Source organism: Litoreibacter sp. JB4-2 (genome assembly GCF_055693445.1).
This window is the reverse complement of the sequence record NZ_CM146334.1, coordinates 57,672-113,617: the sequence shown is the minus strand read 5'-3', so window position 1 is coordinate 113,617 and position 55,946 is coordinate 57,672. Positions and strand designations below refer to the sequence as shown.

Below are 55,946 nucleotides of genomic sequence, written 5' to 3'. Positions count from 1 at the left end.
GTTGTAGCACAATGCGATCATGACCATCGCCTGTACCGTCATCATCTGCATCGCGGTGATGGATGAAGCCGTGGCGCTGCCAAAAACGAAGCCCGTCTTGGTTTTGCACCAGAACCGCCACCTTCAAAGTCTCCGCACCGGATGTTTTGGCCAAAGCGGCAACGTCGCGCAATACCTCAGTGCCCATCCCCGTGCCACGAAAGGCCGGGTCGAGCAAAAGCAGCCCAATATACCATTCGCTCGCGAGCTCATAGCCCGGCGCAAGCCCGAGTAGCCCACGCAACTTACCATCCGGCTGTTCCAGCCCCATTGTCAAAATGTCATCTTTGCTGCGTCCCGGCGGCGCATCATTGAACAACCCGGTGACCCAAGTTGCGTCCGGTTCGCGCCCCGTTTCCATCAAGATGTAGTCACGACAGCGCTCGGCGCAGTCCAAGACACGTGCGCTGTCCGTTTCGGGTTGCAACAAGGTTAATTGCCACTCATCGGCCATTGCAGCGCTCCGTTTCTAGCTCGGCAAATGCGGCACGGCCGCGATCAGCTTTTGCGTATAGGGATGTTTTGGATCCGTAAACACCTGTTCGGTCGCGCCCTGTTCGACAATGCGCCCAGCTTGCATCACCAACACGCGGTCCGTGATCGAGCGAACGACGGACAGATCGTGGCTGATAAACAAATAGGTCAAGCCAAACTGGTCCGACAGGGCCGCTAGAAGGTCCAAAATTTGCGCGCGGATTGAGACATCCAACGCCGAAACAGCCTCATCCAAAACGATCAGCTTGGGTTTGATCACCAACGCCCGCGCAATCGCAATTCTCTGCCGCTGTCCGCCCGAAAATTCATGGATATACTTGTGCTTATCAGCAGCTGTTAAACCAACCGAGGTAAGCGCTTCGTCGATCTCTTCCTGCGTCCCAGGCCGGTCGAGCAGGAAAAAAGGTTCACTGACAAGCCGGCCAACTTTGTGTCGTGGGTTGAACGAGCCGTAGGGATCCTGAAACACCACCTGCATTTTACGTCGCAACGCCGGGTCGGGCTGTCTGCCCGCATGAACTGGTGCGCCGTCCAAGGCGATGCTGCCCCCTGCAAACAGTCCAAACCCAGTATCGCGCGGGTCAAAGTCGACTTTCCGCAACCGCTTTCGCCGACCAGGCCCAAGCTCTCACCTTCGAAAATCTCGAAACTGACATTGTCGACCGCTACCAACCGTTCTGGTGGCGCAAGTAGCGATTTTCGCGGCAAGACATAGCGGCGCGTGACGGTATCAACTTTTAGTAACGGTTGCGCCTTGGCGGCGGCGTTTCGTGCGGGTTGATGCGTAGAGGCGGCGAACAAAGCTCTGGTGTAGGGATGCATCATCGTACGATGCAAGTCGGGCCCGTTCCCGGTCTCAACGATCTCACCACGACGCATGATCGAAATTTCATCGGCAAGTCCCGTGACCACCGCCAAATCGTGCGTAATCAGCAGAACAGCGATATCGTCTTCATCGGCCAGCCGCTTGATTAGCTCCAGTATTTCAGCCTGCGTGGTCACATCAAGCGCCGTTGTCGGCTCATCGGCAATCAATAGCTTTGGGCGTAAGGCAATCGCCATAGCAATCACAACGCGTTGCCTCTGCCCGCCAGACAGCTCATGCGGGTAACGTGTCAACGGAAATTGGCTTGCGGGTAGCTCACACCGCTCTAACGCGTCTTGAGCGCGCGCACGCGCCTCTGCCCGCGTCACATTTTCATGAATGAGAATAGTCTCAGCGACTTGCGCACCAATCGTCTGCAACGGGTTAAGGGCCGTCATGGGTTCCTGGAACACCATACCCACCACCCTGCCGCGCAGATCGCAAAGCCGCGCCTCAGACGCGCCTAGAACCGGCATGCCGTCCAGAGATATCGCCCCTTCGCAAACCGCCCCGTCGGGCAGCAATTGCGACACCGCAAAGGCCGTCATTGATTTTCCCGAGCCGCTTTCGCCAATCAAGCCATGTATCTGCCCCGGTGCAATTCCCAGCGAAACACCTTGCAAAATTGACGTCTCGTGGATGGTTAACGACAGATTTTCAATCTTTAACATGCTCATCGAACCGACCGTCTGAGCTTAGGATCGAGCAAATCTCGCAACCCATCGCCAGCCAGGTTCAACCCCAACACGGTCAGCAAAATGGCGAAGCCGGGGAACAGCGTAATATGCGGGGCGATCATGAACAGTGTTTGGCTTTCAGCGAGCATCCGCCCCCAACTTGGTGTCGGGGGTTGCGCGCCAAGACCCACATAAGAAAGCGCGGCCTCCGCCAATATCCCCAGAGAAAATTGAATGGTGCCCTGCACAATCAGAAGGTTGGCGATATTGGGCAAGATATGCTCGGCCGAGATACGCATAGCGTTTTTGCCTGCCACCCGCGCAGCCAGAATGTAGTCTTGCTGCCAGATAGACAACGCGGCGCCGCGTGTGACCCGGGCAAAGACCGGGATGTTGAAAATGCCAATCGCAATAATCGCATTCACCGCGGACGGGCCAAATACGGCGGTGATCAGGATCGCAATCAGCAGCGAAGGAAATGCAAAGATCAGGTCATTGCCACGCATCACGACCTCATCAAGCCAACTGCCGCGCCAAGCGGCCGCTGTAAGCCCTAGCGGCACGCCCAACCCCATCCCGATGCCGACGGCCACAATCGCCACGGCGATTGAGGTCCGCGCCCCAACCATGATCATCGACAAGATATCCCGCCCCAGTTGATCGGTCCCAAACGGATGCAAGGCGGAAGGCGGCTTTAACTTATTGCTAATCTCCAACACCGTGTGGTCATACGGCGTCCAAATGAATGACAGCGCGGCCCCGATCATAAAAAGGCACGTTAAACCAACACCTAAGACAAGGTTTCTCATGTCCGCACCCGCAGGCGTGGATCAACCCAGGCATATGCCAAATCGACGAGAAAATTTACCATGATCACCGCAAAGACCAACAGCATCACAACGCTTTCGACAACAATCAGGTCACGCTGCGAAATTGCTTGAAAGATGAGCCGTCCCAAGCCCGGCAGGAAGAAAACATTTTCAATGATAATCGCGCCGGCCAGCAGGAAAGAGAATTGCAAACCAAGGATCGTCAGCACCGGGATCATCGCGTTTCTGAGCGCGTGACGTCGCAACGCCTGCCGCTTTGTCAGCCCTTTTGCGCGTGCCGTGCGAATGTAGTCTGACGACAGCGTATCAAGCAGCGAAGACCGCATCACCCGCGACAAGATCGACGCTTGCGGCAAAGCCAGTGCAATCGCCGGCAAGGTCAGCGCTTTTATCGCTGGTAGCAACCCGGCCTCCCACCCCGGAAAACCGCCTGCCGAAAACCAACGTAAGTTGATAGCAAAGATCACCACCATGATCATCGCAAACCAGAAATTCGGAATCGCTACACCCAGTTGCGTACCGCCCATTACTGCGACGTCTGTTAATGACCCGCGCTTGGACGCCGCCAAAATACCAACCGGGAAAGCCACAAGAATGGTTAGCGCGAGCGCGTAAAGCGCCAGCGGGAGGGAGATCATCAAGCGCTCGGCCACGATGTCAGACACAGGGCTTCGGTAGGTATAGGACGTACCAAGGTCGCCTTGTAACAGGCCAAAAATCCAAGACAAATACCGATCAAAGAGCGCCTTGTCTAACCCAAGCTCATCCCGCAGCGCGGCTATGGTTTCGGGCTGCGCATTCAGCCCCAACATGAATGATGCCGGGTCGCCTGGCACCACTTCTATAGTGGCAAAGATCACAAAGCTCGCCACGATCAAAGAGACCAGAAGCGAGCCTGCGCGGCCTAGCGCATAGCGAAGCACCGGGTGTCCCCGCCGCCGTTAATCTGCCCAGCTTACAGCCGTCAGATCGACTGCCTGCGTCGGCGCATCCGCCCAGATCCCCTGCAGCTTGGCATTGACGACAGACGTCAACGCCAACTGGAACAAATAGGCGTTCACGTAGTCCTCCGAAATGATTGTCTGCGCCTTTTGAAGCATCTCGACCCGCATCTCGGGATCATTCTCAACATCGAAATCCGCCATTAGCTTTTGAAAGTCGATATTGTCGTACTGAAAGTAATATCCCGGGCGGGCGTAGATACCGATATCCATGGGCTCCGTATGGCTGACAATTGTAAGCCCGAAATCATAGCCCTTGAATGCCTGCTCCAGCCATTGCGCCCATTCGAGATTGCTGATTTCGGCTTCAATGCCCACTTGGCGCAGCTGTGCCGCGATAATCTCTCCACCCCGGCGCGCATAGGATGGCGGAGGTAATTTCAACGTGGTGGTGAACCCGTTCGGGAAGCCCGCCTCGGCCAGTAGCGCCTTTGCTTTTTCTGGATCGAATGTCGAATTGCCGGTCAGGTCAATATATGCTGGATTATGCGGCGCAAAATGGGACCCGATGGGCGTGCCGTATCCAAACATGGCGCCGTCAATAATCGCAGATCGGTCAATCGCATGGCTGACGGCCTGCCGCACCAGTTTATTGTCGAACGGCGGCAGCTTGTTGTTCATCGCCATGATCGTCTCGCCCTCCGTATTGCCGGCAAGCACGGTGAAGCGCGGGTCTGCCTCGAACTGAGCAAGGTTTTCAGGGGCGGGGTAGCTGTAAAACGCGTCGATATCCTCAGCCATCATAGCGGCGAATGCAGCCGTTGGGTCAGAGATGAACTTGAAGGTGGCGCCATCAAGTTTGGCGGCCTCGCCCCAATAGTCGTCATTTCGGATCAAGGTAATGCTGTCACCTTGCCTCCAATCCTCAAACTTGAAAGCGCCTGTGCCAACAGGATTAGACTTGATATCCTCGATACTTTCCGGCGCGACAATAACAGCATCACCCCATGCCATGTTGAACAAAAACGCGCCTTGTGGCTCTGATAGTGTGACCACAACCGTGCGAGCGTCGGCGGCCTGTACGCCTGCGATATTGCCGAACAACCCTTTTTGCGCGTTGGTCGAGTCCGTGCCGCGTGCCCGGTCGAGGGTGAAGACGACGTCGCTAGCATCCAACGTGGTGCCATCGTGGAAGGTTACCCCCTCACGCAGGGTAAATGTGTAGATTAAGCCATCTGCCGAGACTTCCCAGCTTTCGGCGAGTCCTGGCACCACGGAGCCGTCTGATGTAAAGCGCGTAAGCCCTTCAAATACGTTGGAATATAAGACCTGATCAATTGCACCTGCAGCAGCCGATGTTGGATCAAGATGCGGCGGTTCGAGCTGCAAGCCTACCGTCACGTCACGCGCCTGCGCTGCACCGCTGGCCAGTATTGCCGCGACAGATACGGCCCCCAAAACCATGTATTTCATCTCATACCCTCCAAAAGTCGATTGCGCTTGGCACCAAGCTTGAAGCGGAAACGCTGCGCAATCAAGCTGGTAAGGGTGGCCTTTAGGGAAGCCACTTGTTAACCGACGCGCAACTTTTGACCGAGAAGGAGCCTCAACATGAGCGCAACCGCCCGCAAATCAGCCCCGATGCCGGAAGATATCCGCGCGCGAAAAGGCGGCGTGCCTTTGGTCAGCCTCACCGCCTACACGACCCCGATGGCGGAGCTGATGGATGGGATTTGCGATTTTGTGCTGGTGGGCGACTCGGTTGGGATGGTGTTGCATGGGCTGACCTCGACGCTCGATGTTACGCTCGACATGATGATCCTGCATGGCCAGGCAGTGCGGCGCGGACTGAAAGCGTCGATGCTGGTCGTTGACATGCCCTTCGGCAGCTATGAGGAGAGCCCAAAGCAAGCCTTCCAGAACGCATCCCGCATCATGCGTGAGACTGGCGCAGGCGCGGTAAAGCTGGAAGGCGGTGTGGTAATGGCCGACACGATTGCGTTTTTGACCAAACGCGGCATCCCCGTGATGGCGCATATCGGGCTAACCCCGCAATCCATCAACACGCTAGGCGGCTACAAGGTGCAAGGGCGCGGGCCACAGGCCAAACAGATGTTGGCGGATGCGCAGTCCGTAACGGACGCAGGCGCCTTTGCCGTCGTGTTGGAGAAAGTGCCTGAGGTCTTGGCAGATGAGATCACGGCCGCGGTGTCCATCCCGACCATCGGTATTGGCGCATCATCCCAATGCGACGGGCAGATTTTGGTGGTGGACGACATGCTTGGGCTATTCACCGCCTTCAAGGCAAAGTTTGTGAAACGATACAGTAATTTAGGCGACGATGCTAAAGCCGCAATCGAAACCTATGCGGGGGAGGTTCAAGCGCGCAGCTTCCCGGGCCCGGAACATGTCTTTGCAAGCGAAGCCCCAGCAAAGAAAGCCGACAAATGAGCGTGCCGATCATTCGTACGCTGGCGGAACTGCGCGAGCGTGTTCATCGTTGGAAGGCCGCTGGCGAAACCGTTGGTGTTGTCCCGACGATGGGCGCGTTGCATCAAGGGCATCTCAGTCTTGTGCGGGCAGCCAAGGAGGGGTGCGACCGGGTGATCGTGACGATCTTCATTAACCCCAAGCAGTTCAACAACCCGGAAGACTACGACAACTACCCGCGTACCGAAGAGGAAGACGCGCGCAAGCTCGCCGCTTTTGAGGTCGACGCGGTTTACGTGCCGGACGGCGCGCAAATGTACCCGGATGGGTTTGCTACGACTGTTTCGGTTGAAGGCATCACCGATGGGCTTTGCGGCGCACATAGGCCCGGACATTTCGATGGGGTCGCCACAATCGTGACCAAGCTCTTCACCCAGACCATGGCCGATCGGGCTTATTTCGGCGAAAAAGACTACCAACAATTGCAAGTCGTCACACGGTTGGCGCGTGATTTAGACTTGGGTGTTGAGGTTGTCGGCTGCCCCACAATTCGTGAAGAAGACGGCCTTGCCATGTCATCGCGAAATCTGCATTTATCCGATAGATCAAGAACTTGGGCACCAGAGCTAAATCGCGCGATGGAAGACTTGGCTGCAGGAATTCTTGCAGGTGGTGACCTGAACACCTTGAAAGCCGACGCAATCGCACGCATTGAACGCGCCGGATTTACACAAGTGGAATACTTGGACCTACGCGCGGCTGACACCTTGGAACTGCTGGACGCCCCAGATCGCCCGGCACGGCTTTTGGCGGCCGCCTGGCTTGCAGGGGTTCGGTTGATTGACAATATCGCTGTCGGCTGAGGCGATTTGCGCCATGGTATTGTCAGTTTCCATGCTTACCTCTGTGGCTGATGATAGCACAACGACCGCCATTTTCGTATCGTCAGGACCCCAACGTCCCCGCGTTTGAGGCTGGCCTTTGCTTTACCGTGATGGACGCGCATTGCGCGCTTTGCGCCAAAGGTGCCGCGTGGATCGCGCATAACGACAAGCGGGCAGAGTTTCGCATCATTCCCCTACAATCTGAACGAGGCGCAGCATTGCTGACGCATTACGGGCTCGATCCAAACGACCCGACCTCTTGGCTGTATATTGAGGATGGGCAGGCTTATTGCTCCCTCGATGCGGTGATCCGCACCGGGGCACGGCTGGGTGGTATTTGGAAAACCCTGCAAGTCCTCCGCCTGTTGCCGCGCGCCGTTCAAGACTGGCTTTACCGCAGCGTGGCGCGCAACAGGTACCGGCTGTTTGGGCGCGCTGACCTGTGCGACCTGCCAGACGCCCAAGTACAGAAACGGTTGATACAATGAAGATTTTGATCCTCGGTGGTTACGGGGTGTTCGGCGGCAGACTTGTGGAACTGCTGAGCGACTGTGCCGCGCTACACATGGTGGTCGCCGGGCGCAGCATTGAAAAGGCGACAGCCTATTGCCGCGCCTACTCTGGGCAAGCACAGGTCACGCCGCTCAAACTGGACCGCATAGACATCGAGAAAGCGCTTACCGAAGAGCAACCCGATTTGGTTGTCGACGCCTCGGGCCCATTTCAGGCCTATGGCCGCGACCCCTATCAGGTGATCAAAGCCTGCATCGCGCAGGGGGTCGACTATCTTGATTTTGCCGACGCCGCCGATTTTGTCTTCGGCGTCTCGCAATTCGACACCGAGGCCACGGAAAAGGGCGTTTTCGTTCTATCAGGGGCAAGCAGCTTCCCGGTTCTGACTGCCGCTGTGTTGCGCGAAATGGCGAAAGAGATGGACATCGAGAAGGTGACCGGCGGTATAGCGCCTTCACCCTATGCCGGGATTGGGCTCAACGTCATGCGCGCTGTGGTGAGCTACGCTGGCGCACCGGTCAAACTGACGCGCGGCGGCAAACAAATCGCAGCCAAGGGTTTGACCGAAAGCCTGCGCTATACAGTCGCAGTTCCCGGGCATGTTCCGCTGCGCAACATTCGCTTTTCGCTCGTCGATGTGCCCGATCTGCAAGTGATCCCACCAGAATTCGACACGCTGACAGATATCTGGATGGGCGCGGGCCCGGTGCCGGAATCGCTGCACCGCATCTTGAACCTGCTTGCAAAGGCGCGGGCGACGTTGCGCCTGCCGTCCCTCGTGCCACTGTCACGGTTGTTCTATTTGGTACTGAACCAAATGAGGTTCGGTGAGCACCGTGGCGGGATGTTTGTTGAAGCCATGGGACGACATGATGGCAAGGCGACAACGCGCAGCTGGCATCTTTTGGCGGAAGGCGATGACGGGCCGTACATTCCATCGATAGCAATTGAGATTCTGGTGCGGAAACTATTGGCAGGTGAACCTCCGGCACCCGGGGCGCGGTCCGCCGCGCAGGCTTTGGACCTTGCAGACTACGATGCGGCCTTTGCCTCCAAGACAATCTACACTGGATTTCGATCCGACACAGAGGGGCTCTACCCAAACGTCCTTGGCTCTGCCTTCAACACGCTGCCTGCCCCGGTTAAAGATTTTCACACGCGCGACACCGTGCACCAATGGCAGGGCACAGCCAAGATCACACGCGGAACCAACCCTATCGCGACTATCGTCAACAGATTGGTCGGGTTTCCCAAACCCGGGGATCAGGTCCCCGTCTCGGTTGAGGTCGCGCCGGGGCCAAAGGGGGAGACATGGACGCGCAATTTCGCGGGCAAAGTTTTCTCCACATTTCAGGAAGAAGGCACAGGGCTAAATGCGCATTTGATCGTTGAGCATTTCGGCCCGCTACGCGTGGCCCTTGCGCTGCGTTCGGAGGGTCAAAACCTGTATCTCGTGCCCCGCCGTTGGAGCTGCTTCGGTGTCCCGCTACCCAAGTTTTTGCTGCCCGGCGGCACGACTTTCGAAACCGAACAAGACGGGAAATTCTGTTTCCATGTTGAGATCAAAGCGCCAATTTTAGGGTTGATTGTGTCCTATCAAGGAACATTGACACCCGTTTAGTCGGGCAGCAGCAAATCCATCAGGCTGTGGCTCATGACCTTGGCGCTATCTAGCATATCATCAACCTCGATATATTCATCGGGCTTATGCGCCAGCTCCAAAAGTCCGGGGCCATAAGCAATGCAATTTTTCAACCGCCCAATCCGGTCGATGTGCTTTTGGTCATAGGTGCCGGGGCTGACAACATATTCGGCATCCTTGCCCAGCACCGATTGTACAGCCCTCTGGACGGAGGTGACCACGGGCGCGTCCTTCTCAGTCATGGTGGGCGCAACGCTCCACATTTCATTGAGATCATAGCTGAAATTCTCGCGCTCAACCTTCAGGCGCTCCAAGATCGCGACCACCTCGCCGCGCACCTCGTCCTCGCTTTCCTCGATCAGGTACCGGCGGTCGATGATCATACGGGCACGGTCTGGCACGCAGGCGGATGGTAGCCCTGTGAAATCGGGTTCTGGCTCCGCCTGTCCGCCGTGGAAGCTATTGATATTCAACGTTGATTGCCGCGCCCCTTCGGGCACCACCGGCATGGCCGTGTGTTTGCGCGCAAGCGCGGGGAACAGTGTTTCTTCCATCTCCGACAGCACGGCGCCCATGTGACGGACCGCACAGTCGCCCAAAAACGGCATGGAGCCATGGGCGATCTCGCCATGTGTCTCAATCTCGGCCCACCAGACGCCGCGATGCCCCAGGCAGATACGATCCTTTTGCAAGGGCTCAGGGATAATCACGTGCTGGACATGCGCGAAATGCCCCTTCTCAGCCAAATAGGCGACGCCGCCATACCCGCCGGTTTCCTCATCCGCCGTGCCTGAAATCTCGATAGCTCCGTGGAAATCAGTGAACTCTTCCAGAAAAGCCTCGGCCGCGACGATCGAAGCGGCCAACCCGCCCTTCATGTCGCAACTACCACGCCCATAGATTTTTCCGTCTACCAGCTCCCCGCCGAACGGGTCGCGTGTCCAGCCTTGGCCAACCTCGACCACGTCGGTGTGGGAATTGAAATGCACGCAATCGCCCTGCCCCGTGCCGTCGCGACGCGCAACAACGTTCCAACGCGGGTATTTCTTCGAATCGCCGGGCGAGCCTTCAGCGCGGATCAGCTGGACTTCGAATCCCGACTTGGCCAGACGCTCGGCCAAGTAGCCGCAAATCTCGCGATAGTTTTCGCCCGGCGGGTTCAGTGTCGGGATCGCTATTAGCTCTTTCGTCAAGGTGATCAAGTCATCTTTTTTGTCGTCAATGCGCGCGGCAAGGCGTTGAAAATGCTCGGGTGAAACTGACATACCGAACGCTAGCCCTGATTTGGGTGTGCAACAATAGGAAGCGGGGATAGAACTCCCCTGAACGGGCCGCTAAGCTGTCTCGATGACCACCCGGCTGCCACCGACCCCACGCGACGATCTGATCGTTTGCCCGCATTGCGACGCGGCCTTCACGTTGGTGCGGCCAGACGCGGGCGAACGCGCGGTTTGCGTACGGTGCCACACGGCACTGATCACTCCACGGGCCAAGGCGGGTTTGCAAATAATTGCTGTGTCACTGGCCGTGGTCGTCTTGGTCATCGCGGCGACCGTCTTCCCGTTCCTCACCATCAAGGCGGCTGGTGTTCAGAACTCCGTCTCAATTCTCGACGCAGCTTTGGCATTTTCTGACGGCCCGCTCATCATCTTGTCCCTGTCGACCGCGGCGCTGATCATTTTTGTCCCGCTCATGCGCGTGCTCTTGGCGCTTTATGTCTTGATCCCAGTGGTGCTGGACCGCATGCCTGCACGCGGATCGCGGCAGGCCTTTCGTCTGGCTGAGGCTTTGCGCCCCTGGTCCATGGCCGAAATCTTCGCAATTGGCTGCGCGGTCGCATTGGTCAAAGTCGCTGACTTGGCGGATGTGACCTTCGGCCCGGCATTCTGGATGTTCTCAGGCCTTGTCGTTCTGGTCGTCGCCCAAGATAGCTTCATGTGCCGCTGGAGCGTATGGAAATCGCTTGAGGGGTTGCGAAAGTGAGCGCCGCCCATATCACCACGGCGCGCGAAATGGGGCTCGTCAGCTGCACCCGCTGCACTAAAGTTTGGCCTGTAGAAACGCCGCGCTGCGGGCGTTGCGGTAAGCGGCTGATCTCCCGCGACCGGCTCAGCCTGCAACGCGTCTGGGCGTGGTGGCTGGTCGGGGTGCTGTGCTACATCCCGGCGAACCTATATCCCATGCTCGTTACCCTCACCCTGTTCACGACAGAGCAAAGCACGATCATCGGTGGCGCGGTTGAGCTGTTGACCCACGGCGCGCCGGTTGTGGCTTTGATTATCCTTTTTGCCAGCGTCGCAATTCCGGTCGGAAAGTTCATAGCGATTGCCTATTTAGCAATCTCCGTGCAGCGCCGCTCAGTCGCATCTTTTGAAGCACGCCAGATCACCTATGAGGTCGTCGAATATATCGGTCGTTGGTCCATGATCGACATTTTCGTGGTCGCGATCCTGTCCTCGCTGGTGCAGTTGAACACACTGGCCGCGATACAGCCGGGCATCGCCAGCCTATTTTTTGCTTTGTCGGTTGTCTTTACCATGTTGTCTGCGCAAAGCTTCGATACCCGCATGATCTGGGACGTCCAGGGTGCGGCCAAGGGGGATAAAGCGCATGGCTGAAGCGCCATCACAGGTAAAGATCGCGCCCGCCCCCGCGGGGTTTGGCGTTTCGATGGTGTGGATCATCCCGTTGATCGCGCTTGCCGTGGCGCTGGGCGTGGCCTGGCAAAGCTATTCCAACCAAGGCCCTGTGATCACAATAGAATTTGAGAACGGCACCGGCATTCAGGCCGATGAGACCGAGTTGAAATACCGCGACATCACCGTCGGGATCGTCGAAGATGTCGGCTTTACCAATGGGCTTGAAAGCGTAGAGGTCACGGTGCGGATCGACAAAGACATCGCGCCTTTTATTGATCAAAGCGCGAATTTTTGGGTTGTTCGGCCGGAGGTGTCGACGCGCGGCATCAGCGGGCTCAGCACTGTGCTGAGCGGCGTGTTCATTGAAGGCGTCTGGGATACCAAGATTGGCAATCCCGCGAGCACATTCAAAGGCCTGGAGGAAGCGCCACTGTTCCGCCCCTCACAGCCCGGCTTGGAGATCGCGTTGCGCGCCACGGCCAACGGGCAATTGACCGAAAATGCGCCGATCTTCTTTCATGGCATTGAGGTTGGGCGGATCGGCAAAGCCCGTATTTCGCCGCGCACCAATTTCGCAATCGCCGAGGCTATCATTTATGAACCACATGATAGGCTGATCACAGATGCGACCCGGTTCTGGGACACGTCAGGGTTCAGTGTCTCTGTCGGCGCATCTGGGGCTGAGATCGACTTCACTTCATTGGCAACCTTGATCTCGGGCGGGCTGTCCTTTGATACGTTCGTATCTGGCGGTGAACGGGTCAGTGATGGGCGAGAATTTCAGATTTACGCGGACGAGGACACAGCACGCAATTCGGTCTTCAACGCCTCCGAAGTGGAAGAACTGCAGGTCGCAGTCGTGTTTGATGACAATATCTCGGGCCTGACGGTCGGAGCCAACGTCGAGCTTAGCGGGCTGACCATCGGCGGCGTGCAAAGCGTCTCAGGAATTATCGACCGTGCGCGCTTTGGTGACAGCCGGGTACGGTTGAATGCGGTATTGGCCATTCAACCGGCACGGCTGGGGCTTGGTGGCACGCCCTCGCCCACGGCAGCGCTGAACTTTCTGGCCGGTCGGGTCCGCGAAGGGATGCGTGCAAGGCTAACCTCGGCAGGGCTTTTGACCGGCGGGTTGAAAATCGAATTGGTCACTGTTGAAGACGCGCCGCCAGCATCGATTGACGATTTAAACGTGCCCACGCCAGTGCTGCCAACGACCAAAAGTCAGATCGCGGATGCCGGGGCCTCCGTTGAAGGGGTCCTGACCCGCGTCGGGAACCTGCCGATTGAGGAGCTGCTGACCGCAGCGATAGATTTTTTGAACTCTGCGCAGGCTTTTGTGGGCAGCGACGGGGTGCAAGATGTGCCCGCAGAAGTGGTCGGACTGCTAGGCGATATGCGCGGGCTTGTGGGCTCCGACGAGATTCAGAATGTTCCAGTCGCGCTAAATGCCCTTTTGGGCCGTATGGAATTAATCCTGACACAGCTGGAACAAGAACAATTGGTGGCGCGTCTGCTTGATGCAGTGGACGCCGCCGCCGGGGCCGCCGAAGGGATTGAAGGCGCAGCACAAGGGTTACCGGAGCTTTTGGCCTCATTCCAAGGCGTCGCGGAAAAGGCAGAAAACCTGCCAGTTGAGGATTTGATTGCTCAACTCACAAACCTGACCAGCACCGCCGAAGGCGTGATTGACACGCAAGAGTTCAAAGCTCTACCCAAAGATCTCAGCGCCGCATTGGCCGAGATTGAAGCCACATTAAAAGCCCTGCGCGAAGGCGGCGTAGTTGAAAACGCAAACGCGACATTGGCTTCAGCGCGCAACGCGGCGGATGCGGTCGCAGGTGCTACTGTGGAATTACCGGCGCTGATGGACCGGATGGCCGCTGTGTTGAACCAAGCCAGCAGCACCATTCGCGGCTTTGATCAGGGCGAAAATCTCAGCCGTGATGTCGAATCCGCCCTGCGCGATATTCAAAAGGCTGCCCAAGCGCTCGCGTCTCTCGCACGCACGATTGAGCGCAACCCAAGCTCCCTGATCCGAGGACGGTGACCATGATACGACTTGCCCTGCCCATCGCAGCTTTGATCCTGACCGGATGCGCCTCTGACGCGCAACGCTTTACGGCGCCCGCCCCCGAAGTGACGGAACGTGTCGCGATCCGGTTTGCAACCGTCGAAATCCGGGAGGTAACGCTGCCCAGCTATGCCGCCGCAGAAGAGATCACGCGTCAGGATGCCAGTGGCGTATTACAATCGACCACCGATGTGCTTTGGGCTGATGCGCCTGAGCGAGCAATCGCACTAGAGCTGGCCCGCAACCTGGCCAAACTGTCGGGTGCTCGGGTCGCATCCAATCCTTGGCCATTTGAAGCCTTTCCCGATGCGCGTCTGGACATTCGCTTCGAAGAACTTTTGCCCGGCGCCGACGGGCAGTTCCGTGCGCGCGGACAATTCTTTGTGGCTGTCGAAGAGGGGCGCGAGCGCGCCGGCCTGTTTGAGCTATCCCGCGCTGTTGAACAAAACGCAGGGCCAGCCGACCTTGCGCGCATCCGGAAGCTTTTGATTCTCGATGTGGCGGAATTCGTCGCACGTAACGGGCTGCGTTAAGCAACTCCCTGCCCAAAAAGCGCACCCCGCGGATCGATATGCGATCCGCGGGGGCAACTGGGGTTATTTGGGTGAACAGCACCCTCGGGAGAAAAAAGGACTAGGTGCTAAAATACTAGTTAACGGGACACTCTGTAATCCGTGCTGCTCACCGTACCGGCTCTAATTGCCGATGAATTGACTTTGCGTCATCAGCGTCAAAGCTCCGTTAAAGTGCCGTTTGGTAAGCCGTTAAAATATCATTAACGACGACTTTTTTCGATTTTTCACCTTTTTTGGACATGTTTTTTCAACTCGCGGCGCGAGTTTCTGTCGTCAAGATGGGATCGATTCGAGAATTGGGCGGATCGCGTACGTCACGAACCGCTCAAAACCCTAGCCATCCAAATTCAGGGTTATTGTACCGCGGCTAATCCGCGACGAAACCCAACCGCTCGACGGCGGCACGCGCTTGTTCTTTTTGCGACGGTGTCCCATCACGCAAAATGTCGTTCAGCGCCATCATTGCGGTGCTAAGTTTCCGTTTACGGATCATTTCGGTCAAAAAGCTGAGCCGGGCATCGTCGCCGGTGCTCAGAATTTCATCGACTGCGGACCTCAGGTTGGGGTCTTGCTGTGCCATTATCGTGCCCTCGCGATTTTCCCATCCCTACCTTAGCCCTCTACGGTATTGGCCAAAGCGGTTTCATCCCGTTTCTTAAGTTATCCACAGAAAATGCCCAGGGATTGCTCGAAAACTGAGCAACGCAGCAGCTATGTCTCTGCCTCAAGCCGAGCGACGAGCGCAGGCAGATCGGCGACCGTATCAATCACATGGTCTGCGCCAGCATCTTTCAAAAGACCGGTCGCGCGCTGTCGCAACGCGTCGACCTCAGCCGCGCTCATTGCGGCTAGCTCTGCCACCGTCTTTCCAACCGCGTTGCCCGATAAAGCGACACCGACTGTAAGACACCCGGCAGACACACCCTCACCAATGCCAGGCGCCGTGTCATCGACCTTAATCAGGGCTGAAGGTGGGTAGACCGCCAAATCAACCATGCATTTATAAATGCCAAGCGGCCCCGGGCGTCCTTCGCTCAGATCATCGCAGCAAACCAAATTGTCGGGGCTGTAACCCTGCTGTGCCGCAACCGGCAGCACGTTTTCCATGATGGAGCGTGTATACCCAGTCGTTGAGCCGATCTTCATGCCGCGCGCCCGCAACGCGTCCATACAGTCCTTGGTGCCCGGAATAAGGTCCGAATAATCTGCCGCTACCGTTTCATTCTTAGGTACGAATACCTCAAACACAGCGTCGATATCAGCGTCATTTGGGGCGTCACCAGTTTGAGCAATCCATTGCTCGCGTAGTCGCGGCATGGCCAAAAGCGCAGCGATATGATCCCATTTGGGGGCGCCCATGGGCGCCCGCGCCTCGTCAATCGTGACGTCGATACCGAACGTGGCCAATGTCTCAATGAACACGCCCATTGGCGCGAAAGATCCGAAATCTACCGTCGTGCCGGCCCAATCAAAAATGGCCGCTTTAAACTTAGTCATTAAACATCCCGCCCCTGTGCGACGCCGCGTTTAGCGTCCTTCTACAACAAAAACATGACAGGGCAGCAAAGTCAGAAAACCCACATGGCAGGATTTATGACCTGTCACATAAGTTTCGTGAATTTGAAACAATTCTGCAAATTGCCGGTGTCAAACCCTCCCCGGAACAGAGGGGAAATCATGCTGCACATCACCAAACTGACCAAAACCTTTGGTCCCAATATCGCCGTCAACGCAGCCAATCTGAATGCTGACAAGCCCGCAATGATCGGCATTATCGGGCGATCCGGCGCGGGCAAATCGACACTTTTGCGCATGTTGAACCGGCTGACAGATGCGAGCTCTGGCGAGATCATGTTCGAGGGCCAGAATGTCACCGCATTGACTGGTGCCGCGAAACGCAATTGGCAATCACAATGCGCGATGATCTTCCAGCAATTCAATCTGGTGCCGCGTATGGATGTGGTCTCCAACGTGTTGCACGGGACGCTGAACCGCCGCTCAACACTGGCGACGATGTTCAACATTTACCCGACTGATGACGTTTACAAAGCCATCGACATCCTGGAGCGCCTCGGCATCGCCGAACATGCGCCCAAACGCGCCGAAGCCCTGTCCGGTGGCCAGCAGCAACGTGTCGCGATTGCGCGCGCCTTGATGCAGGACCCGAAAATTATTCTGGCCGATGAACCGATTGCGTCGCTCGACCCGATGAATGCGCAGGTGGTGATGCAAAGCTTGCGCCGCATCCATGAAGAAGACGGCCGCATGGTCATCGCCAACCTGCACACGCTTGATACGGCACGACGCTATTGCGACCGCGTCATCGGAATGCGCGACGGCAAGATCGTCTTTGACGGCACGCCCGAGCAGCTGACCACAAACATGGCGCGCGAAATCTATGGCGCGGATGCTTCCTTCTTGGAACAGGCCACCTCGACCGAGATTGAGACGCTCGACAAGGCGATCGCCTGAGCAAAAACCACCCTACCCCCGCGCCATGTCGCGGGCTTTTCAACTGGAGAGAGACGACTATGAAACATCTTATCGCTGCCGCTATGGCGACAACCGCGCTGACCGGCGCAGCTCTGGCGCAAGACGCCATTTCCGAGTTCCGCATCGGCATCCTGGGCGGCGAAAACGCGCAAGACCGCTTGAACAGCTACCAGTGCTTGGCAGACTACGCGACCGAAGCTCTTGGTGTGCCAACAAAACTGTTCGCGCCTGCGGATTATAACGGTGTGATCCAAGGCCTGTTGGGCGGCACATTGGACATGGCTTGGCTGGGCGCATCATCCTACGCAGCCGTCCATATTCAAGACCCGGACGCGGTTGAGCCGGTGCTGGTCAAAATCAATCTCGACGGCAGCTATGGCTATCATTCCATCGGGTTTGCCCGCAAAGACAGCGGCATCACCTCGCTGGACGATATGCAGGGCAAAGTCTTTGGCTTCGGTGATCCGAACTCGACATCCGGCTACCTGATCCCCTCCATCGAAATCCCGCAAACAACCGGCGCGACCATGGAGTCGGGCGACTATTTCGGCGAAGTCAAATTCACGGGCGGCCATGAGCAAACCATTGTTGCGGTCAACAATGGCGATGTGAATGGCGGCGTGACCTGGGCTGACGGCCAAGGCAACTGGGAAGACGGCTACAATTCCGGCGCGTTGCGCAAAGCGGTTGACGCGGGCCTGATCGACATGAACGATCTGGTCGAAATCTGGCGCTCCAACCCGATCCCGGAAGGCCCGGTTGTCCTGCGCACTGTGCTGCCCGCTGACGTCAAAGCCAAGATGACCGCGCTGGTTGACGGGTTGTATGAGGCCGATGCCGATTGCGCCTACGGTGTTGCGGCTGGCGACAGCCTTGGCTTCGACCCGATCACGCATGAGGCCTATGTCTCCATCGTCGAAGCACGCAAAGCAAAATCTAACTAAGACTTTTAAGCACAATACGCTGGCCCCGTTTCCTTCCAAACGGGGCCAGCAATTTGTCAGGGGACAGTATGGCCAGTTTATCCAGCGCGCCTACGGGCACGATCAGGGACGACTACGTAGCGCAGATGCGCCAGAAACGAATTCTCAACCTGATCCTTTTGATCATCTTTGTGGCCCTGATGGTCGCCGGGTTTCAGACCGCAAACGCGCGCAACGCGGGTGGGTTTTGGCAAGGCTGGCCCAATATACTGGATTTTCCCGCCGATGTGGTCAGCGAAGCCATCGAGCGCATTCACCTGCTGCCGGGATATTTCGTCAAATACCTCCCCTCCCTGATGGAAACCATAAATATCGCCGGCGCCGCCACCTTGATCGGCGCGCTTGCCGCCTTGTTCATGTCCTTTCTGGCGACGCGCGGGCTGGCCGCATTGCCATGGATGATCAGCCCGGTGCGCCGCACACTCGACATTCTACGCGCGGTGCCCGAGATCGTGATTGCGCTGGTCTTGATCTTCTTGCTTGGTGGCGGCCCCGTCCCCGCCATGATCGCAATCGCACTGCACACAGTCGGCGCCCTAGGCAAGCTATTCTCTGAGGTGAATGAAAACGCATCCTTGAAATCTGTTGAGGGGCTTGAATCGGTTGGTGCCAGCTGGCTGCAACGCATGTTTCTGGGCGTCGTGCCGCAGGTCGCGCCGAACTATCTTAGCTACGCCTTGCTGCGGTTCGAGATCAACATCCGCGCCTCTGCCATCCTCGGGTTCGTGGGCGCAGGCGGCATCGGCTACGACCTGCGCAACACCATGTCCTGGGGGCAAGGCAAGTTCGACGAGGCTGCCGCTATCTTCCTGCTGCTTTTCGCCACCATCATCGTGGTCGATCAGCTGTCGAGCTACACCCGCAACCGCCTGACCCACGGCAAGGCCTATCAAGACAAGGGCGCAATCATATGAGCACCGCCGCACTAAAATCGCAGGCCACAGGTATATTCGTTCGCAAGCGGATGACCTCGATAGCCGTGCCTGTGTTGATCGCCGCCTATATGACCTACGTCTTTTTCGCCTTTGACATGCTTGGCTTGGGCGAACGGGTCAGCGTCAAAAACATGCGCACTATGGTCACCGACATCTACAGCTACAAAACCCACGTGGAGCGCAACAACCGCACTGGCGCGATCGAGATCGCGATTGAGGGCGAAAAAAGGGCCGCTACGCACCCGGCGCCTCCCCCGATTGGGTCATGCTTGGCGATGAAACGGTGATCGAGCTTGCGGATGGCCATACCGTCATCTTTGGCGAACAGGTGATCTACGACATCCCCGGCTACGGCGTGATCCGGGCGACACCGGGTCGCAGCGGTGTGAATGCCGAGCTGCCAGACGGCCCCGTCCCAGACTGGATCAACGCATCAAAAAACCGGCTGGCCGTGACGACCGACGCAGGCCGTCTGACGATCACCCGGAACCGCTCCGAAGTGTTTCGCTATTTCAACGGTTGGGAGCTTTTCTTTTTCACGCTCGACAGCCCGTATCACGGCAAAAGCTTTGGACAGCTGCTGGGCTCTGGCGAGTATCTCGGCATGTGGAACGACTTTTGGTCAAACAAAATGTGGCGCCACGCCGATGTCGCTTGGGCCTTGGTCGAGACCATCTTGATGGCGTTCTTGGGCACATTCGGTGCGGCCTTCTTTGCTCTGCCTTTGGGCTTTCTGGCCGCCAAGAACTTCACGCCATTGGGCGGGCTGCGCTTCGCCGCGCGTCGTTTGTTCGACTTCCTTCGCGGGGTCGACGGGTTGATCTGGACGATCATCCTGTCGCGCGCCTTCGGCCCCGGCCCGCTGACGGGTTCGCTTGCGATCTTGCTGACCGATACCGGTACATTCGGAAAAATCTTTTCAGAAGCCTTGGAAAACGTGGATGACAAGCAAATCGAAGGCATCAGCTCAACCGGGGCAAAGCCTTTGCAGCGGTACCGCTTCGGGGTGATCCCACAAATGACGCCGGTGCTGCTCAGCCAGGTTTTATACTACCTCGAATCCAACACGCGGTCCGCCACGATCATCGGCGCGATCACAGGCGGCGGAATTGGGCTGTTATTGACGCAGGCGATCATTACCCAGAAAGACTGGGAAGAAGTCTCTTACTACATCGTGCTGATCATCATCATGGTCATGGCCATGGACACTTTTTCCGGGTGGTTGCGGCGCAAGCTGATCAAAGGCGATGAGGGGGGACACTAATGGCCCGGTTGACGGCAGAAGCGCCCTACATCCACCCAGAATGTGACATCACTGAGGATTGCACCTTCGGGCGCTTCGTTGAAATCGGGCGCGGCTCCCGCGTCGCGCATTCGGCTATGGGGGATTATTCCTATTGCGACCGCTTTGCCGATATCGCCAATGCTCAGGTCGGGAAATTCTCCAACATTGCCAGTTATGTTCGTATTGGCGCGACAGATCATCCGATGGACAAGGCGAGCCTGCATCACTTCCACTACCGCTCTGCCGACTATTTCGACGATGCCGCGCATGATGAAGATTGGTTTGCGCACCGCCAGTCCAGACGTGCAAAACTTGGCAATGACACCTGGATCGGCCACGGCGCACAGATCAGGCCGGAGGTCTCAGTCGGCCATGGGGCGGTCGTGGCAGGCGGCGCGATCGTGACCAAGGATGTGGCGCCCTACATGATCGTCGCCGGCATCCCTGCGACGCCCTTGCGAGCACGCTTTGATCCAAAGATTGCCGACCGGATGATGGCACTTGCGTGGTGGGATTGGCCGCATGGTGCGCTCCGCGCCGCGTTGGATGATTTCCGTGCTCTCAAAGCGGAAGCATTTTTGGAGAAATACAAAACCGCTGCTATTCCGCAGCGACAGAAACCGGCTGACCAACACGCATGAACCGCGCTGCCAGATCGCCCGAGAGGTAGGACCAACGCCCGGCTACCATCGTGCCTTCGATCTCGTTGTGTCTGCGCATCGACAAGCGTCAAATCCGCCCGCTTTCCAACTTGAATGTCGCCGCGATCCGACAGCCCCATCACATTGGCTGGGTTGCGCGAAATCAACGCCCAGGCTTGTGCGAAATTCATCCCCTCGCGCGCAAGCCGGAACGCAGCCTGATGCAACGTCGGGTAGTGGTAGTCTGAGACCAGCGCGGTGCAAAGCCCGGCATCAATCAGATCTGAGGCCGCGATATTGCCGGATTGGGAGCCACCCCGCACGATATTGGGCGCGCCCATCAAAACAGGGTCTCCCCAGGCCTGAGCCGCCGAAGCCGCACCAAAACTGGTCGGAAACTCGCAAATCTTGGCCCCAATCATAGAGAACCGTTCGCGCGTTTCTGCTGTGTCGTCGTCATGGCTGCCGTACTTGATACCCATCTCGTCGAACTTCGCGGCCAGATCGCACAGGTGGCGCGGCACGTCTTTCGATTGGGTCAGGGCCGTTTTGACCAAGTCCATATGCGCCTCAACACTGCGACCGGCTTTTGCAGCCCAGGTCGCGAAACTGGTGAGATTGTCACGGGCTATAGCAAGCGCTTCATCAAGGTGGTTGTTAAAAATAACGTAGTCGATCTTGTGCCTGGCAAGGGCTGCAAGCAATCGGTCCCCCGTCTCGACGGTGTGGGTTTCGCAACGAATCTGGACACGCAGGTCGGTCAACAACTGCTCACGCGTGGCGCTGACGGCGCTCAAGACCTGTTCGGCGAAGTCTGGGCTGCGATGCCCGCCCTCCCAGGACCAGCTTTGCGCCATCCACGCCGTGGTGACACCGTTTGCGGCCGCATCCCGATCCGTGCCCGCCAGCCCCATTTCGATGGGAAACGGAGCCGTCGGTCGGGGCGCGATATGGTGTTCAAGCGCATCGCCATGCAAATCAATGATGCCGGGCAGCACCAAATAACCGTTCGCGTCCAGCTGCGGTCCTCCAAAACCATGCGCAGCGATGCGCCCGCCGCTGACAAGCACCTCATCTTCCGACAAAGCGCCGTCGCGCAGCACAAGTCCGCCTGTGATTTTAAGTTCATCTGTAGGTGACATTTTGCATCCGCCTCGCCCGTTTTTCGGCGAAGATAGGGCCGCTATGTATCGGCGCCATGACAGGACGCGTTTAGTTTGGGTCCACTGTCAGAGTCACCCGGTCACCGGCAAACCAGGTGTGTCCATATTCAATCGCCCGCCCTGACGCATCCGCGTTGATCCCGACGCTGCGCAGGATCGGCGCACCCTCTGTGATCCGCAAATGCAGGGCTTGCGTGGCATTGGCCTGCTTCGCGGTCAGCCGCGTCGAGATGCGGACGTAATCCGACACGCCATGCCGTTCCAATGCCGCGGTGACCGACTTTCGGTCGCGCAAAGCAGGCAAAAGTTCCGGGAAACGCGCAGCCGGGAACACACTGCGAAACAGCGCGACAGGTTGATCATCGGCCAATGAGAGACCTTCGTAGACATGCACCTCAGCCCCGTTTTCAAGCGACAATGCCTCCCGCTCCCGTGGTCCGGCAGCGCGGGTTTGCAAGGTCAGAACCTCCTTGGCCGGAACCCGTCCGGCGGCCTCTAGATTTTGGTGAAAACGGACCCTGCGCCCAATCGGATAATCGGTCGGGCGCTGCGCTACAAACACGCCCGCGCCGCGTCGCGCATGCACGAGACCCAGTTCCGCCAGATTGGCAAGCGCGCGGCGCACGGTGTGGCGGTTGACGCCAAACCGTGCGGACAGTTCGGCTTCGGTCGGTAGCTTGTCACCCGGCGCATAGAGCCCCTCCGCCACCTCTCCCGTCAATGTCCCAGCGATAGATTTCCAAATCGGGGTGCGTGCCATCTTGTCACCAAAGTTTCACAGTTAGGGATCTTGCGGTAACACGTAGATCGTGCCAAATGTTGTCTAGTTGTATAGCAATGTAGACAAATCGGCAAGGTGTCTAGATGATCACCCAAAAGGACGACAACGCGGCGCGCAAAGCCTGGATGGGGTTGCTTGCAAAAGCACCCGCCAAGGCATTGTCAGAACTATGGGAGGCGAGTGCGCTCACCCCCGACCACCGCATTCTAAGAGCACCAGAGATCGGCAGCACGATGGTGCGCGGCCGGATGGGCGCGGTCGGTGCCGCGTTCAATTTGGGCGAGGTAACGATCACCCGATGCTCTGTCAGACTGGCAGCTGGCGTCGACGGTCACGCCTATGTGCAAGGCCGCGACAAAGAGAAGGCACTGCAAGCCGCACTGATCGACGGCTTGATGCAAACCGAGGCAGCCAAGCAGGTGCGCGACGCGATCTTGACGCCGCTGGAACAAGCCATGACCGCGAAGGCCGCAAAGCGCGCGGCGAAGGCCGCGGCCACCAAGGTCGATTTCTTCACCATGGCCCGGGGGGAGGACTGATGGAACAGCACGCTTTAGATGGCGGTTTCGAGAACGCCCCAATTGATGCAGCAAACGCGTTTCGCGCGATCATGCAAGCCATGGCGCGGCCTGGCGATATTCTGAGCGTCGCAGGCGCGCAGGCACCCGCCCCGCTATCGACGGCGGCCAGTGTCTTGATCGCCACGCTTTGTGATCCCGAAACACCGATCTATCTAGCCCCCAGCGTCGACACGCAGGACATACGGGACTGGATCCGCTTTCACACGGGCGCCCCGATGACCGGTGCAAAAGAGGCGCAATTCGCGGTAGGAGCTTGGTCTGAGCTGCCTATCGACCAATTCCAACTCGGCACACCAGAATACCCTGACCGCTCAACGACACTGATCATCGAACAAAACAACCTGTCGCAAATCGGCGCTAAACTGCGCGGGCCGGGAATAAAAGATGAGGCGGCACTGAACCTACCCGACACCGAAACCTTCCAGAACAACGCCAAACTTTTCCCGCTCGGGCTGGATTTCTTTTTCACCTGCGGCGACCGATTGGCCGGTCTACCGCGAACAACGAAGGTGAGCTGACATGTATGTTGCAGTAAAGGGCGGAGAGCGGGCAATTGATAACGCGCATGCGTGGCTGGCCGAAGAACGGCGCGGCGACGCTGATGTGGCAGAGCTTTCAATCGCGCAAATCCGCGAACAAATGAGCTTGGCAGTGAACCGCGTAATGGCCGAGGGCTCGCTCTTTGATCGTGACCTCGCGGCATTGGCCGTCAAACAATCGCGCGGCGATTTGATCGAGGCGATTTTCTTGATCCGCGCCTACCGCACCACCCTGCCCCGATTTGGAGCGTCCAATCCAATCGATACGGATGGCATGGCGTGCGACAGACGTATCTCAGCTACGTTCAAGGACGCACCGGGCGGGCAAGTCTTGGGCCCGACCTTCGACTACACGCACCGATTGTTAGACTTCAAACTCGCCGCCGACGGGGAAACGAACGAGGCGCCGGAGGCGCTCGCCCGCCAAGAACCAACGCCGCATATCATGACCTTCCTCGACCGGGAAGATTTGATACAGAACGAGCCTTTCAGCGACGATGCGCCCTCTGACCTGACGCGCGAACCGCTTGAGTTGCCAGCGGGCCGCGATCTGCGCCTGCAATCCCTGACCCGCGGCGACGAAGGGTTCATCCTCGGCATGGCCTATTCGACGCAACGCGGCTACGCGCGCAACCACGCTTTCGTGGCCGAGCTGCGTATCGGCACCGTACCCGTCGAAATGCACATACCCGAGTTGGGGTTCGACATCGAAATCGGAGAAATCCAGCTGACCGAATGCGAAACGGTAAATCAGTTCCAAGGCTCTAAAACTGAGCCCCCGCAATTCACCCGCGGCTACGGACTGGTCTTTGGAATGTCAGAGCGCAAAGCCATTTCGATGGCTTTGGTCGACCGGGCCTTGCGTTGGAAAGAGCTGGGCGAAGACAATGTCGGCGCCCCCGCTCAGGACGAAGAATTCGTGCTTTACCACGCCGATAACATCCAGGCGACGGGCTTTCTGGAACATATCAAGCTGCCCCACTACGTCGATTTCCAGGCGGAGCTGGAACTAATCCGCAAGCTGCGACGAGAGACGCAAAGCGATGTCCCGGAGGCCGCAGAATGAGCGTTACAACGGTGGTATTCGACATCGGTGGCGTTCTGGTTGACTGGAAGCCTCATCTAGCCTGGGAACCTGAGCTGGGACCAGACGAGACCGCTGCGTTTATGGAGCGCGTCGATTTCAAAGCGCGCAACATGCGCGCCGATGCTGGCGAAAGCTTTGCGGACATGGCGGCTGAACTGGACACTGCTGAAGATCAGGACCGGTTCAGCGCATATGTCGCGCTCTATCCCCGCACCGTCAAGGATCAGGTGCCCGGCACATGGGATGTCCTCGACGCGCTCAAAATGCGCGGCGTGCCGACCCATGCGATCACCAACTGGTCTGCCGAGACATGGCCCGAAGGATTGAAATCGCAACCGCGCTTGGCGGAGGTGTTTGGGACATTGGTTATCTCGGGAGAGGAAAAGGTAATGAAGCCTGATCGCCAGATTTTTGAAACGCTTTGCGCGCGTGCAAATGTAGCAGCGAAAGACTGCGTTTTCATTGATGACAGCCTAAAAAACGTGACAGGCGCACGCGCAGCCGGAATGGATGCCATCCACTTCACAGATGCCCCCGCCTTGGAGGCCGCGTTGCACGCAAGAGGTTTGCTATGAACGACTACAATTTCGCCTATCTCGATGAGCAGACAAAGCGCATGATCCGCCGCGCGATCCTGAAAGGGCTTGCCATCCCCGGTTATCAGGTGCCTTTCGCCTCACGCGAGATGCCAATGCCCTATGGCTGGGGTACTGGCGGCGTGCAGGTCTCGGCCGCTGTTTTGACGCCCAACGACCGGCTCAAGGTTATTGATCAGGGCGCTGATGACACAACGAACGCAGTCTCCATTCGGCGTTTCTTTGAAAAAACGGCAGGCGTTGCGGTCACAGAAGCCACGTCAGAGGCCAGCGTCATCCAGACCCGTCACCGCATCCCCGAAGAGCCGCTGCGAGACGACCAAATTCTGGTCTATCAGGTGCCAATTCCAGAGCCTTTGCGTTTCCTTGAGCCCTCAGAAGTTGAGACGCGCAAGATGCATAGCCTTGAAGAATACGGGCTCATGCATGTGAAGCTCTATGAAGATATTTCGCAGCATGGCGCGATCGCGACCTCCTACGCCTATCCTGTCAAAGTCGAGGGGCGATACGTGATGGACCCGTCCCCGATCCCGAAATTCGACAACCCCAAGCTTGAGATGTCCGCGATACAACTCTTCGGCGCTGGACGGGAGCAGCGGATTTACGCGGTGCCGCCCTATACGAAGGTTGTCTCGCTTGATTTCGATGATTTTCCGTTTGAAGCCAGTAAGGCCGATCACGCGTGTGGCCTTTGCGGGGCCGAGGACAGCTACCTTGATGAGCTGATCGTCGATGATGACGGCACGCGGATGTTCATGTGCTCGGATACTGATTATTGTCAATCTCGGCGCGCGGCCGGTCATCACGGTGTTCAATTCGTCCCTGAGCAGGAGGAAGTCGCATGACGCCACTTTTGCAAGTCTCAGACCTTTCAAAATTCTACGGGCAACGCATCGGTTGCCGGGACGTGGCCTTCGACCTGTATCCCGGTGAGGTCATGGGCATTGTCGGCGAGTCGGGTTCCGGCAAATCGACGCTTCTGAATTGTCTCGCGGGCCATTTGGAGCCGGATACCGGCACTGTTTGCTTCGACACCAAAACAGACGGGCTGCGCGACACGATCACGATGAGCGAGCCTGAGCGGCGGATGCTGGGCCGCACGGACTGGGCCTTCGTGCACCAACATGCGCGTGACGGGTTGCGGATGAATGTCAGCGCCGGCGGCAATGTGGGTGAGCGGTTGATGGCGGTGGGGGCGCGTCATTATGGCGATATCCGGGAGGCGGCGACGGATTGGTTGGGCCGTGTGGAAATCTTGGCGGACCGGATTGATGACCGCCCCACCGCCTTTTCGGGCGGGATGCAGCAGCGGCTGCAGATCGCGCGAAATCTGGTGACGGGACCCCGGCTGGTCTTCATGGATGAGCCGACGGGGGGCTGGATGTGTCAGTTCAGGCGCGGCTATTGGACCTGCTGCGTGAGCTGGTGCGAGAGATGGGATTGTCGGCGATCATCGTGACGCATGATCTGGCGGTGGTCCGTCTGCTTGCGGATCGGTTGATGGTGATGAAGGACGGGCATGTCGTTGAAAGCGGGCTCACCGATCAGGTGCTTGATGACCCGCAGCATGCCTATACGCAGCTTCTGGTCTCGTCGGTCTTGCAGGTCTAGCGGCCAAAAAACAAATTCCCCCGCATGCGGGGAATCTCGTAACCCACTGGAAAGGCTCCTCTTTCCAAAAATGTTAAGGATTTGGAAAGCTATGATCGCGGTCGAAAACCTCTCCAAAAGCTTCACCTTGCACAATCAGGGCGGGGCGGTGATCCCGGTGCTGGACAAGGCCGAGCTGCGCGTCGCACCCGGCGAATGCGTGGCGCTGACCGGGGCCTCTGGCGCGGGGAAATCAACGCTGATGCGCATGCTCTACGGCAATTACCTGGCGGCGTCTGGCAGCATTATGATCGGCGACACGGATGTGGCCACGGCCAAGCCCCGCGACATCCTGGAGCTGCGAAAACACACGTTGGGCTATGTCAGCCAGTTTCTGCGCGTGGTCCCGCGCGTGGCGACGCTGGATGTGGTGGCGGAGCCGCTTTTGCTGACGGGGCACAGCCACGACGCCGCAAATGCGCGCGCGCGCGACCTGCTGGCGCAGCTCAACATTCCTGAAACCCTGTGGGGTCTAAGCCCCACGACTTTTTCGGGCGGGGAGCAGCAGCGGGTCAATATTGCACGCGGGTTTGCCAACCCCTACCCGGCCTTGTTGCTTGATGAGCCGACGGCCAGCCTGGACGCAACAAACCGCGCCACGGTCTTGTCGCTGATCGACGCCGCCAAGGCGCGCGGGGCGGCCATTGTCGGGATTTTCCATGACGATGCGGCCCGGACGCAGGTTTGTGACCGGGCGGTTGATGTCGCGCAATTCACACCGGGTATGAACTGATGCCCGCGACAACCGCCGGGCGTTTCATTGCCGTGGTCGGGCCGTCAGGCGTGGGCAAGGACAGCGTGATGGAAGCCATGGCAATCGCGGATCCGCGCATAAAACTTGCGCGCCGCGTGATCACGCGACCATCTGATGCGGGTGGCGAAGCCTTTGACGGCGTCGATACCGCCGCGTTCAAGGCAATACGCGACGCGGATGGTTTCGCGCTGTGGTGGCCCGCGCATGGGATGTATTACGGCATCCCAACGGAGGTGGATGCGCTGCTTGAGGCAGGCCATGACGTCTTGGCCAATCTGTCGCGCGGCGTTTTGGATCAGGCGCGGTTGCGGTTTGACCGGTTTGAGGTTTTGTCCCTGACCGCGGATCGCGATGTGTTGGAACAACGTCTGATCGCACGCGGGCGCGAAGATCAGATGGAAATTGGACGGCGATTGGACCGCGCCAACTATGAACTGCCGGACTGGGTTGACGCGATCACGCTCGACAATAGCGCGGCGTTGGAGGGCACGGTCGCCCGCGCCCTAGACATGCTTTACCCGGTGAGCGCGTAGCGGTGAATTTCATGAAACATCCCCGCACTATCCTGTCCGACAAAGGTGAGATTTGTGACCGCAAACGGGCGCGGCAAGACCGGCGCAAAATGGGGCGCAATCTTGCCGAGGGCCGCGCCTGTGTCGGGCAAACGCCCTGTCAGGGTGATGTGAAAGCGGAATTCATCCATCACATAGGGGTAACCCCAATTGGCCAGATGCAGTTCCTGAGCCTTCGAAAGGCTGTTGGATTTGCGCCGGGCAAGCTCTGCCGCCGAGGGTGGCGCGCGGAAATGGTCAAGCTTGGTGACGACCTGCGCGGCCAAGCCGGCAAGTGCGGTCTGATTGCCCAGCGGCGTCAGCGCGATGAACCCCGCCAGTTCCTGAACCTGCAAGCCGTCCATCGTGACCGGGGCGAGCGTGGTGCAAAGCTGCGCGAGAGCCGTTTGCAGCGCCGCCGCATCCGTGCCATCGGCCAAAAAGAACGGTGGTTTGATCGTGCCATGGAGCCCGTATTTGCGCGGGGTCGCCGTTATGTCAGCGACATCAAGCCCGTCGATTTGAGGGTGGTCCACGGCGCAACCGCGTGCGACATCCCACCCCAGCCAGTCCGCGCCACGCGCCGCCAATGCGCCCTCAGGCGTGAAATACACCGCGTATCTTTGATACATATCCCTCTCCTCAGCTCGCGACAGCGATGCACAACAAGCGTAACATTGCCATGACAAATGACACGATCCTCGCCAATGCAAAACTGGTTCTCAAAGATGAGGTCGTGACCGGCGGGCTGGTCATTCGCGACGGTCTGATCGCGGAAATTTCGCAAGGAACCGGCGTGCCGGTGGGCGCGATTGATTGCGAGGGCGCCTATCTGGCGCCCGGGTTGATTGAGCTGCACACCGACAATCTGGAACGCCATATGCAGCCGCGCCCCAAGGTCGACTGGCCGCACGGGCCCGCGATTATCGCACATGACCGGGAGCTTGCGGGCACCGGCATTACCACCGTGTTTGACGCGATCCGGGTGGGATCAATCGTCTCTGACGGGGGCAAAAAGCGCTACGGAAAATATGCACGCGGCATGGCGGATGAGATTTTGGCGATGCGGAACGCTGGCGTTTTGCGGATCAGCCACCACATTCATCTGCGCGCTGAAAACTGTTCAGAAACTTTGATCGAAGAGCTGGACGAGTTCGGGCCGGAGGACAAGGTCGGGATCGTCTCGTTGATGGATCACACGCCGGGGCAGCGCCAGTTCCGCGACCTTCAGAAATTTGAGGATTATGTTTGCGGCAAGAACGGTCTGTCGCGCGAAGGTTTTGGCGACTACGTCGATTTCCTATACGGGTTGCAAGAAAAGCTGGGCGCGACGCATGAGGCGGCCACCGTCGCGGCCGCAATGCGGTTTGGCGCGACTTTGGCCAGCCATGATGACACCACCGACGCGCAGGTGACCCATAGCGCCGGGCTTGGCGTGAAAATCGCGGAATTCCCGACCACCGTTGAGGCCGCACATGCCTGCCACCGATGCGAGATCGCCACGATCATGGGCGCGCCCAACCTTGTGCGCGGCGGATCGCATTCGGGCAATGTCGCGGCGAGCGAGCTGGCGGGGTTGAACCGGTTGGATATTTTGTCATCGGATTACGTGCCGGCGGCCTTGCTGCAAGGCGCGCATCTGCTGTCGGAGATTTGGGACGACATGGCCGCGGGCATTGCGACCGTGACGGCGAACCCGGCGCGCGCGCTTGGGCTGAAAGACCGCGGTGAAATCGCCAAGGGCCTGCGCGCTGACCTGGTGTTGTTCGACACGCGGCTGAAAACGCCTGCGCTGCGCGCGGTCTGGTGTTTGGGCAAACGCGCGGCCTGACCGTCGGGCTGGGTTAGCGCGCGCCAATTATGTTTTGCCAGTCGCGCAGGATGGCGGGCAGCTGCGCCGCATCAATGACGGCGAAGGCCATCGCGTCGATGTCGCTTGCGCACAGGATCAGATCGCTTTGGCCTTCGGGCTTGAGCAAGATGCAATGCAGCCCCGGCTCGTCTTCCTGATCTGTGTTTTCGATGTCTTGCGCGAGGTTGGTGAGGGCCGCGCGCTGCGCGGTGTTTCCTTCCAGCTCGACCTGCTGGCCGGAGTGCAGAACGGTCCAGGCGCTGCTGTTGGGGCGCAGACTGTCCATAAGCGCATGGAAATGCGACGGATTTTCTGTGGTGGGGTTGGATGTGAGCTGGGTTGGGGACACGCCAAGGCTCGCGCCCTCGGGATGTTGGGTTTTGGGGTGACTGCGCACGGCAAGCGATTGCGCCCCTGTTAGAAAGGCGTCGAGCAGCGCTATTGCCTGACCGAGTTCGTCAGGCGTTTCGCTTGAAAGTGCGGTGGGCGTTTCTGCGTCCGTCGCGTTCAAGCTGAGCACACGGCCCGAGGCGACATGCAGGATCAACTGCTCATCGCGATGATTGCGGAAGGTCAGGATGCGGGGCAGCCGGGTTTGGCTGACCTCCGTGTCGAGGCAAGCGCGTGGGTCCATTGCGGGATCGGTTTGCAAGGCGCGCCAACCGTCTGGGTGCGACGCGGCCGGGGCTGCGAGGGCGGTCAGCGTGTCTTTGAGGATCTCAAACGTGGTCACGTGACATCACCCGGCGCGTTGTTCGGGGATCGTGCCCAGAACCGCGGCGAACACCTGCTTGGAGCTTTCGAGAAACGCGTCGAGATCAATGCCCGGCTGGCAGGCGCAGCAGAGCGCATCCGTCCCCTCGCCCGCGGCGCGCAGAAAGATGCCGACCTCATTTGGGTTGAGCACGATCGCTTCGGAAATCGCGGGTGTCATGCCGGGTGAAAGGTGTTGGGCAATCTGGTGACTTGCATCGCCCTGCAAGACGTCGATGCCGGTGGCGCAAAGGGCGTCGAGATGTTCCTGCCGCAGCTTGGGGTGGCTGCTGGCACATAGCACCATCCCTGCTGAAATATCGGCAAAAGCCACAATCAGGCAATCGGGAAAACCCGCGCGCAATTGATCGAGCTCTTGAGCGATTGTCATACCCCAGCCTTTCGTGCACGACGACTTGCCGCGCTTCAAATCCCGTTGAGGTGTAAGACAAGAAAGTTTGAAACAGATTAATGCCGCTCCGGGGTGCTTCGCTATTCGAGTATTGAGCGTCTCCGGAGACTGCGTTGCACCATTATGCGCCGCGGAACGATCCGGGACGCTTCGGTTTCTGCGGCATCAGGAGGCGGCTCTGCTGCCTCAGTGGGTTTTGGTTGCGCTGGTGCGAAGGCCGGAATGTCGAGCACAGCGGCTTCGGTCCGCCGCGTCTGGGTATCAAAACCGGGGTCCTTTTGCTGTTTCAGCTCCCGCAAGAGCTGAGCCAGCTCGCGCGCAAACTCGGACGCGCCGCTTTTTGACCAGAGGTCGGGATTGTCCGTTTCATTGACCGCATGCAGCAAAGAGATCGGCAAGCAGGCGCGAAACAACCCTTCTGTCTCCGTGCGGACGCGGCGCAACACACGCCCACGGTCCCCCTGATTGACCAGCTTATCCACGCGCGTCAGCAGCAAAATACTATTCTGGAACAAGAGCGGGTCTTGTTCCATCCACACTGCGGCTTCGCTTTGCCGCCAGGCCTGCGTCGCATGGCTGCACCAAATCACGCCATCGGCCTGCCCAAGCATACGTTGCCAAATATCGGGCGACATGTTGGGGTCTGAAATGCCGGGCATATCGAGCAAGTCGCATTCTTGAAGCAAATCTTGCGGCGTGAAAATCTTGATATAGGCCGTGCTTTCTAGCGGTGCGTCGCCAAGCCGGGTCAAATCGACCGGATGGCGCTCCCCCTCCAGATCAACGCGATAGGGTGCGTCTTCACCATAGCTGATCCAAACCGGCGGAAGCTGCGTGGCAATTACCTGGACCGGCAAATGCGCGGTGCCAATCAACAGGTTGGCCAACGTGCTTTTGCCAGCACTGAATTCGCCCATCAATGCGAGACAGGGTTTAGGGGAAACACCTTCTGTCATTTGTAATACACATCAAGGGCTTGCAATGCGTTGTTGAGTTCTTCGTCGCGCAATTTCAAAGTGTCGAGCCCAAGAAATTCATCGACCTTTTGCGCAGCCTGCCCGGCATTCTGCGTGACATTTTCAAGGGAATGGCACTGCTCGAACACAAAATCCTTATAGAGCATACGCGTCGCATTGCGCAGCGTATCGGCCTGTTCAACCTTCAGCTTTTCAATCAATTCCGCTGTTTCGATGCGGATCATGTCATGAAAGCTTTCGGCGAAAGCGCGGTAGCCACGGCGGCGTTGCCACCAGCTTTTCCACCAGCTTCCCTTGAGATCAAGCGCGATCGTTTTGCCAATCGACACCGGCGGCGGCACATGCGGCGCGGGGGGCGTTTTGATGTCAATCACATCATCAGGCAGGTGCAAATGATCGCGGTAGATCCGCGAAATATCTTCGGCCACAAGTCCCGCATGTTTGGCGAAAACTGTTTGGCATTTCTGCCCAAACATTTTGTAGGACGAGTTCAACAATACCCGCAGGCCAGTGGGGTCATATTCCCAAACATTTTGTTCCCCATAGCGGTCGAGATGCGACAGCAATGCATCCGTCGCGCGCGTCAAAAACCCTTCATGCGCACGGTCGACGCGCTGTTCGAACTGGGTCTGCAGCGCGTTAAGCTCATCCGATAGGGTTGCGACGCGACCGGTCCGCACCTGTTCAAGTTCTACCGCGATTTGATCAGGTTGCAGCGTCAGGTTCATGTCGCCGATCTGGGCCTTTGCGGCGAGGTTGTCCGAGGCCCGGATCGCACTGATCGCATTGCCCGCATCTGAGGCGATATGTTTGACCGCGTCAAAACCCATCCCCGTCGCGACGCGTTGCCCGATTGTATCAAACAACGCGGCCACGCCTGAGGCCTGCCACAGGGCTTCCAATTGTGACGCATCCGGGTCGATATTGGCGGTGTCGCGGCACGCGTCAAAGGCCGCGCGACTGGCGGCGGGCATCTGTTCAAACCGGTCTGTCTGCGCATATTCCGCCCAGAGCGCACTGCCGAAAATAATCTCCGCCTCGGTCGGGCCCTTGTGACGTTCGAGCGTCTTTTGAATGCTATCGCGTATCTGGGCGATTTGGGTTTTGGGATCGGGCAGCTCATCCACGCGGTTCACAAAGATGATGACTTCGCGCGATTTCACGTTTGAAATCAATCGTATGAGGGCCATATCTGTAGAGGACAGGGCTTGATGCGCCGACAAGACGACAACGCAAATCCTGCTGTCGCGGATCGATTGAATCGTGATCTGCTCACGCATCATGAAGGTGTCATTGACCCCGGGCGTGTCGCGAATGCACAGCCGCAACGGCAAGCTGGCTTGCTGGAAATACAGATCCGCCGATTTGGTGATATCGGCAAAACGCCCTTGCGTGCTGCCACTGCGCCCGCCGCCATCGTCATCATCAAACTCGTCGCCAAGGCAGACGTAACGCTCTATCAGCTCCTTGTCGAAATGCCCGTAACTGTGTTCCTGCCCTAACAGCATTTCGAATTTGCGGCCCAAACGCTGTTTGGACTTTTCGCGCATTTCTTCGACCTGCGCCTTGATCTTGGCCAATTCATCCTCAGCGCCGGCGCGATCTGCAAGCTCCCCAATGCGGCCGCCGCCCTTGAGGAGCCGGTCCCATTCATCTTGTTCAAAGAAGCGGAATTTGGCGCTTCTGGGCGGGTCAAGCTCCTTGGGATGAAGATGCAGCGAGGTGACGACGGAGGTCCAAGGGTTCACATCCGCGGGCAACAGGCCGGGCTGGCCGACCATCGCGTTGACCAGGGAGGTTTTGCCGGATTTGATCTGGCCGATCATAGTCACGCTCGGCTCTAACATTGCAAGCTGGCGCGACAAGCGGCGCGCCGTTTTCTGGCCAGCCGGATCGCCAAATTTAAGGATAAGCCGCAGGGCGCGTTTGAGCGGGCGCATGTTTTCGACAAATTTTGCGAGCGCACCGGTGGACGCACCAATCAGCGCGCTTGCATGCGACGCCTCCGCTGGCGCGGGTTTGGTGATCTCACTTTCAGCGTTCATCCTACTCGACTTTCATTGCGACCTGCCCCACCGACGCATCGCTTTCGCGGCCGTCTTCACACGACCGCCTGCGCATTATTCGTGCGATAGTTTTCGATCTGGTAAACAAAGTCAGCCTTTAGGCCGCGGCCATGCATTCAAAGTCGCGTTTGAGCTGTAACAGCGTGCTGACGGCTTCCAGCGCGGGTTCTGTGCCGCTTTCCATCGAGAGCAGCACGAGCTTATCGGCGCAGGCGAAGATGTCTTCTTGCCAGTCCGCGGGCACCGGCGCGGCCTCAAAAAGGGTGGTGAGGGTTTCGCCGGTTTGGGCACATTGGGTGAGCAGGGTTTCGGCAGCGTCGGGGCTGTCATCGGTGACAAGCTGCAGCATTTGCGTGGCGTCGCGGCACAGGAGGGTTATGGCGTCGGCATATGGGTCGTGCTGGGGTGGCTGTTGCGGGGGCGGCGGCGCAGGTGTTGGGATCGTCGGGGCGGCATCGAGGGCGTCGCGGTGCATCTCGACGAAAAGCGCGGCATTGTCGAGATCGGCGGCCTGGCCGGATTCGAGCCGCGCGCGCAGGTCGCGGATGACAGAGGCGAAGGTTTTATGCGCTGGGGCGTCCGGTTCGACATGGTAGAACGCGAGGAATTCGGCCTCTGATACGCTGGGCGCATCGGGCGTGGATGCGACCAGAAAGCTGTGATCTTTCAACAGGTTCGGGGCCGGTTCCCAAAGCGCCATTTCGCGGGCGTCAAAGCTGTCGCTACACCATAAGACGATGTCCATTTCCGCAAAGGCGAGCGGTGTGTCGGCGGTCAAATCCCAGGGCAGGATTGTCAAAGTGGCGGAATGAAGAAAAGGCACGCGGCGGTACAGCGTGACGGCGGCGGCTTGCGTTTCGAGCCCGGCCAGATCGACGCAGCGGCCATCCGGGAGCACCGCGATATCGCTGGCGTCAGACGCGTGGCTGAGGGTGACTGGTGCAATCGGCAGTGCGGGGAGGCAATCGCCGACAAGAGCGTGGATCAGAGCTTGTTTGTGCCCCTCATGGGGGCCGAGCAATGCCACGCGAACGGGCTTGCCCAATTGCGCCAAGAGGCGCGCGCCGCGTTCGCGGTCTTTTTCGCCCAGATCGGGGCTGGCGCAGAGCCGCGCCAGTTGTTCAACCACCACCTCATCCTGCATCGGACTACCCACGTGCCTTGCTGGCAAAGAAGCCGCGACCTTTGCTGGCCAATTGCGCGGGACCAGAGAAGAAACCGCGTGCTTTTGGCTTCTTTTCGGGTTCCGGTTCTACGTCCGGAACCGGGCGCAAAAGCGGGGTGGTTCCCAATGCAGCGGCATCTTGGCGGGCATGTTTGACCTGAACGACAGAGATCGTGACATTGTCGAGATCGGGGTCGTTGAGCATCATGAGATGCGCCATCAATGCATCCGCCACTTCGGTGCTGCGGCTAAGCGGACGGTCCCGCAACACGGTCTGGATCATCTCATCGCTGAGAAATTGCAGACCGTCACTGGCGACGATGACAGTGTCACCTGCTTGCAGGCGCACGGGTTCGGCCGGGCAATCGACATGCGGGATCGGCGCGCCGAACAGAGCGGAGGTCAACACGTTGCGGTCGGGATGGTTTTCGCCCTCTTCCTCGCTGAGCATACCTTTCTTGACCATCAGGTCGATCTGGCGCGCCATCGAGTGATCTTCATTGAGCTGCATCAGCACGCCGTCGCGAAACAAAAACAGCGGCGAGTCCCCGATTGAGACCCAGAACAAGGAGCCTTGCGTGACAACCGCAGAGACCAATGTTGATCCCATGCCCTTTGTGTCGGGATTGGCCTGCGCGTGGTTTTCAATACATTCATTGGCGTTTTTGGCGGCATTGCGCAGCGTCTCACACACGCCGGATGCGCCTTGCAACATGGCGTCGCGCTGAAATGTCAGCTCGCTGAACATGCGTGTGACGACGATCTTGCTGGCGATATCGCCCGCCGCATGTCCGCCCATACCATCGGCCAACACGACAAACCCCAGATCATCGCCGCTGGAAAATTCCGACACCATCGCATCTTCTTGATAGTCGCGCGCACCGCAGCTGATCGCCGAAGCAGCGTCAAAACTGAACTTTTGAGACTCATTAATCTGCACTATCTGACCTTTCCCATTTAAACGCGTCACCGCATAACGCCACAAACCGCAATGTCGTCTCGCCAATCCGCAGCGTGTCGCCGTGATGCAGTTCCTCGGTGCTGAGGACCGGGCGGCCATTCAACCGGATGATGTTGGATTTGCCGCCATGACCCATGAAAAACTTATTCTGTTCAGCGTCATAGGCGAGCGCCGCATGGCTTTGGCGCGAGATGCTGTTATCGCCGAAATCCAAGATGACGGCCTGATCATCGCCGCGCCCGATGGTGGAAACACCGTCTTGAATGGCGAAGGAGTGCCCTTCCCCGGGACCATCCGTGATAACAAGCCATCCGGTAGGATAGACGCTCATCAAGGCCGCTTTGGCGGCGGGAGGGGCCTGCATCGGGTCGAGGCCCGCATCATCGCCAGAATGAAAGCCCAACAGCCGTGTGCGGACACGACCCCCTTGCGCGCTGTGGGTTCCGCCGCGTCCGAAGGCTCAGGCGCGGGTTTGGCGGCCTGGCTTGCAGCGGCGCGGTTGATCGGCACGATATCCGCGTGATCCGGTGTCGGCGTGATCCGACGTTCCAGTCGCAGGGGCGTTCCGGACGGCTTTTGCGCCGAACCGCCTGATTTTTGCGACTGAATGAGCGCATGGGCCTTTGCCGCGCGTTCGGCCAAGGACAAGGCGTCTTCATCCGGGGCGACGGGCGCGGTTTTTGGCGCCTCTACCGCAGGCGCAGCCGGGTTGTTGGGATGTGGTTCGGCGTTCAGATGTGCAGCGGGCGCCTCGGGGAATGCGGGCTCTGGCGCAGGGTCTGCGTCGGCATGCGTCCAGACGTCTGGGGCTGTCGCTGGGTCTGCGTCTGGTTCGTCCTCATCGAAGAGCAGGTCAGCGTCCATGTCGTCGAATTCAAGCTCTTCCTTCATTTGTGAGGTCAGCTCGGATTGTTCCTCCGAGTAATGGTTGTCGAAGACTTTTTTAAACAGGGTCATCTTTTTGCTTTCCGGTTTGTCACAGAGGTTTGGATGCGTTTGTCGGGCTCACAGCTGTTGAGGCGGGTCGACCCCCAGCGCACCATGCGGGATCACGTCGGTCATTTTGTGCAGGAATGGTTCTGCCAAGGTGAGCAGCGCCGCCCCCGCCTTCGACCATCAACAGCAAGAAGGAGAGCACCAGCACCAGCGTGGCCGCCCCCCTGAGCTTGCTAGGCTGTCGGGCTTCGGCGATCGGCATATCGGGGATATCCGGGAATTCGATTTCGCCCGTGGGTGCGGCCTCAGCCGGGCTTGGTGTGATTTTCTTCTGTCCGATGGTGATCCGGCCGGGCTTGGCGAAGACAGGCAGCGCAGCCGCTTGGGCGGATGCGTTTTTGGCGTCGCGCGCCATTTCAAGCTCGATAATCTCATCAAGCTTCATCGGCTTGCGCTTGGTCTTTTTCGCAGGCTCTTTCGCGTTGGATTTGGCATCGCGGCTGCGCACAGATTGGCGGACAAAAGCAGCATTCTCGGGCGATACAGCGTCTGCATCATCACCACCGCCAGAGGGTGGTTGTTGGGAGATCAGCTCGACAACCGTTTGCTCGATATGCAGATCGCTTTGCGCCGCCGACAGCGCGACCTCACGCCGTCTGTCCGCGTCCACCAGCGTGCGCCATTCCGCCGCGGTTTGGATGCGATCAGCGGGGAAGACGTTCATCGCCTTGTCGATGGTTTCAAGGAAATTGGGCTCATAGCCGGTGATACGGCCTGCCAGCGGTTCATACGGGTCATGGGTGTGTGACGCGATTGCCGATAGCCGGGACTGGCTGTTGGGCGGCGGCGTGCCCGTGATGAGGTGGTAAAACGTGGCCGCGAGCGCGTAGAGATCGCTGCAGGGCGTCTGCTGGCTGCCGGCGATGTAGAATTCCTGCGGCGAATAGCCGTCTTTGACAACCAACAGGGCTGACAGGGCGCGGCTTTTCTTGCTGGCCTCTTCGCGCGCGGCGCCGAAATCGATCAGGATCGGGTCGCCCCATTTGTCGATCAGGATATTATCGGGCGAGATATCGCGGTGCAGCATATCCTGGCTGTGGACCGTCTCAATCGCGTCAAGGATCTTGAGCAGCAGCCCCTTGATCCGCTCGGGGCTGAGCGCCTTGGCGTCGCTTTCGATCGTGTCCAGCAGGTCGCGACCGTCAATGTGGTCGAGCGCCATATAGGCGGTGTCGTTATCCTCAAAGATCTGGTGAACACCGACGATATTGGGGTGTTTGAGCTTGGCGATGCTGCGCGCCTCGCGCATGAACATGTCGACCAGCGAATGGAATTCGGTCATATGTGAGCGCGACCGGGCGCGCACCGTTTTGTTGGTGCGGCTGCAGATCGCTTCGGGGAAACATTCCTTGATCACCACCATACGGTCGAGACTGTCATGGGCGCGATAAGTGATGCCGAAACCGCCCGAGCTGAGATAGCGCTCGATCACGTATTGACCGTTCAACAGCTGCGTGCCTGCGGGCAGCGCGTCATTGGGCGACGCGACCTCCGGCGGCTTTTGATATCTCTCCTGTGCTGCGCTCATATCCCTACACAATTCTGCGTTGCGGCCCCCACTGGTGGGCAAATCGAGACTATGTATGCCGTCCAGATTGTGTCTGAACGGGGGCAGTCATTTGGCTCAAGATAGACCTGTCCAGCCAAATAAATTCAATTTTTAGAATGATTTAGGTGTAGTTTCTTAGCGGCTCCACGCAAGCCTTTGACCGCGTTGGGAAAACCCCGCTGGGTCCAGATACGGCTGTCACGCGGGCGCGAACGAAGAGCGCATCTTGGCGGCCCAGTGTCCGTCTTCTTTGGTGAACACCCAGAGCGACCGGAAGGTTGCGATCACCTGATCATCGGCATCAAAGCGGATGATTTCGACATCAAGATGCACCTTCACCTCCGATGCTTGCGACAGGGTGACGGCGCCGAGGCCGGAGCGTGCCCAGTCTATGGTGGCGCGGGCGCGGAAATCGGCAAAATAGGTCTCGGGCGTGTCCCATTGAGTCAGCGCCGACCCGCTGAGACGGAGATGGGGGAAATGCAGCGTGCGCGCCAGAGCGTCTTCGTCATGGGCATTGAGCGCGTCGATATGTGCATGCAGTACAGCGATTGCTTGCGCGGCGGAAGCACCGGGAGCGTCGCTTTGCAGCCAATCCGCGATTTCGGCGCTGTGATCGCCAATGCCGGGCGCAGGTGTTTCGGGCGCGTAGGACGCAGCGCCACCAATGCGAAAGGGCAGTGTTGGTATCTGCGTGCCATCGGAAAGGGTTTGCACGAAGCCGCGCGTCTGGACCTGTTCGGAGGCAAGCGCTTCCGGCAGGCTGCGCAGCCGCGCGGACGGCACGCCTGCGGTTTGCAAGATATGTTCCCAGTCATGGGCGGTTTTCTTGGCCAGTTCGGCTTCAATTTCAGTACTGAGGCTGGCCGCATTCGCCTTGCGCGCGGCGCGTTCTGCGTAGCGTGGGTCCTTCAGCCAATCGGAGCGCCCCAAAGCGCCCGCAAGACTGACAAAATGGGAATCCTCATTCACGCCAAGCGAAATCGTGCCGTCTTTGCACGGGAAGCTTCCCGCCCCCGGGGAGCGGCTATTGGCAAGATTTCCGCGCCGCTTCGGCGCATTGCCGGTCTTGAGGTAGTCGGTGACGGTCGAGCTCATCAAACTCAGACCAGTTTCCAGCATTGAGACGTCGACAAAAGTACCGCGCCCGGTCTTGCGGCGCTCAAACAGGGCGGCCGAGACGGCGAAGCCTGCGGCAAGGGCAGTGCTATAGTCCAGCACCGGCGCGCCGGTACGGATCGGTCCGCTGTCTTGCGTGCCCGTGGCATCCATCAAGCCGCAGGAAGCCTGAATATTAACGTCATAGGCGGCGGTGTTTTCCTGCGGCCCGCCGCGCCCATAGCCGGTCATGGCGCAATGGATCAAATGCGGATGGCGCTCCGCGAGCGTTGCCTCATCCAACCCCAATGCGCGCATGGTTTCGGGGATATGGTTTTCGACCAACACATCCGCGCGGACCAGAAGCGCGTGAAAAAGCGCAAGCCCATCCGGCGTTTCAAGATCAAGCGCGAGGGATTTTTTGCCTGCGCCCTGGGTCAGGTAAGACGTGCTCATCGCGCGGCTGGCGGCCTCTGCATCGGTGCCGCCGCGATGCCGGATCGCATCGCCTTTATGGGGCGATTCCACCTTGATCACATCGGCACCCAGCAACCCCAAATAGTAGGAACAGGCAGGCCCGGCGAGCACATGGGTGAAATCGACGACCAACAAGTCTTCGAATGGTTTGGTTTGAGACATCTGCTCCCCCGTTTGCACCCCAGACTGTCCTGCCGGGGTGGTCCAAACAAGCTATTGCACTGCGCCGCATCAGCAAAGTAAATTTGAAACTGCGTGTTATGAGGATTTTGCATGCCAACCATCAAATCATTGCGTGCATTTGTTCTGACCATGGAACATGGGTCGCTGACATTGGCCTCTCAGGCGATGAATTTGAGCCAGCCGGCGGCGTCACGCCTGCTACAGCAATTGGAAGAAGAATTTGGCGCGCCGCTGTTTTTTCGCGACAGCAAGACCCTGGCCCCCAGCCGCGACGCGGAACTGTTCTACCCCGAGGCATCGCGCATATTGGCGTCGTTCGAAGAAGTGCCCGAGATTTTGCGGGCGCTTAAACATGACGAGACCCTGCCGCTCAAGGTGATGGTGCAAATGCGCTGCGCCTTGGGGCTGGCCACGCCTGCCCTTGCGAAGCTGAACCAAGAACACCCCGAGGTCGCGATTGAGCTGGCGGTTCACAAACGCACGGAGATGCGGCGGCGCATGATCTGGGATCGCTTCGACGTGGGCGTCTTCGCCCTGCCCCTGCATATCGACTTTGCCGAGACGCGCGTCCAACGTCGGATCAAATGCGATGTCCTTGTGCCTCTCGACCACCCGCTGGCAGGGCGCGACAGCCTGACCCCGGACGACCTTGACGGATATAACCACATCGCCGTGACCGCGCTATCGGGCAGAAGTGCCATTGAAGAAGCCATGGCGCAGGAAGGTTATGAGCTGCCGGTGGTGCACGAAGTGACCAACGCTTTTGCCGCCGTCAGCATGGTGCGTCAGGGCATGGGATACATGATTACTGACCGCTTCACGGTCGACGCTGTTCACATGGAGGCACTGACGCTGATCCCGCTATCGCCCGCGCCGACGATTGATTACGTGATCTGCGTCTCGCCAGAGATTCGGGACCACCCGATGAAAGATCGGCTTATCGCGATTCTAACCTCGATGCTGGATGCGCAAACGGGACAGCCGTCAGCATAACATTTTTGCATGCTACCTTAGAATTAATAGAATAGACAAATGTGCTTGCTGTTGGCAGCATACGTATACAAGGGACTCTACAGGTAATGCCTGCTCTACAGCTAAATTTTTAGGCGGTCTTATAAAACCGTTTACAGATTGGTTTTGGCACGCTTACCTCTTTTTACTTCTAGGGAGGAAGATATGAACTTTACGAAGAAAATCGCCGCAGGTATCGCGGCAACCGCAATGCTGGCCGGTGGCGCCGCGCTTGCTGACTACCCCGAAAAACCAATCAAAATCATGGTGGGCTTCTCCGCTGGCGGCGGCACAGACACCACCGCGCGCGGCTTCGCGTCCTACATGCACCAAGCGCCATCGATGAACGGCTTGCCCGCATATATTGTGAACCTGCCCGGCGCATCGGGCCAAAAAGCGGCCTCCGCCGTTCTGGACGAAGAGCGCGACGGCCACACGCTGTACATGATCAACATCGGCACATTCATCGCGGGTGAGCTGGCCAAGGGCGACGACCGCCCCTACCACATCCCGGATGATTTCGTGAACCCGGGCTGCGCCTCGCAGCTGGTGACATCGCTGCAGGTCCACACATCGAACGGCGCGATGACCGCAGAGGAGTTCGTTGCGGACGCAAAAGCCAACGACAAGGAAATCACATGGGGCACATCCGGTGCGGCGACAATGCACGCCACAATCGGCCATGTTTTCTTCGACGCCAACGGCATCAAGCACAAGAAAGTGCCGTTCAAAGGTGGTTCCAAAGCGCGGGCGGCACTGGTGTCACAGTCGGTTGACGCGGTCTTTGGTGGCGTGAACACGCTGCCGGGCTTTGAGGCCGACATTCGCGCCCTGGCAACTGCTGGCGCAGGGCGTGACCCGATGGCCCCTGACCTGCCAACATTCACCGAATCCGGCACACCTGGGATCGAGTTCACTGGGCTGATGTGCCTGTTTGCCGCCAATGGCGTCTCGGACGAAGTCAAAGAAGACGTAGGCGCTGCCATCGAAGCGGTTGCCGCGATTGAGGGCTACGGCAAATTCATGGACAAGAATGACCTGGCGGCCTTCTACACCAGCGCTGCTGACGCTACCGCTGCGCAGGACGTCATGTTTGACGTTATGGGCCCAGTGGTCGCAGAAATCATCGCAAACCAATAAATTTGGATGCGACGCAGGGCAGGCTCTAGAAGGGCCTGCCCTGTTTTTTCTTGCGTGATTTCACCGTCCCAAACGCGGGCGGGAAGCGGACACGCAACACCGGGGAGGGGCAGATGGACAATCATGATTATAAAATAAAGGTCGAATACGGCGTCAGTATCGTCGTCTTACTGGTCGGTCTGTTCTTCGTGTTTCAGGCGTTCACGATTGAAACCTCCCGCGAGGCAATTGGCCCGCGCACCATGCCGATGATGCTGGCCGTGTCACTGGTCTTGGGCGGGCTTTGGCTGGGCTTTCGCGCCTTTAGCGGCCGCATCGGCGATCTGAAGGAAGGCTACGGCTTTCAAGAAAGCAACGTGCCACGCATTTTCGCAGTGGTCTGCAGCGGAGCGCTGTTTGTGTTGCTGTTCTGGGCCGTGGGCTACTTCACCGCACTTATTATCACATTCATCGTCGCACTGTTTGTTTTTGGAGTACGCAACTGGGTCGCCATGATCTTGGGTGGCGTGATCCTCGCCTTTGCGTTCCAGCTGCTCTTTATGGGCGTGATGCGACTGAATGACCCGAAAGGCGCGCTGATCGACATGCGTCCCTACACCAACTGGATTACGGGAGCGACCTGAAATGATGCAGAACCAATGCGCTGACCTTCTGGAGTGGTTCAACTCCATGGGTTTTCTGTCGATCTTCTACGACATTTCCTGCGGCTTCGTGATCCTGTTCAACGATCCGTTTGCCCTGATCTTCGTCCTTTTGGCCGCTGTGGTCGGCATCGTCTTTGGCGCGCTGCCGGGTCTGACGGCGGCGGCGGCTATTGCGATGATGCTGCCCATCCTGATCACCTATAACGACGAGATTGGCGGCCTTGCGGGGCTGGCCTTTCTGTACGTGATCGGCAAATCGGGCCGCTATGGCGGCTCTATCGCGGCCATTTTGTTCAATACGCCCGGCACGGCGGCGTCGGCTGCCACCATGCAGGACGGCTATCCGATGACCCAGAAGGGCCAAGCGGGTAAAGCGTTGAAAACCGCCACCGTGGCGTCGGCCTATGGCGACTATTTTGGCGAGATCGTGTTGATCTTCGGGGCTGTGTCCATCGCGGCCTTCACGCGCACATTTGGCCCGCCTGAAAACTTCGCGATCTACCTGATGGCCTTTGTCGTGATCGGCTCCGTCGTCAGTGACAGCATCATCAAAGGCGTATTGTCGACGCTGTTCGGGGCCGTTGTTGGCCTAATTGGCGAAGACGTCATCACCGGCCAGTTCAAGATGACAATGGGCGTGGACGAGCTGGAAAGCGGCATGGCACTGGTGCCGCTGCTGATCGGGGTGTTCGTGATCTCGGAAGTGATCATTCAGGCTGAGAAAGCCGCCAAGGTGAAGATGATTGATCTGGCACCCGCGGGCGATGTTGACCCCACGGCGCATTACTTTACTTGGCCCGAATTCAAGCGATGTATCCCGTTGATGTTTAGGTCCTCGATCTACGGATCGCTGATCGGGATGATGCCGGGGCTTGGGTCCTCTGTTGCGTGTTTCGTGGCTTACGGCGAGGAAAAGCGCCGCGCCAAGAACAAGAACGAATGGGGCACCGGCGTGGTGGAGGGCATTGCAGCCCCGGAAAGCGCCAATAACGCGGTGTCCGGCCCGTCGATGATCCCGCTGCTGACGCTAGGGATCCCCGGCTCTACCATTGCAGCGGTGTTGATCGGGATGTTTCTGGTGAACGGGTTGCAACCTGGGCCCACGATCTTCGCGTCTGAACCGCCGCTCTTCATGGGCGGGCAACTAATCAGCCCGCGTGAGTTCATCTTCGGCGTCTTTGCCGCCGGGCTGATCGGGATCGCCTGCTATGCCATCATCGGCTATTTCGCAGCGCCTTTCGTTGGCAAGCTGATCTCGCTGTTGCCCACGCAATACCTGTACCCGTTCATCTTCATGACGGCGCTGGGAGCGAGCTATTCGTCGCGCGCGTCGATCTGGGATGTGGGCTTTGCGCTTCTGTTTGGGGTGATCGGCTACGCGATGCGGCGCACGAACTTCTCAGCCGCGGCCTTCATCATTGCCTTCGTTCTGACGGCCAGCATGGAGGAGGCGTTCCGCCAGTCGATGATCATCTCCGACACTGGCTTCTGGGTGTTCCTGAGCTTTGAATACCAAGGCAAGTTCTCCTACGCGCCGGTGTTCCTGCTGATCGGGGCCGCCGTGGTGTTCTTCCGCACTTGGAGCACCTACCGGGCAAAAGGGGCCGAGGAGGCCTGACGTGACAGGGGCAGATTTCGATCTTCGTTATGTGCCCCTGTTCCTTTCTGGCCTTGCCGGCGGGGCGGCTGCCTACCTGCTAGGATTTCCGATGCCGTTCATGCTGGGCGGGATCGTGGGGACCGCCGGGTTTGTTCTGTGGTATGAGCGCGACGGCAGGCCGCAACTGCCTAAGCTGTCGCGCTGGGTGCGCCTGCTGTTCGCTGCCATCATTGGCGCAATGATCGGCACACGGTTTTCCCCTGAGCTTTTGTCGCTGCTGCCGCAGTTCTGGATTTCACTGCCGATGATTTTTGTGTTCATCCTGACGGCCCATGCCGGGAATTACGCGATCATGCGCCGTCTGGGCGGCTATGAAAAACGCGACGCGTTCTTCGCCGGGCTGCCGGGCGGCATTGTCGATTCTGCGATTTTGGCGGAGCAGGCCGGGGCCGACCTGCGCGTCGTGACCACGCAGCATTTCATCCGCATCATCTTGGTGGTGGGCAGCGTGCCACTGCTGTTTTGGTTTGTGGAGGGCAACGCCGTGGGCTCCCTCGCGGGGGAGACGCTGGCGGCGGCGCAATATGACCTTGCCGACGTCGCCTTGATCCTGGCGATTGCAATGGCAGGCCTGTTTGCCGGGCGCAAAATAGGCCTGCCAGTGGCGCATCTGACGGGCCCGTTGATCTTGGGCCTGGCCTTGTCCGTTTCGGGGGCCGTGTCGGTCGACATCCCCGCCTGGCTGCAAAACCTGGCGCAGTTCATGATCGGCACCTCGCTGGGCGCGCAGTTTTCGGGCGTATCGCGCAAAGTGCTGGCGCGCGGGCTGGGCACCGGGCTGGTCTCGGGCGTTTACATGCTGCTGCTCGCCTGCGCCGCGGCGGCGGTATTGGTGAACCATGTGCCCGCCGGGTTTGCGCCGCTGTTTATCAGCTTCGCCGCGGGCGGGCTGGCGGAGATGAGCCTGATCGCGCTGACGCTGAATTTCAACCCGGTGGTGGTGGCGCTGCACCATCTGGCCCGCATCGTGCTGACCATCTGGACCGGCTCGGTCCTGGCGCGCCGCCTGTTTGATCTGGAAAAAGCGCCGTGAATTTAGACCGCCTGCCCTATCGCGGTTTTGCGATTGCGCTTGTTCCGGCGGCCATTGGCGGCGCGATCTGGGCGAGCCTTGGGCTGCCGCTGGCCTGGCTGATGGGCGCCGCGGTCGTGACCGGTATCTTAAGCTTTCGGGGGCTGTCGGTCGATCTGCCCAACATTTGGTACCGCCCGTCGTTGGCGGTGATCGGCGCGGGCGTGGGGCTGACGATTACCCCTGCTGTGGCGCTGGAGATCGGGCGCTGGTTCCCGCTGATGGCGGTGATGGGGTTTGCCGGGGTGGTCCTTGCCGCGCTGATCACCCCCGTCGTCGCAAAGCGCGGCCAGATGGAGCCCAGCACCGCCTTTTTCTCGCTTATGCCTGGCGGCGTCATCGAGATGGCCAATATCGGCGGGCCGCATGGCGCAGACCGCACCACGATTGCCACGCTCCACGCGATCCGCGTCGCCTTGGTGGTGGGCATCCTGCCCCTGGCGCTGTATTTTTTCTTTCCCCAAAGCGGCACCCTGACCGAGGCGGCGGGCTTGGCATTGGTCCCTTTGGCGTTGACGCTGGCCGTGGCGCTTTTGGGCGGATGGGTCGGGGCGCGGGTCAAATTGCCCGCCTCCTGGCTGCTTGGGGCTTTGATTGCCGTGGCGGGCCTGACCGCAACAGGGGCCGTGTCAGGACAAATTCCCGCGCCCCTGATGGCCGCCGCGCAGGTGATCGTCGGCATCTCACTCGGCGCGAAGTTCAAGCGTGAGCGCTTGCGCCGCCTGCCCCGCGCCATGGCCGTGGGCGGCGCCGCGTTGCTGGCAATCATCATCATCATGGCGGGCTTGGGCATTCTGTTTTCCCAGTTTCTGCCGATGGACGCGCCGACCATGGTGCTGGCTTTTTCCATTGGCGGCCTGGCCGAGATGGTGCTGACCGCCCGCGCTTTAGAGCTTGATATGGCCATGGTCGCCGCCTTCCAATCCATCCGGGCCGTTCTGGTCAACAGCTTCGCGGGGCTGATCTGGAACCGCCTGTCTTCGCACTTCAATCAAGGGAACTGATCCAAATGTCTGTCGCACAAAACGCATTCGCCACCATGCCCGAGGGCACCACAATCACGGAAGAGGCCGCGCAATTTATCGAAAGCGTCACGTTTGAGGATATCCCCGAAGACGCGCTGCATATCGGCAAGCGCTGTATCATCGACGGGCTTGGGCTATATGTTGCGGGCGGTGAGGAGCATTCACTGGAAATCCTGATCGCCGAGGCACAAAGCGTCGGTGGGCGTGAGGATGCCAATCTGCTGACCACCGACACCCGCGTTCCCGCCCCGATGGCGGCCCGTGTGCTTGGCACAGCAGGGCATGCGCATGACTGGGATGACAGCCAGGTCAGCATCGACCCGGCGCATATTTACGGGCTGCTCACCCACCCGACCATCCCGCCACTGACCTCTACAATCATCATGTCGCAAACGCTGGGGCCCGTGTCCGGGCGGGAATTCATGCTGGCCTTCCAAACCGGGTTTGAGGTGGAATGCAAAATCTCAGAATGGATGCTGCCGCAGCACTATATGTCGGGCATGCATTCCTCTGGTACAGTGGGCACGCTCGGTGCCTTTGCCACGGCGGCCAAGCTGATGGGACTTTCGGGCGACGAGCTGCGGTCTGGCATTGGCATCGCGGCAAGCCTTGCCGCCGGTATTCGCTGCAACTTTGGCACCATGACCAAACCGCTGCATGTGGGCCGCGCCGTGGAAAACGGCATCACCGCCGCACAGCTGGCCGCGCGCGGCTTTTCGGCAGACCCGCAGGCGCTGGATGGGCCTTGGGGCTTTATGGCGGTGCAAGGCGGCGGGTGCAGCCCCGAAAAGCTGTCGCAGGGCTTTGGCAAGACATGGACCATGGTTGAGCCTGGCGTTTCGATCAAACCCTACCCGTGCGGCGTGCTGACCCACCCGACAATTGACCTGATGCAGCGTTTGGTGGTCGAGGCCGACATCCAGCCAGATGATATCAACACTGTGACCGTGCATGCAGGCACCAACATATTGAAGCCAATCCGGTATCCGATTGCAGAAAACCATCTGCAGGCGAAATTCTCTCTGCCCGCGGCGCTGTCGATGATCGCGCTTGCGCGTAAGGCCGGAAAGGTCGAATTCTCCGACGCGTTTGTGGGATCAGACGCGATGCAGGCCATGCAGCGCCGGATGCGCACCGAGCTGGACCCCGCGATTGAGGCGCAGGGTTTTGACAAGATGCGGTCCCGCATCACGATCACCCTGAAAGACGGCAAGGAGGTCGCGGGCTGGGCGGATGAGCGTTACCGCGGCGGGCCGGAAAACCCGCTGACCGACGCTGAGGTCGAAGACAAGGCGCGGTCCTGCTGCGACGGCGTGCTGAGCGAGGCCCAGCAAGAGGCGCTTCTAAAACACGCATGGGACGTGCTTGATTTGGAAGACGCGGGCACAACCTTTGCCAATGCGTTGAACGGAACCGCCTAAGCGCCTGCAACCCGGAGCGGTTCATAGGAGACCATGACGTGCTCGGCATAGGTCGGGCGCGTGCAAAGCCGGTCATAGTAGGCTTGCAAATGGGGCAGCTCCGCCCGGTCGAAATCTACGGTGAAGTAGCGATAGAGCTGCGTGCCGAACGTGATATCGGCCAGCGTCATGTGCGGCCCCGCAAGCCAGCCATTTCGAGCTATCTGTGTGTCGGCGATGCCCATGAGCGTTTTCAGCTCCGCCGCGCCTTCTGCGATTTTGGCGTGGTCACGATCTTGCTTGCTGGTGCGCACCATTTGCCAGAAGACCTTATAGATCACGGCCGGGGCGACATTTACCTTGGCCCATTCCATCCATTTATCGATCGGAGCGCGCGCCACGGGATCGGCGGGCCACAGCTCCGCTGCGCCATTTTTGGCGGCCAAGTAGCGCAAGATCGCCTGGCTTTCGAACAGGGCCAAACCATCATCTTCCAGCACCGGCACCTGCCCCATCGGGTTCATTGCCAGAAAATCCGGATCATCATTACCGCCAAATGCGCCACCTACATCGAGACGTTTATGTGGCAGTCCCATTTCCGCGATGCCCCACATCACGGCCTGAACATTGCTTGACGTGACGCGCCCGTGAAGTGTCAGCATGTCTTTGCCTTCCGTCTTTCTGATCCCTGTTTGCGCGAAGTGTGACGCAGATTGCGCTCAGCCCCAATAGCCGATTGGGGTTTGGGTCCCAATCGACAACGCGGGGCATGCTCTGTCACCCCGAATGTGACGGACCAATGCGCACCAAGTGGTTGTCCCATGCAAGCGCATGCTGCGCCCCTGTGCCGGGGCTGGACGACCAGAGGGTTCCATTCCCTGATGACACAAGGAAACCATCGCTGAGGGCGGCTATACCACCTGCGTCCGAAATGGCAGTTTGCCCCTGCATCTCACCCCCTTTGACATCGAAGACCTGCACGACATTTCCGCGTGGGGAGGTGACGGCCAACTCGGCGCCGTCTTTAGAAAAAGCGATGCTGCCGACATAATCGTTCAATGCGCGCACGTCCTTTTGGCTTGCCTTGGCCAGCATCGGCATGTGCCCCCGGCGGTGCAGCCCGACCAGCGATGTGGGCGGTGTATTGCCTTGCCATTGCATGCCAAACCCCACCAAACCAGAGCGCGCAACGGCCAAATGACGTATCGAATTCCGACGTTGGCGTTTGGCCAGCTCGACCGTTTCTGCCACGGCGTCATCCTCAACATAGGCGAGGTTGGGACGCATTGTCGGCAGGTTGAGCTTGGTACGACCGGTATCGGGATGCGTGGCGATGCCCCCGTTGGCGATGACCAAAATATCGGAGCCGGGCAGCCGTTTGATGTCATGGGGGCCCACACCGCCGCTGGGGAACTCACCGACCCGCTTATAGGTCTTCGCTGCGTCCCAGACGCCGATGCGGCCTTCGCCGGCCTCAAAATCATTCTCCGTCGTATAGAGCAGCGACCCGTCTTGGGAGAACGCGCCATGGCCGTAGAAATGCCGCGCCGGTGGCGCCTGCAGCCGCGCCATGACGTCGCCGGAGCGGCAGTCAATCACCAAGGCGAAAGTGCCTGGGCGGCGAGCAAAGGCCACGGCTTCGGGTCGGGATGGATGGGCGGCGGCGGCGTGCCCCCTGTCCGGAAGTGGAATTTGGAACCCAATGCTCAAATCGGACCCAATGCCGCAGAGCGCGTAGGACCCGTTGCGCAAGGCAGCAGCACTCAGGTACGCGGGGGCGCCTGCGTCTGCCCATGACGCTTTGGGCGCAAGCCCAGTGGCCAGCAGACCCGCCAAAACGGCGCGGCGTTTGGGATGCGGCATCGCTCAGTCCCCGTCCAGCGCGTTGAACCCGGCGGCCACGCCCAAATGTGGTCCCAACTGGTCGCGCACCACAGTTCGGATGGTATCGACAGATTGTTGGGTGACCTCGACCTTGAGGCGGTCTTGCGGATCGCTGACGCGTGCGAAGGCCGGGTCGTCCAAGGCAGTCAGCAGATTTTCTGTGCGGGCGAAGGCAGCTTCTAAATCTGCGGTGAGCTGCGCGTCACCTTGCGCCAGCCTGTTGGCAATGTCTTGCGCGGCGGAAATCGCCAGCATCACATGCCGGGCGGATCGTCCGGAGCGTCGCGCCTCTGCGCGGTTTGGGCGGGGGCGGTCGAATGTGCCTAAAGGACGGCCCAGCCGTGCTTCGGACGTGAATTGCAGGCCGGTGGAGAGAGCTTTGAACAGCTCTTGCACGGCCTCGGCATCTGAGCGGTAGGTGCCGTCCGGTGTTGGTTTGGTCAGCAAGGACGCATAGCCAGTGCGCCAGTCTGCGTCGATATCAGCTGAGGTTCTTGCTATATCAGCGGCGACGGCTTGGACCAACTGGCAGCGGTAGTCTGCGCTTCCCAAGCTCATCACGTCGTCGTCATAGAGCAGAAATTCCAACGCGTAAAAACCGCGCGCCGCGATGGAGGCGTCCGTGAAGCTTGTGGCATTTTCTACAATCGGATCCTCTTCGGTGATTAGCCGGGACAACGCTTTGGGCGCCGCGCCGCGTGGGTCGGGCCAGAAGGCCAAGGCAAAGGCGTGGTCGTTTCTTTCTGACGGTCCGAAGCGCAGATGGCTGACCGCGATCCATGCGTCAAATGCGGCGCCATACGCGTCCCGCAGGGGCTGCGAGTCTGGCGCGCAATGTTCTGACACGGTCTTGGACAAGGTTTGCGTCGCGTCTGCCAAAACTGCGTAGCGGGGCAGGATATGCGCTGAAACGACATCTTCGACGATCTGATCCAAAGGCGCAGCCGTGACAGGCGTGGCGGCCAGAAGGGCTGCGGCGAGGATATGTTTCATAGGCTATCCAAAAACGCGATCAGGGCGTCGCGGTCAGACTTGGGCATTTTGGTCACGGCATCGCGCTGCGACTGCGCTTCGCCGCCATGCCAGAGAATGGCCTCAAGCAGGCTGCGCGCGCGCCCATCATGCAGGAAATAGGTGTGGCCGCTGACGCGTTCGGTCAGGCCAATCCCCCAGAGCGGCGGCGTGCGCCATTCGCGTCCCGTGGCGCGGGCTTCTGGCCGGTTATCGGCCAGCCCTTCGCCCATGTCGTGCAGCAGCATATCGGTATAGGGCCAGATCAGCTGGAAACTTTGCTCCGCCTGATCTTCTAGCCTGTGGGTCACGTAACTTGGCTGGTGACAGGCCGTGCAGCCAGTTTCATAGAACAGCTTCTTGCCGCGCAGGACGGTTGGATCACCCACGTTGCGACGTGCAGGCACGCCCAGATTGCGGCTGTAAAACGTCACCAGATCAAGGCCTTGCGCATCGATCTCAAACCCGCGCGCGTCATCGCCGCCTTGGGGTGCAGTTTGGCATTCGGCTTGGGCATCGGTGCATTCGCCGGCATGCGCGGGGAAGATCGGGTTGGAGATGCCGATATCGCCCGCAAAGGCCCCAGCGCTTTGTTCGCGCACGGTCGGGCTGCCGGCTTTCAGGCCGAAACGGCCCAGCATGGGTCGATCAAACTCATGCGACCACACGATATTGGCGCGACCCGAAATACCTTCCCCATCTGCATCATCGGGGTCGGTCAGAGCCAAGATATCAGCGGCGGGGATCGCTTCCAGCAGGCCAAGACCGATCATCTGCGGGGCCACGCGCGGGCTGAGCATGGCGTCCGGATGCAAGGGGCCGTAGCCCAGATTGGCAGCGCTGTAGGTGGGGTGGCGCAATGTGGCCGTCTCACCGTCTGAGAGCTGTACCATTTCTTCGGAATAGGTGACTTCAAACTTGTATTCGGCGGGATGGCCCGGCACTGCGAAGTCCTGCAGTTGCGTGCCATAGGTCGGGTCCGGCAAGGTCGCGATATAGTCTTCAATTTGCGAAATCGCGTCCCCTGGCCCACCTGGGATGGAGACACGCAGGAAAATAGAAACCGCGTTATCTTCAGCGTTTTCAGGGGGATGGCCCCGGCCATCCTTGATGTGGCACCGCTGGCAAGACCGCGCATTGTAGAGCGGCCCCAACCCGTCGGAGGCCAGGGTTGAAGATGGCGACGAAACCCAGAGCTTGCGAAACAAACCATTGCCGACTTTGAAATCGAGCTGATCTTCAAAGCTGATATTGCCGGAGGCCTGCGAAAACGCATCCGCGTTGTTGCGCGCCCGAACCGTGGCGGCCCCGGCGCTGCGTTCTTCGAACTTCGACGGGGCGGTGAAATCGGTCGGTGCGGCGGTAACGCGGGCGATGCGCGCCGCCTCTTCTGTCGTGCGCGGAATGATGTTGAGATGCGGCTCATCCAACGGACCCGCAGACGCCGCTGACGCCAATAACGTCGGGGCGAAGCATAGAAAAATAGGTCGCAATTTGGTGATCGGCACGGGTTACGTCTTTCATTGCGTTTAATTCTGATTAATATACTCAGGATAAGAAGACAGCGAGTCCAAACTGGCTCATTTATGGAAATTAGGTTGCGACATGACACCACTGGCGACTTTACCTGTTCAGAGCGAGGCCCCTGCCCACACGCGCCCGGCCCCACACCCTGACACAGCGCGCCACGACGCGATGCTCAACACGTTGCGCGTGGCAGCATTGACCTGCCGTGCCGCAAAACGCAGCAATCTGTTTGAGGCCTGCGCGATGCTATCCATCAAGTCTGACGCAGGCCGCGACGCCTTCGCGACGGCGTTGATCAAAGGCCTGCGCGATGCCTTGCCCAAAGCGCCGATCCTGTTGCGCCCAGGGGTCGCGCAGCGCAGCTTTGACGAGCAATGGCTGATGGCCGCCATTTCCGCCTTTGAGGACGAGAATTGGGACAGCCTCTCGTTTCTGATGCGGTCCCGCCTTGGCAAGGCGCACCAACGAAATGTCGCGTTTCTGATCCGTGGCATTCTTGAGCATTTTGAAAAAGATTAGAATAATTCTAAATTAGGGTTGGAAAATCAAATCCGCGCGTTATGTTCTGCTTTGCGAGCAAGCTAACCGCCAGCCAGCATACCTTTGACCCTTAAGAACGCAGGAGATTGGCATGACCCAAACAGCCCTTACACTTTCGCAAGACGCCTCCGCCGCCATCGTTGAAGCGCTGAACCAGTCTGTCGCGGAAACAGCAGTGACGACGATGCTGGCCCAGAATTTTCATTGGAACGTGACCGGCATGGCCTTCGGGCCGCTGCATGAGCTGTTTCAAAAGATATATGAAGATCATTTTGTCGCCCAAGACGATCTGGCTGAGCGTGTGAAAGCGCTGGATGGCCATGCGGAGGGAACTTTGGCGGGCATGCTAAAGCGCTCGAAAGTGTCCGAATATGAAGGCACCGCGACCGACAAAGAGATGATCAAGGCGATGATGGACGCGCAGGAAACGCTGGCCTCCACCCTTGCGGGCTGCGGCGAGATTGCCGCGGAGCATGGCGATACATTGACCGAAGATCTGTGCATCGCCCGTGGTCAGGAGCATGAGAAATTCGCGTGGTTCCTGCGCGCGCATCTGCGCTAACGATTAGCCAAGATCGAAGGGTAACTTCGCGCCCTTCTTCTTGAGCTTCTTGGCGTAAGCCACTCTCCAGCCGTCATATTTTCCCATTGTGGCCTGTTGCGATGTCAGCATCTCGACAAAGGCCACACGGTGCTTGTCCTTCTTCAATTCCTTGAAAAGGGACTTTTGCGCCTTTGTCATAGAACAGCCGATGCACCGGCCTTCCCGCTTGTATTTACACACGTCGATACACGGGCTTGGGATATTGCTCATTTAAGTCGTGCCTTGCAAAGAAACGGGAGGGCCTTGGATGGCCCTCCCCCTAGCTAGGTGTCGTGATGGCTTATTGGAAGACAGCCTCGGGATCATCCAAGCTATCAGAGCCCTCAAACGCGATTTGATCAACGCCCAGTGCGGTGACCACCCGTTCGATTGAGCGTGTTTGGTCGATCAACCCATTCACGCCGCCCATGACCAAGGCCTCACCCGCCGCGTTGCCGCGTTCCAGCATTTGGTCATATGCGAAGCCAGCCTCTGCCGCGGTTTTAATGCGGCCCAAGGCCATCATCGCGCTGGACAGCTTGGAGCGCACTTCTACGTCCAACGCCGCATCCGTTGCCGCGACCAAATCCGACAGCGACGCGCCTGACACTAGCGTGCCGTCAATGCGGACATATTCGCCCAGATAGACGTTCTGCACGCCCATGCCGTCATAGAAATGGTCATTGTGGGTGTTGTCGGCGAAGCAGGAATGCTCCTCCTCTGGATCGTTCAGCATGAGTCCGAGGCGCATACGCTCCCCCGCCGTTTCACCGTAGGACAGCGACCCCATGCCGGTCAGCATCGCGGAGAGCCCTGCGTCAGCATTGGCCGTCACCACCGCCCGCGCGGCGCCGCCTTCGGCCCATTGCGCGGCCATCCATTCCAGATCGGAGACCAGCAAATCGGTTGCGGCCTTCAGGTACTGACCGCGACGGTCGCAATTGTCATTGGTGCAGGCGTCGCCCGCTGCATAGTCGGTCCAAGGGCGGTTGCCTGCGCCGACCCCATGCCCGTTCAGGTCTTGGCCCCACAGCAGGAATTCAACCGCGTGATAGCCCGTGGCGACATTCGCCTCGACGCCGTCGGCCTCGTGCAGAGTGTCTTCCAACAAAGCGGGCGTAATCGCGGAGGCATCCACTTCGGCACCCGACAGCGAAAACGTGGGGTTGGCCACGACATTCAACGCCGCCAGCTCGTTTTCATCAGACGGGCCGCCATAGGAAGCGTCGACATAGTCGATCAGACCTTCATCCAATGGCCACGCATTCACCTTGCCTTCCCAATCATCCACGATGGCGTTTCCAAAGCGGTAGACTT

The 55,946-nt window shown here is 59.0% G+C and carries 54 protein-coding genes and 4 pseudogenes (2 of these 58 cut by a window edge); 31 read left to right on the top strand and 27 right to left on the bottom strand.

What is annotated here, in order from left to right; all coding sequences use genetic code 11:
• The 5 genes and pseudogenes from ACZ1G7_RS00600 to ACZ1G7_RS00580 all read right to left on the bottom strand — a co-directional run.
• Window positions 1-493: the 5' portion of a GNAT family N-acetyltransferase gene (locus tag ACZ1G7_RS00600; RefSeq protein WP_472661439.1), read on the bottom strand. The gene continues 11 nt to the left of window position 1, outside the view; the window shows 493 of its 504 coding nt (coding positions 1-493); it begins with the start codon at window positions 491-493; its stop codon lies off the left edge, out of view.
• A gap of 15 nt (window positions 494-508) precedes the next feature.
• Window positions 509-2,076: pseudogene (locus ACZ1G7_RS00595) on the bottom strand (ABC transporter ATP-binding protein).
• Window positions 2,073-2,885 carry an ABC transporter permease gene (locus tag ACZ1G7_RS00590; protein WP_472661438.1) on the bottom strand — a complete coding sequence of 271 codons (813 nt, stop codon included), beginning with the start codon at window positions 2,883-2,885 and terminating at the stop codon, window positions 2,073-2,075. Before ACZ1G7_RS00590 ends, ACZ1G7_RS00595 begins: the two are co-directional and overlap by 4 nt.
• Window positions 2,882-3,829: an ABC transporter permease gene (locus ACZ1G7_RS00585; RefSeq protein WP_472661437.1), complete on the bottom strand. Its 948-nt coding sequence runs from the start codon at window positions 3,827-3,829 to the stop codon at window positions 2,882-2,884. The genes ACZ1G7_RS00590 and ACZ1G7_RS00585 overlap by 4 nt, the downstream gene beginning before the upstream one ends.
• Before the next feature lie 18 nt (window positions 3,830-3,847).
• Window positions 3,848-5,311 (bottom strand): ABC transporter substrate-binding protein, encoded by a 1,464-nt coding sequence (locus tag ACZ1G7_RS00580; RefSeq protein ID WP_472663776.1) that lies wholly within the window; start codon window positions 5,309-5,311, stop codon window positions 3,848-3,850.
• Window positions 5,312-5,458: 147 nt separating this feature from the next.
• On the opposite strand from ACZ1G7_RS00580, the gene panB reads away from it, so the two are divergent.
• From panB to ACZ1G7_RS00560, 4 genes are read left to right on the top strand one after another with little or no spacing between them, the layout of a single operon-like run.
• Entirely contained in the window at window positions 5,459-6,298 is an 840-nt protein-coding gene (gene panB / locus ACZ1G7_RS00575; protein ID WP_472661436.1) for a 3-methyl-2-oxobutanoate hydroxymethyltransferase, read from the top strand.
• A complete protein-coding gene (panC, locus tag ACZ1G7_RS00570; RefSeq protein ID WP_472661434.1) occupies window positions 6,295-7,140 on the top strand; it encodes a pantoate--beta-alanine ligase in 846 nt (281 codons plus the stop codon). Before panB ends, panC begins: the two co-directional genes overlap by 4 nt.
• Window positions 7,141-7,190: 50 nt before the next feature.
• Entirely contained in the window at window positions 7,191-7,649 is a 459-nt protein-coding gene (locus tag ACZ1G7_RS00565) for a thiol-disulfide oxidoreductase DCC family protein (protein WP_472661433.1), read from the top strand.
• Complete coding sequence (locus ACZ1G7_RS00560; protein ID WP_472661431.1) at window positions 7,646-9,295, top strand: DUF4166 domain-containing protein; 1,650 nt, start codon at window positions 7,646-7,648, stop codon at window positions 9,293-9,295. Before ACZ1G7_RS00565 ends, ACZ1G7_RS00560 begins: the two co-directional genes overlap by 4 nt.
• Here the strand turns inward: ACZ1G7_RS00560 and ACZ1G7_RS00555 are convergent.
• Window positions 9,292-10,581, bottom strand: coding sequence for an acetylornithine deacetylase/succinyl-diaminopimelate desuccinylase family protein (locus ACZ1G7_RS00555; RefSeq protein WP_472661429.1), 1,290 nt, complete (start codon window positions 10,579-10,581; stop codon window positions 9,292-9,294). The genes ACZ1G7_RS00560 and ACZ1G7_RS00555 overlap by 4 nt on opposite strands.
• 82 nt (window positions 10,582-10,663) lie before the next feature.
• Between ACZ1G7_RS00555 and ACZ1G7_RS00550 the strand changes: the two genes are divergently transcribed.
• Genes ACZ1G7_RS00550 through ACZ1G7_RS00535 form a run of 4 tightly spaced genes read left to right on the top strand, consistent with a single transcriptional unit; the run spans window position 10,664 to window position 14,562 of the window.
• A complete protein-coding gene (locus ACZ1G7_RS00550) occupies window positions 10,664-11,299 on the top strand; it encodes a paraquat-inducible protein A (protein ID WP_472661427.1) in 636 nt (211 codons plus the stop codon).
• Window positions 11,300-11,328: 29 nt separating this feature from the next.
• Window positions 11,329-11,934: a paraquat-inducible protein A gene (locus ACZ1G7_RS00545; RefSeq protein WP_472663775.1), complete on the top strand. Its 606-nt coding sequence runs from the start codon at window positions 11,329-11,331 to the stop codon at window positions 11,932-11,934.
• Window positions 11,927-14,005, top strand: coding sequence for a PqiB family protein (locus tag ACZ1G7_RS00540; protein WP_472661425.1), 2,079 nt, complete (start codon window positions 11,927-11,929; stop codon window positions 14,003-14,005). The genes ACZ1G7_RS00545 and ACZ1G7_RS00540 overlap by 8 nt, the downstream gene beginning before the upstream one ends.
• Window positions 14,006-14,007: 2 nt before the next feature.
• On the top strand, window positions 14,008-14,562 hold the full coding sequence (locus ACZ1G7_RS00535; protein WP_472661423.1) for a PqiC family protein: 555 nt from the start codon (window positions 14,008-14,010) through the stop codon (window positions 14,560-14,562).
• A gap of 409 nt (window positions 14,563-14,971) precedes the next feature.
• Here ACZ1G7_RS00535 and ACZ1G7_RS00530 read toward each other — a convergent pair whose 3' ends face one another.
• Window positions 14,972-15,184 carry a hypothetical protein gene (locus tag ACZ1G7_RS00530; protein WP_472661421.1) on the bottom strand — a complete coding sequence of 71 codons (213 nt, stop codon included), beginning with the start codon at window positions 15,182-15,184 and terminating at the stop codon, window positions 14,972-14,974.
• A 131-nt stretch (window positions 15,185-15,315) separates the two neighbouring features.
• On the bottom strand, window positions 15,316-16,101 hold the full coding sequence (gene phnX / locus ACZ1G7_RS00525; RefSeq protein WP_472661419.1) for a phosphonoacetaldehyde hydrolase: 786 nt from the start codon (window positions 16,099-16,101) through the stop codon (window positions 15,316-15,318).
• 180 nt (window positions 16,102-16,281) lie between these two features.
• On the opposite strand from phnX, the gene phnC reads away from it, so the two are divergent.
• The 5 genes and pseudogenes from phnC to ACZ1G7_RS00500 all read left to right on the top strand — a co-directional run bounded on the left by phnC (window position 16,282) and on the right by ACZ1G7_RS00500 (window position 20,941).
• Window positions 16,282-17,076, top strand: a complete 795-nt coding sequence (phnC, locus tag ACZ1G7_RS00520; RefSeq protein ID WP_472661417.1) for a phosphonate ABC transporter ATP-binding protein — start codon at window positions 16,282-16,284, stop codon at window positions 17,074-17,076.
• 59 nt (window positions 17,077-17,135) lie between these two features.
• On the top strand, window positions 17,136-18,041 hold the full coding sequence (gene phnD, locus ACZ1G7_RS00515) for a phosphonate ABC transporter substrate-binding protein (protein WP_472661416.1): 906 nt from the start codon (window positions 17,136-17,138) through the stop codon (window positions 18,039-18,041).
• Between the two features lie 68 nt (window positions 18,042-18,109).
• Window positions 18,110-18,994 (top strand): phosphonate ABC transporter, permease protein PhnE, encoded by an 885-nt coding sequence (gene phnE, locus ACZ1G7_RS00510; protein ID WP_472661415.1) that lies wholly within the window; start codon window positions 18,110-18,112, stop codon window positions 18,992-18,994.
• Window positions 18,991-20,279, top strand: a pseudogene (gene phnE, locus ACZ1G7_RS00505) (phosphonate ABC transporter, permease protein PhnE). Before phnE (ACZ1G7_RS00510) ends, phnE (ACZ1G7_RS00505) begins: the two are co-directional and overlap by 4 nt.
• Window positions 20,279-20,941 carry an LbetaH domain-containing protein gene (locus ACZ1G7_RS00500; protein ID WP_472661413.1) on the top strand — a complete coding sequence of 221 codons (663 nt, stop codon included), beginning with the start codon at window positions 20,279-20,281 and terminating at the stop codon, window positions 20,939-20,941. Before phnE (ACZ1G7_RS00505) ends, ACZ1G7_RS00500 begins: the two are co-directional and overlap by 1 nt.
• A 119-nt stretch (window positions 20,942-21,060) precedes the next feature.
• Here the strand turns inward: ACZ1G7_RS00500 and ACZ1G7_RS00495 are convergent.
• Window positions 21,061-22,083: pseudogene (locus tag ACZ1G7_RS00495) on the bottom strand (alpha-D-ribose 1-methylphosphonate 5-triphosphate diphosphatase); the annotation flags it as partial.
• 70 nt (window positions 22,084-22,153) lie between these two features.
• Window positions 22,154-22,864 carry a phosphonate metabolism transcriptional regulator PhnF gene (phnF, locus tag ACZ1G7_RS00490; RefSeq protein WP_472661411.1) on the bottom strand — a complete coding sequence of 237 codons (711 nt, stop codon included), beginning with the start codon at window positions 22,862-22,864 and terminating at the stop codon, window positions 22,154-22,156.
• Between the two features lie 104 nt (window positions 22,865-22,968).
• On the opposite strand from phnF, the gene phnG reads away from it, so the two are divergent.
• From phnG to phnN, 8 genes and pseudogenes are all read left to right on the top strand, one after another.
• Window positions 22,969-23,424, top strand: coding sequence for a phosphonate C-P lyase system protein PhnG (gene phnG / locus ACZ1G7_RS00485; protein WP_472661409.1), 456 nt, complete (start codon window positions 22,969-22,971; stop codon window positions 23,422-23,424).
• Window positions 23,424-23,984 carry a phosphonate C-P lyase system protein PhnH gene (phnH, locus tag ACZ1G7_RS00480; protein WP_472661407.1) on the top strand — a complete coding sequence of 187 codons (561 nt, stop codon included), beginning with the start codon at window positions 23,424-23,426 and terminating at the stop codon, window positions 23,982-23,984. Before phnG ends, phnH begins: the two co-directional genes overlap by 1 nt.
• Before the next feature lies 1 nt (window position 23,985).
• Window positions 23,986-25,071, top strand: coding sequence for a carbon-phosphorus lyase complex subunit (locus ACZ1G7_RS00475; RefSeq protein ID WP_472661406.1), 1,086 nt, complete (start codon window positions 23,986-23,988; stop codon window positions 25,069-25,071).
• Window positions 25,068-25,667, top strand: coding sequence for an HAD family hydrolase (locus ACZ1G7_RS00470; protein WP_472661404.1), 600 nt, complete (start codon window positions 25,068-25,070; stop codon window positions 25,665-25,667). The genes ACZ1G7_RS00475 and ACZ1G7_RS00470 overlap by 4 nt, the downstream gene beginning before the upstream one ends.
• The gene (locus ACZ1G7_RS00465; RefSeq protein WP_472661402.1) at window positions 25,664-26,533 is read left to right on the top strand and encodes an alpha-D-ribose 1-methylphosphonate 5-phosphate C-P-lyase PhnJ; all 870 of its coding nucleotides are present in this window, start codon (window positions 25,664-25,666) and stop codon (window positions 26,531-26,533) included. The genes ACZ1G7_RS00470 and ACZ1G7_RS00465 overlap by 4 nt, the downstream gene beginning before the upstream one ends.
• Window positions 26,530-27,299, top strand: a pseudogene (gene phnK, locus ACZ1G7_RS00460) (phosphonate C-P lyase system protein PhnK). The gene ACZ1G7_RS00465 and the pseudogene phnK overlap by 4 nt, the downstream one beginning before the upstream one ends.
• Window positions 27,300-27,390: 91 nt before the next feature.
• Window positions 27,391-28,071 carry a phosphonate C-P lyase system protein PhnL gene (phnL, locus tag ACZ1G7_RS00455; protein ID WP_472661400.1) on the top strand — a complete coding sequence of 227 codons (681 nt, stop codon included), beginning with the start codon at window positions 27,391-27,393 and terminating at the stop codon, window positions 28,069-28,071.
• Window positions 28,071-28,625: a phosphonate metabolism protein/1,5-bisphosphokinase (PRPP-forming) PhnN gene (gene phnN / locus ACZ1G7_RS00450; RefSeq protein ID WP_472661399.1), complete on the top strand. Its 555-nt coding sequence runs from the start codon at window positions 28,071-28,073 to the stop codon at window positions 28,623-28,625. Before phnL ends, phnN begins: the two co-directional genes overlap by 1 nt.
• On the opposite strand, the gene ACZ1G7_RS00445 is transcribed toward phnN, so the two are convergent.
• Window positions 28,607-29,275, bottom strand: coding sequence for a DUF1045 domain-containing protein (locus ACZ1G7_RS00445; RefSeq protein WP_472661398.1), 669 nt, complete (start codon window positions 29,273-29,275; stop codon window positions 28,607-28,609). The two genes, phnN and ACZ1G7_RS00445, sit on opposite strands and share 19 nt — an antisense overlap.
• A 50-nt stretch (window positions 29,276-29,325) precedes the next feature.
• On the opposite strand from ACZ1G7_RS00445, the gene ACZ1G7_RS00440 reads away from it, so the two are divergent.
• Window positions 29,326-30,474 (top strand): alpha-D-ribose 1-methylphosphonate 5-triphosphate diphosphatase, encoded by a 1,149-nt coding sequence (locus tag ACZ1G7_RS00440; protein WP_472661397.1) that lies wholly within the window; start codon window positions 29,326-29,328, stop codon window positions 30,472-30,474.
• 13 nt (window positions 30,475-30,487) lie between these two features.
• Here the strand turns inward: ACZ1G7_RS00440 and ACZ1G7_RS00435 are convergent, their stop codons facing one another.
• The 10 genes from ACZ1G7_RS00435 to ACZ1G7_RS00390 all read right to left on the bottom strand — a co-directional run bounded on the left by ACZ1G7_RS00435 (window position 30,488) and on the right by ACZ1G7_RS00390 (window position 41,111).
• Window positions 30,488-31,228, bottom strand: coding sequence for a hypothetical protein (locus ACZ1G7_RS00435; protein ID WP_472661396.1), 741 nt, complete (start codon window positions 31,226-31,228; stop codon window positions 30,488-30,490).
• A gap of 6 nt (window positions 31,229-31,234) precedes the next feature.
• Window positions 31,235-31,639: a hypothetical protein gene (locus ACZ1G7_RS00430; protein WP_472661394.1), complete on the bottom strand. Its 405-nt coding sequence runs from the start codon at window positions 31,637-31,639 to the stop codon at window positions 31,235-31,237.
• A 101-nt stretch (window positions 31,640-31,740) separates the two neighbouring features.
• The gene (locus tag ACZ1G7_RS00425; RefSeq protein WP_472661393.1) at window positions 31,741-32,616 is read right to left on the bottom strand and encodes a dynamin family protein; all 876 of its coding nucleotides are present in this window, start codon (window positions 32,614-32,616) and stop codon (window positions 31,741-31,743) included.
• The gene (locus tag ACZ1G7_RS00420; protein ID WP_472661391.1) at window positions 32,613-34,682 is read right to left on the bottom strand and encodes a dynamin family protein; all 2,070 of its coding nucleotides are present in this window, start codon (window positions 34,680-34,682) and stop codon (window positions 32,613-32,615) included. The genes ACZ1G7_RS00425 and ACZ1G7_RS00420 overlap by 4 nt, the downstream gene beginning before the upstream one ends.
• 118 nt (window positions 34,683-34,800) lie before the next feature.
• On the bottom strand, window positions 34,801-35,847 hold the full coding sequence (locus tag ACZ1G7_RS00415) for a hypothetical protein (RefSeq protein WP_472661389.1): 1,047 nt from the start codon (window positions 35,845-35,847) through the stop codon (window positions 34,801-34,803).
• 4 nt (window positions 35,848-35,851) lie between these two features.
• Complete coding sequence (locus ACZ1G7_RS00410) at window positions 35,852-36,808, bottom strand: PP2C family protein-serine/threonine phosphatase (protein WP_472661387.1); 957 nt, start codon at window positions 36,806-36,808, stop codon at window positions 35,852-35,854.
• The gene (locus tag ACZ1G7_RS00405) at window positions 36,798-37,160 is read right to left on the bottom strand and encodes an FHA domain-containing protein (protein ID WP_472661385.1); all 363 of its coding nucleotides are present in this window, start codon (window positions 37,158-37,160) and stop codon (window positions 36,798-36,800) included. Before ACZ1G7_RS00405 ends, ACZ1G7_RS00410 begins: the two co-directional genes overlap by 11 nt.
• On the bottom strand, window positions 37,160-37,786 hold the full coding sequence (locus ACZ1G7_RS00400) for a hypothetical protein (RefSeq protein ID WP_472661383.1): 627 nt from the start codon (window positions 37,784-37,786) through the stop codon (window positions 37,160-37,162). The genes ACZ1G7_RS00405 and ACZ1G7_RS00400 overlap by 1 nt, the downstream gene beginning before the upstream one ends.
• Before the next feature lie 19 nt (window positions 37,787-37,805).
• Window positions 37,806-39,353 carry a serine/threonine protein kinase gene (locus ACZ1G7_RS00395; protein ID WP_472661381.1) on the bottom strand — a complete coding sequence of 516 codons (1,548 nt, stop codon included), beginning with the start codon at window positions 39,351-39,353 and terminating at the stop codon, window positions 37,806-37,808.
• A 219-nt stretch (window positions 39,354-39,572) separates the two neighbouring features.
• The gene (locus ACZ1G7_RS00390) at window positions 39,573-41,111 is read right to left on the bottom strand and encodes a CaiB/BaiF CoA transferase family protein (protein ID WP_472661379.1); all 1,539 of its coding nucleotides are present in this window, start codon (window positions 41,109-41,111) and stop codon (window positions 39,573-39,575) included.
• Window positions 41,112-41,222: 111 nt separating this feature from the next.
• On the opposite strand from ACZ1G7_RS00390, the gene ACZ1G7_RS00385 reads away from it, so the two are divergent.
• The 7 genes from ACZ1G7_RS00385 (at window position 41,223) to ACZ1G7_RS00355 (ending at window position 49,105) form a co-directional block, all read left to right on the top strand.
• The gene (locus tag ACZ1G7_RS00385; protein WP_472661377.1) at window positions 41,223-42,125 is read left to right on the top strand and encodes a LysR family transcriptional regulator; all 903 of its coding nucleotides are present in this window, start codon (window positions 41,223-41,225) and stop codon (window positions 42,123-42,125) included.
• Between the two features lie 183 nt (window positions 42,126-42,308).
• Complete coding sequence (locus ACZ1G7_RS00380) at window positions 42,309-43,283, top strand: tripartite tricarboxylate transporter substrate binding protein (RefSeq protein ID WP_472661375.1); 975 nt, start codon at window positions 42,309-42,311, stop codon at window positions 43,281-43,283.
• Window positions 43,284-43,396: 113 nt separating this feature from the next.
• Entirely contained in the window at window positions 43,397-43,906 is a 510-nt protein-coding gene (locus ACZ1G7_RS00375; RefSeq protein ID WP_472661374.1) for a tripartite tricarboxylate transporter TctB family protein, read from the top strand.
• Between the two features lies 1 nt (window position 43,907).
• Entirely contained in the window at window positions 43,908-45,545 is a 1,638-nt protein-coding gene (locus ACZ1G7_RS00370) for a tripartite tricarboxylate transporter permease (protein WP_472661372.1), read from the top strand.
• A gap of 1 nt (window position 45,546) precedes the next feature.
• Window positions 45,547-46,620, top strand: a complete 1,074-nt coding sequence (locus ACZ1G7_RS00365) for an AbrB family transcriptional regulator (RefSeq protein ID WP_472661371.1) — start codon at window positions 45,547-45,549, stop codon at window positions 46,618-46,620.
• The gene (locus ACZ1G7_RS00360) at window positions 46,617-47,663 is read left to right on the top strand and encodes an AbrB family transcriptional regulator (protein ID WP_472661369.1); all 1,047 of its coding nucleotides are present in this window, start codon (window positions 46,617-46,619) and stop codon (window positions 47,661-47,663) included. The genes ACZ1G7_RS00365 and ACZ1G7_RS00360 overlap by 4 nt, the downstream gene beginning before the upstream one ends.
• Window positions 47,664-47,668: 5 nt before the next feature.
• Window positions 47,669-49,105, top strand: a complete 1,437-nt coding sequence (locus ACZ1G7_RS00355; protein ID WP_472661367.1) for an MmgE/PrpD family protein — start codon at window positions 47,669-47,671, stop codon at window positions 49,103-49,105.
• Here ACZ1G7_RS00355 and ACZ1G7_RS00350 read toward each other — a convergent pair.
• From ACZ1G7_RS00350 to ACZ1G7_RS00335, 4 genes are all read right to left on the bottom strand, one after another.
• Window positions 49,102-49,746, bottom strand: coding sequence for a glutathione S-transferase family protein (locus ACZ1G7_RS00350; RefSeq protein ID WP_472661365.1), 645 nt, complete (start codon window positions 49,744-49,746; stop codon window positions 49,102-49,104). The genes ACZ1G7_RS00355 and ACZ1G7_RS00350 overlap by 4 nt on opposite strands.
• Before the next feature lie 115 nt (window positions 49,747-49,861).
• Window positions 49,862-50,947 carry a DUF1513 domain-containing protein gene (locus ACZ1G7_RS00345; protein WP_472661363.1) on the bottom strand — a complete coding sequence of 362 codons (1,086 nt, stop codon included), beginning with the start codon at window positions 50,945-50,947 and terminating at the stop codon, window positions 49,862-49,864.
• A 3-nt stretch (window positions 50,948-50,950) separates the two neighbouring features.
• A complete protein-coding gene (locus tag ACZ1G7_RS00340) occupies window positions 50,951-51,961 on the bottom strand; it encodes an imelysin family protein (protein ID WP_472661361.1) in 1,011 nt (336 codons plus the stop codon).
• Window positions 51,958-53,436: a di-heme oxidoreductase family protein gene (locus ACZ1G7_RS00335; protein WP_472663774.1), complete on the bottom strand. Its 1,479-nt coding sequence runs from the start codon at window positions 53,434-53,436 to the stop codon at window positions 51,958-51,960. Before ACZ1G7_RS00335 ends, ACZ1G7_RS00340 begins: the two co-directional genes overlap by 4 nt.
• Window positions 53,437-53,584: 148 nt before the next feature.
• On the opposite strand from ACZ1G7_RS00335, the gene ACZ1G7_RS00330 reads away from it, so the two are divergent.
• Both ACZ1G7_RS00330 and ACZ1G7_RS00325 read left to right on the top strand, forming a co-directional pair.
• Window positions 53,585-54,025 (top strand): hypothetical protein, encoded by a 441-nt coding sequence (locus ACZ1G7_RS00330; RefSeq protein ID WP_472661360.1) that lies wholly within the window; start codon window positions 53,585-53,587, stop codon window positions 54,023-54,025.
• Between the two features lie 112 nt (window positions 54,026-54,137).
• Entirely contained in the window at window positions 54,138-54,608 is a 471-nt protein-coding gene (locus ACZ1G7_RS00325; protein ID WP_472661358.1) for a Dps family protein, read from the top strand.
• Window positions 54,609-54,611: 3 nt separating this feature from the next.
• Here ACZ1G7_RS00325 and ACZ1G7_RS00320 read toward each other — a convergent pair whose 3' ends face one another.
• Together ACZ1G7_RS00320 and ACZ1G7_RS00315 are read right to left on the bottom strand one after the other, a co-directional pair.
• The gene (locus tag ACZ1G7_RS00320) at window positions 54,612-54,860 is read right to left on the bottom strand and encodes a DUF1289 domain-containing protein (protein ID WP_472661356.1); all 249 of its coding nucleotides are present in this window, start codon (window positions 54,858-54,860) and stop codon (window positions 54,612-54,614) included.
• Window positions 54,861-54,930: 70 nt separating this feature from the next.
• On the bottom strand, window positions 54,931-55,946 hold the 3' portion of the coding sequence (locus tag ACZ1G7_RS00315) for an imelysin family protein (RefSeq protein WP_472661355.1). The gene runs 247 nt beyond the window's last position; the window shows 1,016 of its 1,263 coding nt (coding positions 248-1,263); its start codon lies beyond the right edge, outside the window; it ends in the stop codon at window positions 54,931-54,933.

Bases quoted from the DNA above. Each gene is read 5' to 3' on its own strand.
- ACZ1G7_RS00390 (WP_472661379.1), bottom strand. From the start codon at position 41,111: ATGTCTCAAACCAAACCATTCGAAGACTTGTTGGTCGTCGATTTCACC.
- ACZ1G7_RS00440 (WP_472661397.1), top strand. From the start codon at position 29,326: ATGACAAATGACACGATCCTCGCCAATGCAAAACTGGTTCTCAAAGAT.
- ACZ1G7_RS00590 (WP_472661438.1), bottom strand. From the start codon at position 2,885: ATGAGAAACCTTGTCTTAGGTGTTGGTTTAACGTGCCTTTTTATGATC.
- phnX (WP_472661419.1), bottom strand. From the start codon at position 16,101: ATGACTAAGTTTAAAGCGGCCATTTTTGATTGGGCCGGCACGACGGTA.
- ACZ1G7_RS00470 (WP_472661404.1), top strand. From the start codon at position 25,068: ATGAGCGTTACAACGGTGGTATTCGACATCGGTGGCGTTCTGGTTGAC.
- ACZ1G7_RS00475 (WP_472661406.1), top strand. From the start codon at position 23,986: ATGTATGTTGCAGTAAAGGGCGGAGAGCGGGCAATTGATAACGCGCAT.
- ACZ1G7_RS00405 (WP_472661385.1), bottom strand. From the start codon at position 37,160: ATGAGCGTCTATCCTACCGGATGGCTTGTTATCACGGATGGTCCCGGG.
- ACZ1G7_RS00425 (WP_472661393.1), bottom strand. From the start codon at position 32,616: ATGACAGAAGGTGTTTCCCCTAAACCCTGTCTCGCATTGATGGGCGAA.
- ACZ1G7_RS00580 (WP_472663776.1), bottom strand. From the start codon at position 5,311: ATGGTTTTGGGGGCCGTATCTGTCGCGGCAATACTGGCCAGCGGTGCA.
- ACZ1G7_RS00400 (WP_472661383.1), bottom strand. From the start codon at position 37,786: ATGACCCTGTTTAAAAAAGTCTTCGACAACCATTACTCGGAGGAACAA.
- ACZ1G7_RS00545 (WP_472663775.1), top strand. From the start codon at position 11,329: ATGGGGCTCGTCAGCTGCACCCGCTGCACTAAAGTTTGGCCTGTAGAA.
- ACZ1G7_RS00560 (WP_472661431.1), top strand. From the start codon at position 7,646: ATGAAGATTTTGATCCTCGGTGGTTACGGGGTGTTCGGCGGCAGACTT.
- phnE (WP_472661415.1), top strand. From the start codon at position 18,110: ATGGCCAGTTTATCCAGCGCGCCTACGGGCACGATCAGGGACGACTAC.
- ACZ1G7_RS00380 (WP_472661375.1), top strand. From the start codon at position 42,309: ATGAACTTTACGAAGAAAATCGCCGCAGGTATCGCGGCAACCGCAATG.
- ACZ1G7_RS00325 (WP_472661358.1), top strand. From the start codon at position 54,138: ATGACCCAAACAGCCCTTACACTTTCGCAAGACGCCTCCGCCGCCATC.
- ACZ1G7_RS00535 (WP_472661423.1), top strand. From the start codon at position 14,008: ATGATACGACTTGCCCTGCCCATCGCAGCTTTGATCCTGACCGGATGC.
- phnF (WP_472661411.1), bottom strand. From the start codon at position 22,864: ATGGCACGCACCCCGATTTGGAAATCTATCGCTGGGACATTGACGGGA.
- ACZ1G7_RS00415 (WP_472661389.1), bottom strand. From the start codon at position 35,847: ATGCAGGATGAGGTGGTGGTTGAACAACTGGCGCGGCTCTGCGCCAGC.
- ACZ1G7_RS00355 (WP_472661367.1), top strand. From the start codon at position 47,669: ATGTCTGTCGCACAAAACGCATTCGCCACCATGCCCGAGGGCACCACA.
- ACZ1G7_RS00370 (WP_472661372.1), top strand. From the start codon at position 43,908: ATGATGCAGAACCAATGCGCTGACCTTCTGGAGTGGTTCAACTCCATG.
- ACZ1G7_RS00320 (WP_472661356.1), bottom strand. From the start codon at position 54,860: ATGAGCAATATCCCAAGCCCGTGTATCGACGTGTGTAAATACAAGCGG.
- phnD (WP_472661416.1), top strand. From the start codon at position 17,136: ATGAAACATCTTATCGCTGCCGCTATGGCGACAACCGCGCTGACCGGC.
- ACZ1G7_RS00445 (WP_472661398.1), bottom strand. From the start codon at position 29,275: ATGTATCAAAGATACGCGGTGTATTTCACGCCTGAGGGCGCATTGGCG.
- ACZ1G7_RS00530 (WP_472661421.1), bottom strand. From the start codon at position 15,184: ATGGCACAGCAAGACCCCAACCTGAGGTCCGCAGTCGATGAAATTCTG.
- ACZ1G7_RS00345 (WP_472661363.1), bottom strand. From the start codon at position 50,947: ATGCCGCATCCCAAACGCCGCGCCGTTTTGGCGGGTCTGCTGGCCACT.
- ACZ1G7_RS00540 (WP_472661425.1), top strand. From the start codon at position 11,927: ATGGCTGAAGCGCCATCACAGGTAAAGATCGCGCCCGCCCCCGCGGGG.
- ACZ1G7_RS00555 (WP_472661429.1), bottom strand. From the start codon at position 10,581: ATGTCAGTTTCACCCGAGCATTTTCAACGCCTTGCCGCGCGCATTGAC.
- ACZ1G7_RS00430 (WP_472661394.1), bottom strand. From the start codon at position 31,639: ATGACAATCGCTCAAGAGCTCGATCAATTGCGCGCGGGTTTTCCCGAT.
- phnH (WP_472661407.1), top strand. From the start codon at position 23,424: ATGGAACAGCACGCTTTAGATGGCGGTTTCGAGAACGCCCCAATTGAT.
- phnG (WP_472661409.1), top strand. From the start codon at position 22,969: ATGATCACCCAAAAGGACGACAACGCGGCGCGCAAAGCCTGGATGGGG.
- ACZ1G7_RS00395 (WP_472661381.1), bottom strand. From the start codon at position 39,353: ATGAGCGCAGCACAGGAGAGATATCAAAAGCCGCCGGAGGTCGCGTCG.
- ACZ1G7_RS00330 (WP_472661360.1), top strand. From the start codon at position 53,585: ATGACACCACTGGCGACTTTACCTGTTCAGAGCGAGGCCCCTGCCCAC.
- phnL (WP_472661400.1), top strand. From the start codon at position 27,391: ATGATCGCGGTCGAAAACCTCTCCAAAAGCTTCACCTTGCACAATCAG.
- phnN (WP_472661399.1), top strand. From the start codon at position 28,071: ATGCCCGCGACAACCGCCGGGCGTTTCATTGCCGTGGTCGGGCCGTCA.
- phnC (WP_472661417.1), top strand. From the start codon at position 16,282: ATGCTGCACATCACCAAACTGACCAAAACCTTTGGTCCCAATATCGCC.
- ACZ1G7_RS00375 (WP_472661374.1), top strand. From the start codon at position 43,397: ATGGACAATCATGATTATAAAATAAAGGTCGAATACGGCGTCAGTATC.
- ACZ1G7_RS00465 (WP_472661402.1), top strand. From the start codon at position 25,664: ATGAACGACTACAATTTCGCCTATCTCGATGAGCAGACAAAGCGCATG.
- ACZ1G7_RS00340 (WP_472661361.1), bottom strand. From the start codon at position 51,961: ATGAAACATATCCTCGCCGCAGCCCTTCTGGCCGCCACGCCTGTCACG.
- ACZ1G7_RS00350 (WP_472661365.1), bottom strand. From the start codon at position 49,746: ATGCTGACACTTCACGGGCGCGTCACGTCAAGCAATGTTCAGGCCGTG.
- ACZ1G7_RS00385 (WP_472661377.1), top strand. From the start codon at position 41,223: ATGCCAACCATCAAATCATTGCGTGCATTTGTTCTGACCATGGAACAT.
- ACZ1G7_RS00500 (WP_472661413.1), top strand. From the start codon at position 20,279: ATGGCCCGGTTGACGGCAGAAGCGCCCTACATCCACCCAGAATGTGAC.
- ACZ1G7_RS00420 (WP_472661391.1), bottom strand. From the start codon at position 34,682: ATGAACGCTGAAAGTGAGATCACCAAACCCGCGCCAGCGGAGGCGTCG.
- panB (WP_472661436.1), top strand. From the start codon at position 5,459: ATGAGCGCAACCGCCCGCAAATCAGCCCCGATGCCGGAAGATATCCGC.
- panC (WP_472661434.1), top strand. From the start codon at position 6,295: ATGAGCGTGCCGATCATTCGTACGCTGGCGGAACTGCGCGAGCGTGTT.
- ACZ1G7_RS00565 (WP_472661433.1), top strand. From the start codon at position 7,191: ATGATAGCACAACGACCGCCATTTTCGTATCGTCAGGACCCCAACGTC.
- ACZ1G7_RS00550 (WP_472661427.1), top strand. From the start codon at position 10,664: ATGACCACCCGGCTGCCACCGACCCCACGCGACGATCTGATCGTTTGC.